This window comes from Kitasatospora sp. NPDC086009, from assembly GCF_044540385.1.
Classification (GTDB): domain Bacteria; phylum Actinomycetota; class Actinomycetes; order Streptomycetales; family Streptomycetaceae; genus Kitasatospora.
On the sequence record NZ_JBITSA010000012.1, the window covers coordinates 239,367 to 282,242 of the forward strand.

At 74.1% G+C, this 42,876-nt stretch carries 45 protein-coding genes and 1 riboswitch (1 of these 46 cut by a window edge); of the genes, 25 read left to right on the forward strand and 20 right to left on the reverse strand.

Annotation, left to right across the window (positions count from 1 at the left end):
- The 3 genes in view from ACIF6L_RS26055 to ACIF6L_RS26065 are tightly spaced (at most 11 nt apart) and all read left to right on the forward strand, a layout consistent with a single transcriptional unit that may run on beyond the window.
- Positions 1 to 249 carry the 3' portion of a hypothetical protein gene (locus ACIF6L_RS26055; RefSeq protein ID WP_329489176.1) on the forward strand. 285 nt of this gene lie to the left of the window's left edge, so the window shows 249 of its 534 coding nt (coding positions 286–534); its start codon lies off the left edge, out of view; its stop codon occupies positions 247 to 249.
- A gap of 11 nt (positions 250 to 260) precedes the next feature.
- The gene (locus tag ACIF6L_RS26060) at positions 261 to 1,055 is read left to right on the forward strand and encodes a futalosine hydrolase (RefSeq protein WP_396488857.1); all 795 of its coding nucleotides are present in this window, start codon (positions 261 to 263) and stop codon (positions 1,053 to 1,055) included.
- The gene (locus ACIF6L_RS26065; protein WP_329489174.1) at positions 1,048 to 1,893 is read left to right on the forward strand and encodes a 1,4-dihydroxy-6-naphthoate synthase; all 846 of its coding nucleotides are present in this window, start codon (positions 1,048 to 1,050) and stop codon (positions 1,891 to 1,893) included. Before ACIF6L_RS26060 ends, ACIF6L_RS26065 begins: the two co-directional genes overlap by 8 nt.
- Positions 1,894 to 1,909: 16 nt before the next feature.
- Here the strand turns inward: ACIF6L_RS26065 and ACIF6L_RS26070 are convergent, their stop codons facing one another.
- Positions 1,910 to 2,293, reverse strand: a complete 384-nt coding sequence (locus ACIF6L_RS26070; RefSeq protein ID WP_329489173.1) for a cold-shock protein — start codon at positions 2,291 to 2,293, stop codon at positions 1,910 to 1,912.
- A gap of 453 nt (positions 2,294 to 2,746) precedes the next feature.
- Between ACIF6L_RS26070 and ACIF6L_RS26075 the strand changes: the two genes are divergently transcribed.
- Positions 2,747 to 2,983 carry a hypothetical protein gene (locus ACIF6L_RS26075; RefSeq protein WP_329489172.1) on the forward strand — a complete coding sequence of 79 codons (237 nt, stop codon included), beginning with the start codon at positions 2,747 to 2,749 and terminating at the stop codon, positions 2,981 to 2,983.
- 12 nt (positions 2,984 to 2,995) lie between these two features.
- Here ACIF6L_RS26075 and ACIF6L_RS26080 read toward each other — a convergent pair whose 3' ends face one another.
- The gene (locus ACIF6L_RS26080) at positions 2,996 to 3,634 is read right to left on the reverse strand and encodes an HAD family hydrolase (RefSeq protein WP_396488860.1); all 639 of its coding nucleotides are present in this window, start codon (positions 3,632 to 3,634) and stop codon (positions 2,996 to 2,998) included.
- Positions 3,635 to 3,769: 135 nt separating this feature from the next.
- Between ACIF6L_RS26080 and ACIF6L_RS26085 the strand changes: the two genes are divergently transcribed.
- The 7 genes from ACIF6L_RS26085 to ACIF6L_RS26115 all read left to right on the forward strand — a co-directional run bounded on the left by ACIF6L_RS26085 (position 3,770) and on the right by ACIF6L_RS26115 (position 10,121).
- Positions 3,770 to 4,828 (forward strand): FecCD family ABC transporter permease, encoded by a 1,059-nt coding sequence (locus ACIF6L_RS26085; protein WP_396488862.1) that lies wholly within the window; start codon positions 3,770 to 3,772, stop codon positions 4,826 to 4,828.
- Positions 4,825 to 5,877, forward strand: a complete 1,053-nt coding sequence (locus tag ACIF6L_RS26090; RefSeq protein ID WP_396488863.1) for a FecCD family ABC transporter permease — start codon at positions 4,825 to 4,827, stop codon at positions 5,875 to 5,877. Before ACIF6L_RS26085 ends, ACIF6L_RS26090 begins: the two co-directional genes overlap by 4 nt.
- Positions 5,877 to 6,698, forward strand: coding sequence for an ABC transporter ATP-binding protein (locus ACIF6L_RS26095; protein WP_396488864.1), 822 nt, complete (start codon positions 5,877 to 5,879; stop codon positions 6,696 to 6,698). Before ACIF6L_RS26090 ends, ACIF6L_RS26095 begins: the two co-directional genes overlap by 1 nt.
- Positions 6,699 to 6,778: 80 nt before the next feature.
- A complete protein-coding gene (locus ACIF6L_RS26100) occupies positions 6,779 to 7,762 on the forward strand; it encodes an ABC transporter substrate-binding protein (protein ID WP_396488866.1) in 984 nt (327 codons plus the stop codon).
- Between the two features lie 174 nt (positions 7,763 to 7,936).
- The gene (locus ACIF6L_RS26105) at positions 7,937 to 8,263 is read left to right on the forward strand and encodes a hypothetical protein (protein WP_396488868.1); all 327 of its coding nucleotides are present in this window, start codon (positions 7,937 to 7,939) and stop codon (positions 8,261 to 8,263) included.
- Positions 8,263 to 9,603, forward strand: coding sequence for a putative T7SS-secreted protein (locus tag ACIF6L_RS26110; protein WP_396488869.1), 1,341 nt, complete (start codon positions 8,263 to 8,265; stop codon positions 9,601 to 9,603). The genes ACIF6L_RS26105 and ACIF6L_RS26110 overlap by 1 nt, the downstream gene beginning before the upstream one ends.
- Positions 9,604 to 9,626: 23 nt before the next feature.
- The gene (locus tag ACIF6L_RS26115; protein ID WP_359803815.1) at positions 9,627 to 10,121 is read left to right on the forward strand and encodes a SitI3 family protein; all 495 of its coding nucleotides are present in this window, start codon (positions 9,627 to 9,629) and stop codon (positions 10,119 to 10,121) included.
- A 96-nt stretch (positions 10,122 to 10,217) separates the two neighbouring features.
- On the opposite strand, the gene ACIF6L_RS26120 is transcribed toward ACIF6L_RS26115, so the two are convergent.
- Complete coding sequence (locus ACIF6L_RS26120) at positions 10,218 to 11,216, reverse strand: zinc-dependent alcohol dehydrogenase family protein (RefSeq protein WP_329489163.1); 999 nt, start codon at positions 11,214 to 11,216, stop codon at positions 10,218 to 10,220.
- A gap of 148 nt (positions 11,217 to 11,364) precedes the next feature.
- Here ACIF6L_RS26120 and ACIF6L_RS26125 point away from each other — a divergent pair, with 148 nt between their 5' ends.
- Positions 11,365 to 11,706, forward strand: a complete 342-nt coding sequence (locus tag ACIF6L_RS26125) for a helix-turn-helix transcriptional regulator (RefSeq protein ID WP_329489162.1) — start codon at positions 11,365 to 11,367, stop codon at positions 11,704 to 11,706.
- A gap of 62 nt (positions 11,707 to 11,768) precedes the next feature.
- Here ACIF6L_RS26125 and ACIF6L_RS26130 read toward each other — a convergent pair whose 3' ends face one another.
- The gene (locus ACIF6L_RS26130) at positions 11,769 to 12,731 is read right to left on the reverse strand and encodes a hypothetical protein (protein ID WP_396488872.1); all 963 of its coding nucleotides are present in this window, start codon (positions 12,729 to 12,731) and stop codon (positions 11,769 to 11,771) included.
- Between the two features lie 235 nt (positions 12,732 to 12,966).
- Between ACIF6L_RS26130 and ACIF6L_RS26135 the strand changes: the two genes are divergently transcribed.
- Positions 12,967 to 15,522 (forward strand): helicase-associated domain-containing protein, encoded by a 2,556-nt coding sequence (locus ACIF6L_RS26135; protein WP_396488874.1) that lies wholly within the window; start codon positions 12,967 to 12,969, stop codon positions 15,520 to 15,522.
- A gap of 34 nt (positions 15,523 to 15,556) precedes the next feature.
- Here the strand turns inward: ACIF6L_RS26135 and ACIF6L_RS26140 are convergent, their stop codons facing one another.
- Entirely contained in the window at positions 15,557 to 15,817 is a 261-nt protein-coding gene (locus ACIF6L_RS26140) for a hypothetical protein (protein WP_329489159.1), read from the reverse strand.
- A gap of 103 nt (positions 15,818 to 15,920) precedes the next feature.
- Here ACIF6L_RS26140 and ACIF6L_RS26145 point away from each other — a divergent pair, with 103 nt between their 5' ends.
- Positions 15,921 to 16,331 carry a hypothetical protein gene (locus ACIF6L_RS26145; protein WP_329489158.1) on the forward strand — a complete coding sequence of 137 codons (411 nt, stop codon included), beginning with the start codon at positions 15,921 to 15,923 and terminating at the stop codon, positions 16,329 to 16,331.
- Positions 16,332 to 16,413: 82 nt separating this feature from the next.
- Complete coding sequence (locus ACIF6L_RS26150) at positions 16,414 to 18,051, forward strand: DNA repair helicase XPB (RefSeq protein ID WP_329489157.1); 1,638 nt, start codon at positions 16,414 to 16,416, stop codon at positions 18,049 to 18,051.
- Between the two features lie 13 nt (positions 18,052 to 18,064).
- On the opposite strand, the gene ACIF6L_RS26155 is transcribed toward ACIF6L_RS26150, so the two are convergent.
- Positions 18,065 to 18,259, reverse strand: coding sequence for a hypothetical protein (locus ACIF6L_RS26155; RefSeq protein ID WP_329489156.1), 195 nt, complete (start codon positions 18,257 to 18,259; stop codon positions 18,065 to 18,067).
- A gap of 222 nt (positions 18,260 to 18,481) precedes the next feature.
- Here ACIF6L_RS26155 and ACIF6L_RS26160 point away from each other — a divergent pair, with 222 nt between their 5' ends.
- A complete protein-coding gene (locus ACIF6L_RS26160) occupies positions 18,482 to 20,641 on the forward strand; it encodes a HelD family protein (protein WP_396488876.1) in 2,160 nt (719 codons plus the stop codon).
- 105 nt (positions 20,642 to 20,746) lie between these two features.
- On the opposite strand, the gene ACIF6L_RS26165 is transcribed toward ACIF6L_RS26160, so the two are convergent.
- The 3 genes from ACIF6L_RS26165 to ACIF6L_RS26175 are packed head-to-tail and all read right to left on the reverse strand — an operon-like array spanning position 20,747 to position 22,774.
- Positions 20,747 to 21,433 carry a copper homeostasis protein CutC gene (locus ACIF6L_RS26165; RefSeq protein ID WP_380390127.1) on the reverse strand — a complete coding sequence of 229 codons (687 nt, stop codon included), beginning with the start codon at positions 21,431 to 21,433 and terminating at the stop codon, positions 20,747 to 20,749.
- Between the two features lie 55 nt (positions 21,434 to 21,488).
- Positions 21,489 to 22,430, reverse strand: a complete 942-nt coding sequence (locus tag ACIF6L_RS26170) for a hypothetical protein (RefSeq protein ID WP_396488878.1) — start codon at positions 22,428 to 22,430, stop codon at positions 21,489 to 21,491.
- The gene (locus ACIF6L_RS26175) at positions 22,427 to 22,774 is read right to left on the reverse strand and encodes a PadR family transcriptional regulator (RefSeq protein WP_352297299.1); all 348 of its coding nucleotides are present in this window, start codon (positions 22,772 to 22,774) and stop codon (positions 22,427 to 22,429) included. Before ACIF6L_RS26175 ends, ACIF6L_RS26170 begins: the two co-directional genes overlap by 4 nt.
- 90 nt (positions 22,775 to 22,864) lie before the next feature.
- Between ACIF6L_RS26175 and ACIF6L_RS26180 the strand changes: the two genes are divergently transcribed.
- Positions 22,865 to 23,518: a hypothetical protein gene (locus tag ACIF6L_RS26180; protein ID WP_396488880.1), complete on the forward strand. Its 654-nt coding sequence runs from the start codon at positions 22,865 to 22,867 to the stop codon at positions 23,516 to 23,518.
- 96 nt (positions 23,519 to 23,614) lie between these two features.
- On the opposite strand, the gene ACIF6L_RS26185 is transcribed toward ACIF6L_RS26180, so the two are convergent.
- From ACIF6L_RS26185 to thrC, 5 genes are all read right to left on the reverse strand, one after another.
- Positions 23,615 to 23,980 carry a hypothetical protein gene (locus ACIF6L_RS26185; protein WP_329489150.1) on the reverse strand — a complete coding sequence of 122 codons (366 nt, stop codon included), beginning with the start codon at positions 23,978 to 23,980 and terminating at the stop codon, positions 23,615 to 23,617.
- Positions 23,981 to 24,080: 100 nt separating this feature from the next.
- The gene (groL, locus tag ACIF6L_RS26190; RefSeq protein ID WP_329489149.1) at positions 24,081 to 25,703 is read right to left on the reverse strand and encodes a chaperonin GroEL; all 1,623 of its coding nucleotides are present in this window, start codon (positions 25,701 to 25,703) and stop codon (positions 24,081 to 24,083) included.
- 415 nt (positions 25,704 to 26,118) lie between these two features.
- A complete protein-coding gene (locus tag ACIF6L_RS26195) occupies positions 26,119 to 26,322 on the reverse strand; it encodes a cold-shock protein (protein ID WP_030289665.1) in 204 nt (67 codons plus the stop codon).
- Positions 26,323 to 26,925: 603 nt separating this feature from the next.
- Positions 26,926 to 27,204: a ubiquitin-like small modifier protein 1 gene (locus ACIF6L_RS26200; RefSeq protein WP_329489148.1), complete on the reverse strand. Its 279-nt coding sequence runs from the start codon at positions 27,202 to 27,204 to the stop codon at positions 26,926 to 26,928.
- A gap of 62 nt (positions 27,205 to 27,266) precedes the next feature.
- The gene (gene thrC, locus ACIF6L_RS26205; protein ID WP_329489147.1) at positions 27,267 to 28,553 is read right to left on the reverse strand and encodes a threonine synthase; all 1,287 of its coding nucleotides are present in this window, start codon (positions 28,551 to 28,553) and stop codon (positions 27,267 to 27,269) included.
- Positions 28,554 to 28,570: 17 nt separating this feature from the next.
- A riboswitch (SAM riboswitch) is annotated at positions 28,571 to 28,703 on the reverse strand.
- 149 nt (positions 28,704 to 28,852) lie between these two features.
- Here thrC and ACIF6L_RS26210 point away from each other — a divergent pair.
- Both ACIF6L_RS26210 and ACIF6L_RS26215 read left to right on the forward strand, forming a co-directional pair.
- Entirely contained in the window at positions 28,853 to 29,920 is a 1,068-nt protein-coding gene (locus ACIF6L_RS26210; protein ID WP_329489146.1) for a glucosyl-3-phosphoglycerate synthase, read from the forward strand.
- Between the two features lie 47 nt (positions 29,921 to 29,967).
- A complete protein-coding gene (locus tag ACIF6L_RS26215) occupies positions 29,968 to 31,437 on the forward strand; it encodes a trehalose-6-phosphate synthase (protein WP_329489145.1) in 1,470 nt (489 codons plus the stop codon).
- A gap of 180 nt (positions 31,438 to 31,617) precedes the next feature.
- On the opposite strand, the gene otsB is transcribed toward ACIF6L_RS26215, so the two are convergent.
- Together otsB and ACIF6L_RS26225 are read right to left on the reverse strand one after the other, a co-directional pair.
- On the reverse strand, positions 31,618 to 32,487 hold the full coding sequence (gene otsB / locus ACIF6L_RS26220) for a trehalose-phosphatase (protein ID WP_396488881.1): 870 nt from the start codon (positions 32,485 to 32,487) through the stop codon (positions 31,618 to 31,620).
- 87 nt (positions 32,488 to 32,574) lie between these two features.
- Positions 32,575 to 32,814, reverse strand: a complete 240-nt coding sequence (locus ACIF6L_RS26225) for a DUF3263 domain-containing protein (protein WP_329489143.1) — start codon at positions 32,812 to 32,814, stop codon at positions 32,575 to 32,577.
- Between the two features lie 104 nt (positions 32,815 to 32,918).
- On the opposite strand from ACIF6L_RS26225, the gene ACIF6L_RS26230 reads away from it, so the two are divergent.
- Complete coding sequence (locus ACIF6L_RS26230) at positions 32,919 to 33,263, forward strand: cupin domain-containing protein (RefSeq protein ID WP_396488882.1); 345 nt, start codon at positions 32,919 to 32,921, stop codon at positions 33,261 to 33,263.
- Between the two features lie 31 nt (positions 33,264 to 33,294).
- On the opposite strand, the gene ACIF6L_RS26235 is transcribed toward ACIF6L_RS26230, so the two are convergent.
- Positions 33,295 to 34,566, reverse strand: a complete 1,272-nt coding sequence (locus ACIF6L_RS26235; protein ID WP_329489141.1) for an extracellular solute-binding protein — start codon at positions 34,564 to 34,566, stop codon at positions 33,295 to 33,297.
- 311 nt (positions 34,567 to 34,877) lie between these two features.
- On the opposite strand from ACIF6L_RS26235, the gene ACIF6L_RS26240 reads away from it, so the two are divergent.
- Both ACIF6L_RS26240 and nagA read left to right on the forward strand, forming a co-directional pair.
- Positions 34,878 to 35,825, forward strand: a complete 948-nt coding sequence (locus ACIF6L_RS26240) for an ROK family protein (RefSeq protein WP_359803826.1) — start codon at positions 34,878 to 34,880, stop codon at positions 35,823 to 35,825.
- Positions 35,822 to 37,024 (forward strand): N-acetylglucosamine-6-phosphate deacetylase, encoded by a 1,203-nt coding sequence (nagA, locus tag ACIF6L_RS26245; protein ID WP_329489139.1) that lies wholly within the window; start codon positions 35,822 to 35,824, stop codon positions 37,022 to 37,024. The genes ACIF6L_RS26240 and nagA overlap by 4 nt, the downstream gene beginning before the upstream one ends.
- Positions 37,025 to 37,091: 67 nt before the next feature.
- On the opposite strand, the gene ACIF6L_RS26250 is transcribed toward nagA, so the two are convergent.
- Positions 37,092 to 38,114 (reverse strand): hypothetical protein, encoded by a 1,023-nt coding sequence (locus ACIF6L_RS26250; RefSeq protein ID WP_396488885.1) that lies wholly within the window; start codon positions 38,112 to 38,114, stop codon positions 37,092 to 37,094.
- Positions 38,115 to 38,276: 162 nt separating this feature from the next.
- Entirely contained in the window at positions 38,277 to 40,076 is a 1,800-nt protein-coding gene (locus ACIF6L_RS26255) for a diguanylate cyclase domain-containing protein (protein ID WP_396488886.1), read from the reverse strand.
- A gap of 367 nt (positions 40,077 to 40,443) precedes the next feature.
- On the opposite strand from ACIF6L_RS26255, the gene ACIF6L_RS26260 reads away from it, so the two are divergent.
- On the forward strand, positions 40,444 to 40,971 hold the full coding sequence (locus ACIF6L_RS26260; RefSeq protein WP_359835509.1) for a flavin reductase family protein: 528 nt from the start codon (positions 40,444 to 40,446) through the stop codon (positions 40,969 to 40,971).
- A gap of 14 nt (positions 40,972 to 40,985) precedes the next feature.
- Here ACIF6L_RS26260 and arfB read toward each other — a convergent pair whose 3' ends face one another.
- Positions 40,986 to 41,417, reverse strand: a complete 432-nt coding sequence (arfB, locus tag ACIF6L_RS26265; RefSeq protein WP_329489135.1) for an alternative ribosome rescue aminoacyl-tRNA hydrolase ArfB — start codon at positions 41,415 to 41,417, stop codon at positions 40,986 to 40,988.
- A gap of 92 nt (positions 41,418 to 41,509) precedes the next feature.
- Here arfB and ACIF6L_RS26270 point away from each other — a divergent pair, with 92 nt between their 5' ends.
- Together ACIF6L_RS26270 and ACIF6L_RS26275 are read left to right on the forward strand one after the other, a co-directional pair.
- The gene (locus tag ACIF6L_RS26270; RefSeq protein WP_359835506.1) at positions 41,510 to 41,998 is read left to right on the forward strand and encodes a hypothetical protein; all 489 of its coding nucleotides are present in this window, start codon (positions 41,510 to 41,512) and stop codon (positions 41,996 to 41,998) included.
- 125 nt (positions 41,999 to 42,123) lie between these two features.
- Positions 42,124 to 42,699 (forward strand): TerD family protein, encoded by a 576-nt coding sequence (locus tag ACIF6L_RS26275; protein WP_329489133.1) that lies wholly within the window; start codon positions 42,124 to 42,126, stop codon positions 42,697 to 42,699.
- Positions 42,700 to 42,876: the final 177 nt, after the last annotated feature.

The window sequence follows — 42,876 nt, forward strand, 5'->3', positions numbered from 1 at the left end:
CTCGGCGTGACCCCGGACGTGGCCGACCGCGGCTGGTGGGCCAACACCAACGGCGGCCAGCAGGCCCAGGGCGGCCGCTTCATCCTCGCCTCGGCCGCCAAGGGCTCGACCTACTCCGGCTCGGTGTCGGCCTCCAAGGCCCTCAACGCCTCCGGCAAGACCCTGGTCACCGTGGTCGAGTCGGACCCGAAGCAGCCGGACGCGATCTACGGCGTCTGGTACTTCCAGCTGAACACCCAGGACGCCTGACCGGCCGTCCGATGACCGCGCGACTCCACGACGACGAGCAGTCGGCCCCCCGGCGGGGCCGACTGCTCGTCGTCGTCGCGGTACCGGCCGAGGCCGCCGCCGTGCTGCGGGGCCTGGGCCGCCGCGAGGACGGCGCGGAGGCCGCCCCGGTGCCGGTGCCCGGCGGCGGGCTGCACCGCGCCGAGCACCCCTCGGGGGTCACGGTGGACGTGCTGGCGGGCGGGGTCGGCCCGGCCGCCGCCGCCTCGGCCGCGTCCGCCGCGCTCGCCGTCGGCCGGTACGACCTGGTGCTCTCGGCCGGGATCGGCGGCGGGTTCGCCCCGGCCGCGCCGGTCGGCGCGACCGTGCTCGCCGAGGCGATCGTCGCCGCCGACCTGGGCGCGGAGACCCCGGAGGGCTTCGCCGACGTCACCGAACTGGGCTTCGGGACGGTCCGGCACACCCCCGCCCGGGCCACCGTGGCCCGCGCCGCCGAGGCGCTGGGCGCCGCGGCCGGCGACTCCCCGGTGGTCACCGGCACCGTGCTCACCGTCTCGACGGTGACCGGCAGCGCCGCCCGCGCCGCCGCCCTGACCGCCCGCCACCCCGACGCGGTGGCCGAGGCGATGGAGGGCTTCGGGGTGGCCGAGGCCGCCGCCCGGCACGGGGTGCCGGTCTTCGAGCTGCGCACCGTCTCCAACCCGGTGGGCCCCCGCGACCGGGCCGCCTGGCGGATCGGCGAGGCCCTCGCCGCGCTGGAGCGGGCCTTCACCGCGCTCCCCTACCCGGAGCTCCTGACCACGTCCGAGGAGGCCCGCCGTGGCTGAACGGCTGACCATCGCCCACTCGCCCTGCCCGAACGACACCTTCGTGTTCCACGCCTGGACGCACGGCCTGGTGCCCGGCGCGGACGCCCCCGAGGTCACCTTCGCGGACATCGACGTCACCAACGGCCTGGCCGAGCGCGGCGAACTGGACCTCCTGAAGGTCAGCTACGCCGCGCTGCCCTGGGTGCTGGACGAGTACGCGCTGCTGCCCTGCGGCGGCGCGCTCGGCCGCGGTTGCGGCCCGCTGGTGCTCACCCGCCCGGAGACCGGCGACGACCTGAGCGGCCGGACGGTCGCCGTCCCCTCCGAGCGGTCCACCGCCTACCTGCTGTTCCGGCTCTGGGCGGCCAAGGCGGTGCCCGGCGGCCTGGGGAAGATCGTCGTCCTGCCGTTCCACGAGATCATGCCCGCCGTCCGGGACGGCCGGGTGGACGCCGGCCTGGTGATCCACGAGGCCCGCTTCACCTACCGGCAGTACGGCCTGCGCAGCCTGGCCGACATGGGCGAGGCCTGGGAGCGCGAGACCGGCCTGCCGATCCCGCTCGGCGCGATCATCGCCAGGCGCTCGCTCGGCGCCGAACGGCTGCGCGCGGTCACCGAGGCGATCCGCGCCTCCGTCCGCCAGGCCTGGGCCGACCCGTCGGCCAGCCGGGAGTACGTGCTCGCGCACGCCCAGGAGATGGACCCGGCCGTCGCCGACCAGCACATCGGCCTGTACGTCAACGAGTTCACCGCCGACCTCGGCGAGGACGGCTACGCCGCGGTGCGGGCGCTGCTCACCCGGGCCGCCGCCGAGGGGCTGGTACCCCCGCTCGACCCGGGTGCGCTGGACGCCTGAGGACGGCCGGACCGGCCTACACGTCGAACTGGTCGGCCACCGCGCGCAGCACCCCGGCCAGCTTCTGGCCGGTCGGCTTGGCCGGGTAGCGGCCGTGCTGGAGCCCGGGCAGCACCGCGTCCATCATGGTGATCAGGTCCTGCACCAGCGCCGCCATGTCGTCCGCGCTCTTGCGCGTGGCGGCGGCGACCGACGGCAGCGCGTCCAGCAGCTGCACGGCCATCGCCTGGTCCCCGCGATGGCCCGCGACCACGCCGAACTCCACCCGCTGACCGGGCTTCAGCACGGTGACACCGGCGGGCAGCGCCTTGGTGTGGACGAAGACGTCGCCGCCGTCGTCGCGCGAAAGGAAGCCGAAGCCCTTCGTCTCGTTGAACCACTTCACCTGGCCGGTGGGCATCTCGAACAGTCCTCGATGTGGGTGTGAGGGATCCCGGCCCTGGCCGGGGATCACTGGGTGGTGGAGGGCGGGCCGACCTCGGCTCCGCGCCCGTGGGGCGCTCATGGTCAGCACGCTGTGGAGAGCAGACTAACGGTCAGTCACTGCCTCATCCGCGATCCGCGGAGGATCCGTACCGGGCTCTGGTGGCCACCGGCGACCAGGTACTGGCACGGCGGGGACGCGGCTTCGCGCTTTCCACTGGCTCACACCCCCGGTCTGAGGAGACGGGGCGCACCTGTCGCACCCCTCGGCACAGCGTGCATACCCCTGCCCAGCAGGGATCAAAACTCCCAGCTTCCGGGAAACTGCGCAACGTGACCGGACGGGTCGCCCCCGAAACGGTCCGCCGCCGGCGCGGGCGGCGTCCTCTGCCAGACTGGGACGGCCGACCGACCGCAGAGGAGCACCCCAGTGAGCAGCCAGAGCGCCGACCGCGGCGACGCCTACGTCAAGGCCGGAGCGATCGTCTTCGGGTTCGGCGCGCTCGCCACCCTGGTCACCTTCGTCCCGCTGTTCCTGCACCTGACGCCGCTGCCGACGGCCGCGTACTGGCTGAGCATGCTGATGCCGCTGGGCTTCCTGCTCGCCCTGACCGGCCTGCTGCTCTCCGCCCGCGCCCAGCGCCGCCGGGTGCACGCCGGGGCCTGACCGGCCCGCGCCCTAGCCGACCGGCCGCGCGGCCAGGTGGCCGGCCAGCCACTCGGGGAAGCCGGTGAGGTCGGCCAGCACCACGTCCGCGCCCGCCGCCAGCAGGTCCTCGGCGCCGTACGGCCCGGTCGCCACGCCGACCGCCACGGCGTCCGCGTGCTTGGCCCCCCGGATGTCGCCGAGGTGGTCGCCGACGTACACCGAGGCGCCGTGCTCGCGCAGCGCGACGCCCTTGGTCTCCGCCCAGAGGTCCCCCACCAGCGCGTCCGCGTGCAGCCCGGCGTGCTCCAGGTGCAGCCGGGCGTTCGGCTCGTACTTGCCGGTGATCACCACGACCCGGCCGCCGTGCGCGCGCACCGCGTCGATCGCGGCGTGCGCGCCGGGCAGGGCGACGGTCGGGGCGAAGGCGAGGTCCCGGTACAGCACGCGGTAGCGGTCGGCGACCGCCTGCACCCGCTCGGCCGGGAACCAGTTGCTCAGTTCGTCCAGCAGCGGCGGGCCGAGCCGGGTGACCACGAGGTCGGCGTCGATGTGCGCGCCGGTCTCCGCCGCGAGCGCCAGATAGGTGGCCCGGATCCCGGGCCGGGTGTCCAGCAGGGTCATGTCGAGGTCGAAGCCGACGGTGAGCGGGACGTCCGGGGTAGCAGGCATGCCGCCAGGCTATCCAACCCCGCCGCCGGAACGGCCGGCTCCGTCCCGGTCCGGCTCCCGGCCGGGGGCCGGAGCGATTTGCCCCGGCTTCTCCGTGGAACTTAGGTTTGCCTGAGCTATCTGCGAGAGAGAGCCATGACCGACACCACCGCGCCGACGGCCGCACCCCGGTCCGCACCCGCGCCCGGCACGCGCCCGCTGCCGCGCCGCCGAATACTGTGGCTCGCCGCCGCACTGGCCCTGCTGGCCGCCGCCGTCCTGCTCAGCCTGGCCGTCGGCAGCCGCACCATCCCGCTCGGGGAGACCCTCGACGCCCTGTGGCACGGCGGGGACACCACCAACGCCGTGGTGGTCCGCGAGCTGCGGGTGCCGCGCACGGTGGTCGGTCTCGCGGTGGGCGCGGCGCTCGGCCTCGCCGGCGCCGTCATGCAGGGCATCACCCGCAACCCGATCGCCGACCCGGGCATCCTCGGCGTCAGCCAGGGCGCGGCGGCCGGCGTGGTGCTGGCGATCTCCGCGTTCGGCGTCTCCACCCTCACCGGGTACGTCTGGTTCGGCTTCGCCGGGGCGGTGATCGCCACCGTGCTGGTGTACGGCCTGGCCGGCCGGGGCCGGGGCGGAGCGACCCCGATCAAGCTGGCGCTGGCCGGCTCGGCGATGTCGGCGTTCATCGCCTCGCTCAACACCATGGTGCTCACCACCGACGCCGCCGCGATGGACCAGTTCCGGTTCTGGCACGTCGGGTCGCTCTCCGGACGCACCGCCGACGTGGCCTGGCAGCTGCTGCCCTTCCTGCTCGTCGGCACCGTCCTGGTGTTCGCGGTGGCGCGGGGGCTGGACGCGCTGGCGCTCGGCGACGACACCGCCAAGGGGCTCGGTGCCAGGACCGGCCTGGTGCGGGCGGTCGGCGCGCTCGGGGCCACCGTGCTGACCGGCTCGGCGGTCGCCGCCGCCGGTCCGATCGCCTTCGTCGGACTCGCCGTGCCGCACGCCGCCCGGGCGGTGGCCGGGGCGGACCACCGCTGGGTGCTCGCCTTCTCCGCCGTGCTCGGCCCGGCGCTGCTGCTGCTCGCCGACGCCTTCGGCCGGGTGCTCTTCCCGCCGTCCGAGGTGCCCGCCGGGGTGATGACCGCCCTGGTCGGGGTGCCGGTGCTGGTCGCGCTGGTCCGGCGCCGCAAGGTGGTGGCCGCGTGAGCGCCTCCGTCGTCCCGCTGCGGGGCTACACCGTGCTGCGCGCCGGGCGCGCCTCTTTCCTGCTGCACCGCCGCTCCGCCGTCGCGGTGCTCGGCCTGCTGCTGGCGCTGGCCGCCACCGTCGTCGCCTCGCTCTGCCTGGGCGAGTCCACCGTCTCCCCGGCCGAGGTGGTGAAGGTGGTGCTGGGGCGGCCCAGCCCGCACGAGCTGGTGGTCGGCGAGTTCCGGCTGCCCCGGGTGGTGGTCGGGCTCCTGGTCGGCACCGCGCTCGGCCTGGCCGGCGCACTGGTGCAGACCGTCGCCCGCAACCCGCTGGCCAGCCCCGACGTGGTCGGCGTCTCCTGGGGCGCCACCGCCACCGTGGTCGGGCTGATGGCGTACGGCGTGGTCGGCTCCGCCGGCCAGGTGCCGTGGGCGGCGGTCGCCGGCGGCCTGGTGGCCGGGGTGCTGGTGTACGTGCTGGCCTGGCGGCGCGGTCTGCACGCCCAGCGGTTCGTGCTGATCGGCATCGGCATCAGCGTCGCGCTCTCCTCGCTCACCTCGGTCTTCCTGACCAAGGGCGACGGCTTCCAGGCGCAGGCCGCGAAGGTGTGGATGACCGGCAGCCTGAACGGCTCCGGGTACGGCCAGGCCGGCTGGCTCGCCTGGGTGCTGCTGGCCGCCGTACCGGTGGCGCTCTGGGCGGCGCGGGCGCAGCGTTCGATCTCCTTCGACGACGCCACCGCCGTCGGGCTCGGCCTGCGGCTGGACCGGATCCGGCTCGGCATGGGGCTGCTCGGCGTCGTGCTGGCCTCCTGTGCGGCGGGCGCGGCCGGGCCGGTGGACTTCGTCGCGCTGATGGCCCCGCAGATCGCGCTGCGGCTGGCCCGCTCGGCGCAGATCCCGCTGTTCTGCTCGGCCCTGACCGGTGCGCTGGTGGTCGTCCTGGCCGACCTGCTGGCCCGGCGGCTGCTCTCGCCCACCGAGCTGCCGGTCGGCGTGGTGACCGGCCTGGTCGGCGCGCCGTACCTGATGTGGCTGCTCGTCCGATCCCGCCGTGGAGGTTCCTGATGTCCGCCCGTCCGACGCCGGCCCACCGTCTCGAAGCCCGGGGCCTGACCCTCGCCTACGAGGCGCGCACGGTCGTGGAGGGGCTGGACCTGACCGTCCCGGACGGCCGGGTGACGGTGATCGTCGGCCCGAACGCCTGCGGCAAGTCGACGCTGCTGCGCGCGCTCGGCCGGCTGCTGAAGCCGGTGCGGGGCGCGGTGCTGCTGGACGGCGCCGAGCTGGCGCGCGTCCCGACCAAGCGGATCGCCCAGCGGATCGGGCTGCTCCCGCAGTCCCCGACCGCGCCCGAGGGCATCTCGGTGGCCGACCTGGTCTCCCGCGGCCGCCAGCCGCACCAGAGCTGGTGGCAGCAGTGGTCGGCCGAGGACGAGCGGGCGGTCGCCGAGGCGCTGGAGCGCACCTCCACCGCCGAACTGGCCGAGCGCAGCGTGGACGAGCTGTCCGGCGGCCAGCGCCAGCGGGCCTGGATCGCGATGGCGCTCGCCCAGGGCACCGACATCCTGCTGCTGGACGAGCCGACGACGTTCCTGGACATCGCGCACCAGGTCGAGGTGCTGGACCTGGTCCGGCGGCTCAACGTCGAGCGCGGGCGGACGGTGGTGGCCGTGCTGCACGACCTCAACCAGGCCGCCCGCTACGCCGACCACCTGGTGGCGATGCGCGCCGGCCGGATCGTCGCCCAGGGTGCGCCGGCCGAGGTGGTGACGGCGGAGCTGGTGCGCGAGGTGTTCGGTCTGGACTCGGTGGTCGTGCCGGACCCGGTGACCGGTACCCCGCTGGTGGTCCCGGGCGCGCCGTGGGCGGTGAAGGCCGACGCCTAGCGGGCAATTCGGACATAATCGACGCGCCCGCGGCCACCGCGGGCACGCCCGTTCCCCGTCCGCCCGCCCGAGGACCGCCGATGCCCCCGCTCACCCGCCGCACCCTGCTCGCGGGGCTCGGCGCCGCCGCCCTCGCCGGGTGCAGCACCCGGCACACCGCCCCGCCCGCCGACGGCGCCGCCGCCGCCGCCGCGAGCGTCACCCCGACCCCGACCCCGGTGCCCGACGCCACCGTCGGCGCCGCGACGGGCCCGGTCGCGGTGCCGGGTGCGCCGATGCGCGTGGTCACCCTGGACACCGCCGAGCTGGACTCCGCGCTGACGCTGGGCATCACCCCCGTCGGCGCGGCCCTGGCGCCGCTGGACACCGGCTTCCCCGACTACTGGCCCGCCTCCCGGGTCGCCGGGCTCACCCGGGTCGGCGACGCCGGTGCCCCGGACCTCGCCGCGATCCGCGCCCTGCGGCCCGATCTGATCCTCTCCAACCAGGCCCGTGACGGCGGCCGCTACGACCAGCTGCGCGAGATCGCCCCCACCGTGCTGACCCAGACCACCGGCTACCCGTGGAAGGCGAACGTCCAGCTGCACGCGCAGGCGCTGGGCCGCCAGGACGCCGCCGAGGCCTTCGTCGGCTCCTACCAGCGGCATGTCTCCCAGGTCGTCCAGGCGCTGTCGAACGCCAAGGCCTCCGGGCGCCGGGTCGGCCTGGTGCGGTTCGTCGAGGGCGCGGGCATCAGACTGTACGGTCGGCAGAACTTCCCCGGCACGGTGCTGGCGGACGTCCAGCTCGGCCGGCCGGACGCGCAGAACGTCGACCAGTTCGACGTCGAGATCCCGGCGGACCAGATCGCCCGGGCCGACGGCGACCTGCTGCTGTACGCCACCTACGGCGACCCGGAACGGGCCGGCACCAGGGCCGTACTGGCCTCCCCGGCCTGGCAGGGCCTCGGCGCCGTACGCGCCCACCGGGCCTTCGAGGTGGACGACCGGCTCTGGTTCCAGGGCATCGGGTACACCGGGGCGAACTACGTGCTCGCCCAGCTCCAGCGCTTCCTGGGGGCCTGAGCCGGGACCGGTCCGGGGCCTGGACCGCGCCCCGCGCCGGGGCCTGACGGCGCGTGACCGGTGCGACCGGGGCCCCGACCGGTCACCGCGCCGCACCGGAACCGGACCGCACGGCCCCGCGTCACTGTTCCCGGGCGCCCGCAGGACGCCTGCTCGGCACAGACGGGAGGGCTCATGGCAGACGGATTCAAGGTCGATCTGGGTGCCTTGGACGACGCGGCTTCGGGGATCACCAACACCCTGGCGAAGATGCAGTTCAAGAAGGTCAGCGACCTCGACCCGAAGAAGGAGGACTTCGGGCACGGCCACCTGGCCGACGTCGTCGAGAAGTTCTGCACCCGCTGGCAGCTGGGCGTGGAGAACCTGGCCAAGGACGCGCAGGCCGTCACGGCCCGGCTGAACGCGAGCGTGAAGGCCTACCGCGAGGTCGACGGACACGTCGTCGGCCATCTGAGCGGCACCCTGAGCCGCGACAGCGGCGAGGACCCGGGAGCGAAGTGATGGCGAAGGAACTGGGCGGCACGTCCGACCCGAAGGAGCTCGTCCCGGGCGACCCGGAGGCGATCGCCTCCACCTGTGCCTGGCTCAAGAGCTACGGGGACACCCTGCACTCGACCGGCGAGGGCCTCAAGCGGATCGACACCGTCGAGGGGTGGTCGGGCAAGGCCGGCGACGCCTTCCGGAAGGCCTTCGAGGGCGAGCCGGGCAAGTGGCTGGAGGCCGGCGACTGCTTCCACAACGCCGCCACCGCGCTCACCGCCTACCAGTCGACCCTGACCTGGGCGCAGGGGCAGGCGGCCGAGGCGATCCGGCAGTGGGACGCGGGCCAGAGCGCCAGCAGCCGGGCGAAGGGCGACCACCAGGAGGCGGAGCGCAACGCCGGCCACGAACTGCCCTTCACCGACCCCGGCGAGAGCACCCGGGACGGCGCGCGGCAGACCCTGGCCAACGCCCGCGGCCAGCTCAAGTCGGCCGGCGACACCGCGGCGAAGACCGTCGCCACCGCGCGCGACAAGGCCCCCGAGGAGCCCGGCTTCTGGGACGACGTGGGTGACTTCTTCTCCGACGCGGGGGACTTCCTGGGGGACGTCGGCCAGGTCGTCGTGGAGGACCTCGCCTCGGTCGGCAACGCCATGCTGCAGAACCCGGGCGCCGCGCTGGAGGTCGCGGGCGGGCTCGCCCTCGCCACGGTCGGCGCGGGCGGCGAGGTCCTCGGCGTCGGCCTGGACCTCACCGGCGTCGGCGCGGTGGTGGGCGTACCGGTCAACGTGCTCTCGGCCGGCGTCATCGCCACCGGTCTCGGGATGGCCGGCATCGGCGCGGGCGAGATCGCCCAGGACGCCATGGGCTCCAGCCGGGTCCACATGGAGGGCGAGGGCGGTGGCGGCGGCGGGTCCGGCGAGCTGCACACCCAGCCGTCGAAGGGGGCCGACCCGTCCGCCACCCCGGAGGGGCACACCACCAACATCCCGAGGAACGCCGACGCGACGACCCGCCGGGCGTTCGAGCGGGAGAACGAGTCCGCCGAGATCATGGCGCGCAACGGCTACAAGGTCGAGCAGAACCCGAACGTCACCGGGACGACCAAGAACCCCGACTACCGCATCGAGGGCGAGGTGTTCGACTGCTACGCGCCCACCGCCTCGAACCCGCGCTCCATCTCCACCGGCATCCAGAAGAAGGTGGACTCGGGCCAGGCCGACCGCATCGTGCTGAACCTCTCCGACAGCGGTGTCGACGCGGCCGCCATGCGCAAGCAGCTCCAGGACTGGCCGATCGAGGGTCTCAAGGAGATCAAGGTCATCGACTCGTCCGGCAACGTGGTCCACTTCTACCCCTAGACGAACCGAGAGAGACGCCCAGCATGGCTATTGCCTACAGCCTCGACCTGGTGACCCCGCTCACCGCGGCCGAGGTCGCAGAGAAGCTCGACGAAATCGCCCGTCCGCAGGCGCTGTTCGGTGCCGGGGAGGACGCCGGCACCCTGGTCGCCGACGGCGCCGTCACCGCCCGCGGCACCTGGATCCGGGTGGTGGCGACCAAGGCGATCCCGTGGGGGGACCCGCTGATCGGCGGCCGCCCCTTCGGCGCGACCGTCTCGGTGGCCTTCCGCCTCGACAAGGCGGCCGACGTCTCCGACCAGCAGGACGACACCGTCCGGCTGACGCTCGGCCTGCTCGGCCGGGTCCCCGGCGACGCCGCGCTGCACCTCGACTACGAGGACGTCTGGCTGGTCCGCCAGGGCGGCGAACTGACCCTGAGCGAGCGCTCCGACCTCTGGCCGGCGCACCGCCTGGCCGCCGTGCCGGCGCCCTACCGGCGGCAGACCCAGGACTTCTTCTTCCCCGAGGACGACTGACCTCCGGGTCGGCGCCGGGAGCGGGACGTCGGACCCGCCGACTTCCCGCTCCCGCACCGGCGGCGAATCCGCGCTGCCGGCCGGCACCGCGGCGCCTCAGTGGTCGACGGAGACCACGATCTTGCCGAGCTGGTTGCCGGCCTCCAGGTAGCGGTGGGCCTCGGCGACCTCGTCCAGGCCGAAGACCCGGTCCACCACCGGGGCGAGGGAGCCGGTGCGCAGGCCGGAGGTGACGAAGGCCTCCGCGCGGCGCAGCCGCTCCGGGTCGCGGGTCGTCTCGTGGATCACGTAGCTGCGGATGTTCACCGCGGGCATGCCGAGGTCGAGGTTCGGGTAGGGCGTCGGCTCGCCGCTCAGCCAGCCGTAGAGCAGCACGGTGCCGCCGGCGGCGGTCGCCCGGACGAGGTCCGTCACACCGGGGCCGGCGACGGCGTCGAAGACGAGTTCGGCGCCCCGGCCCGAGGTCAGGGCCAGCACCCGCGCGCTGATCTCCTCCTCCTCGGTGACGATCACCTCGGCCGCCCCGGCCTTGAGCAGGGCCTCCCGCTTGGCCCCGGTCCGGGTGGTGGCGATCGGGACCGCCCCCGCCCGGCGGGCGATCTGGATCGCGGCCAGGCCCACACTGCTGGAGGCGGCGGTCAGCACGACGGTGTCCCCCGCCCGCAGGCCGCCGACCTCCACCAGCGCGCCGTAGGCGGTCACATAGGGCATCCAGACCGCCGCGCCCTCGACCGCGCCGAGCCCTGCGGGCCGGTGCAGCACGGCCGCCGCGGGGACGATCGCGCGCTCGGCGTAGACGGGGTAGTCGTTCATCGAGAACGCGGGCACCACGCTGACCGGCTGCCCCGGCTCGAACCCGGCCACCCCGGCCCCGACGGTCTCGACCACGCCCGCCGCCTCGGCGCCGAGCCCGGCGGGGAAGCTCCGGGGTGCCTCCAGGTAGGTGCCGCGGCGGAACAGCGCCTCGGCCCGGTTGATCCCGATCGCGTCCACCCGGATCAGCAGCTCGCCGGGGCCCGGCGAGCCGACCTCGACGTCCTCCAGCCGCAGTACCTCCGGCCCGCCGTGCTCGTGGAACCGCACTGTCCTGGCCATCGCGCATCGCCCCCTTCCGGTCGGTGACGGCGGTGCGGACCACGCGCCGCCGCGTCCCACTAGATCCGAAAGGGCGTCAGCTGTCAAACTTCGACCGTCGTCGTACTTTGACGTCTGCCGTACCATGTGCGCCGGAGGTGGCCGAACCATGGCAGCAGCACAGCGCGGCGGGCAGCAGCACCGCATCCCGCCGCACCCGGACGTCCGGGAGATCGGTCTTCAGCAGGTCCTGGAGGCGCTGGTCGACCCGGTCCGGCGCCGGATCGTCGCCGAGCTGGACACCGCCGTCGAGGACCTCGCCTGCGGGACGATCGACCTGCCGGTCAGCAAGTCCACCGCCACCCACCACTTCCACGTGCTGCGCGAGGCCGGGCTGATCCGCCAGTACTACGTCGGCACCTCGCGGCTGAACGCGCTGCGCCGCGAGGAGTTCGAGGAGGCCTTCCCGGGGCTGCTCGGCGCCCTGCGGGTGGAGCGCGAGCGCGGCTGAGCGGACCGGGACGGCCAGGAGCGGACCGGGCCGGGCCGGCGCGTCCCCCGGCCGGGGGCGGCTCAACCCTCCGGCTGGACCCGCTTCTTCAGCGCCATGCCGAGCAGGAACAGCGCCGACAGCACGGCCGCGAGGCGGAGCACGCCCGGGGCCGCCGACCAGGCGATCTCGCCGGCCGGCTGCCCGGGCTGGAGCCCCCCGCCCCAGCGCCCCTGGGCCCGGCCCCAGTACCAGAGACTGGTCCCGCTGATCGTCGCCAGCGGGATCCCGAGAATGGCGAACTTCCTGGTGAGATCGCTCAGTTGACGGGACATGTAGCCGAGCGCCCAGCCCACCAGCATCACCACGATCTGGCCGCTGACGGCTCCGCCGACCAGCGTCACCGAGGCGAGCAGCAGGAGCGGCGACGGGCGGCGGCCGGCCATCGCCGACGGCTTCGGGGGCGCGGCGGCGGGCTCGGGCTGCGGCGGCGTCTTCCCCCGGCCCCGCGCCCGGCCCCCGGCTCCCGCCCTGCTCGCGCCCTTGTCCTTGTCCTTGTTCTTGCCCTTGCCCTTGTCCTTGCCCTCGGCCGGGTCGGGCTCGGCGGGCGGCCCGGCCGCCGCGGCCGCCTCCCCGCCCTCCGCCCGCTGCTCCGGGATCGGCGTGATCGCCGCCCCCGGACCGTCCGAGAAGTTGAGCATCACCAGATCCCAGCCCCCGGCGTCGGAGGACGCGTACAGCTGCGGGGACGGCAGGGCGTCCGGGTCGGCCGGGGCGTCCCGGAACGACTCCGCCACCCACGGCGAGCCCTGGTCCTCCGGACCGGCCGGCCGCCCCGACCGCGGGGGCGCGGGCGGGGCGGAGGGGCGCGGGGGCACCACCGGCGCGCCGGTGGCGTACACGCTGTCCTCGTTCGCCGGGCCGCCGGAACCACCGGCCGCACCGGCACCGCCCGCGCCGTCACCCGTCCCACCGCCCGCGCCGTCACCGCCGCCGGACGGCTCGCTCCACGGCCCGCGCCTGCGCCACCACTCGCCGTCCGCCATCACCCAGCACCCCGCCTCGCCCGAGCCCGTCCCCGAAGACCTCGCGGGACCGCGCGGGACCGCGCCGGGCCCCGCGGATCCCCGCTGCTCGTGACGCTACCCACCCGGCCCCCGCCCACGCGAGCCCGGTCCGCCCACCGGCCGGTCCACCGCCTCGCACTCCCGGGCGACCACGGCCGGATCACCCTCCGACGACGGATCCCCACCACCACCCGACCCGACTAACCTAGGTCGAATGACCACACAGCAGGGCCCCCAACGCACCGGCAAAGCGCCCGCCGGCCCCCGCACCCTCGCCGAGGAGCTCCGCAGCCGCGCGGACGACGACCTCGCCGCCCTGCTCCGGTCCCGCCCCGACCTGCTCGTCCCCGTCCCCGGCGACCTCACCCAGCTCGCCGCCCGGCTCTCCTCCCGGGCCTCCGCACTGCGCGCCCTGGAACGGCTGGACCGCTTCACCCTCCAGGTCGCCGAGGCCCTGGCCGCCGCCCCCGACGGCGCGCCCCCGGCGACCGTCCGGACCCTGCTGACCGGCCCCGCCAAGGTCAAGCCGCACCCGGGCGCCACCCCGCTGAGCACCGCCGACCGGGCCGCCGTCACCGCCGCGCTCCCCCGCGCCCTCGCCACCCTGCGCGACCGGGCGCTGCTCTGGGGCCCCGACAACGGGCTGCGACTGGTCATCGCCGCCCGCGAGGCACTCGCGCCGACCGCCGCGAACCCCGGCCGCACCGGCCTCGGCCCGACGCTCGCCGACGCGACCGCCGGGATGTCCCCGGCCCGGATCCAGCAGTTGCTGGTCTCCGCCGGGCAGCCGCCGACGCCCGACCCGGTGACCGCCGTCGCCGCGCTCACCGCCCTGCTGACCGACCGCGCCCGGTGCGACGCGCTGCTCGCCACCGCCCCCGAGCCGGCCCTGCGCCTGCTGGACCGCCTGGTCTGGGGCCCGCCCACCGGCACCGTCCCGGACGCCACCCGCCCGGTCACCGCCGAGGACGCGCAGAGCCCGGTCGAGTGGCTGCTGGCCCGCGGCCTGCTGCTGCCGAGCAGCCCCGGCAGCGTGGTGCTGCCCCGTGAGCTCGCCCTGCACCTGCGCGGCGGCCGCACCCACCGCCTGGTCGAGCCGGTCCAGCCCGAACCGGCCCCGGCCGCCGCCGCGCGCGATCCCCAGGCTGTGGACGGCGCCGCCGCCGGGCAGGCGTACACCGCCGTCCGGACCGTCGAGGAGCTGCTCGACCTCTGGGGCCTCAACCCGCCGCCGACCCTGCGCGCCGGCGGCCTCGGCGTCCGCGACCTCAAGCGCACCGCCCAGACCCTGGAGAGCACCGAGCAGCAGACCGCGTTCTGGCTCGAACTCGCCTACACGGCGGGCCTGCTGGCCCCGGACGGCGAGGCCGACGAGCGCTGGTCCCCCACCCCGGCGTACGACGGCTGGCTCCAGCAGGACACCGCCGACCGCTGGGCCGTCCTGGCCGCCGGCTGGCTCACCGCCACCCGCGTCCCGGCCCTCACCGGCACCCCGGACGGCAAGGGCAAGCCGCGCGCCGCCCTCGGCCCCGAACTCGACCGCACCCTGGCCCCGTCGGTGCGCCGGGCCGCCCTCGCCCTGCTCGCCGAGCTGCCGCCCGGCACCCCCGCCACCGCCGACGAACTGCTGCCCACCCTGCGGTGGCAGCGCCCACTGCGCGGCGGACCGGTCACCGCCCGGCCCGCCGCCGACGGGCCGCACGGGGGCGCCGGGGCGCACCCGGCCGCCGGTCCGGGGCGCGACCTCCGGGACGACCTCGTCGGCTGGACCCTCGCCGAGGCCGAACTGCTCGGCATCACCGGCCGCGGCGCACTGGCCTCCCCCGGCCGCGCGCTGCTCACCGCCGAGGCCGACCCGGCCGAGGTGCTCGCCCCGCTGCTGCCGCGGCCGCTGGACCACGTGATCCTCCAGCCGGACCTCACCGCGATCGCGCCCGGCCCGCTGCTCACCCCGCTCGCCCAGGCGCTCGCGCTCTGCGCCGACATCGAGTCCAAGGGCGGCGCGACCGTCTACCGGTTCACCCCCGAGTCGGTCCGCCGCGCCCTCGACGCCGGCCGCAGCGCCGCCGACCTCCAGGCCTTCCTGGAGCAGCACTCCCGCACGCCCGTCCCGCAGCCGCTCAGCTACCTGATCGACGACGTGGCCCGGCGGCACGGCATCCTGCGGGTCGGCGCCGCCTCCTCGTACCTGCGCTGCGACGACCCGGCGCTGCTGGGCGAGGTGCTGGCCGACCGGCGCTCCGTCGACCTGCGGCTGCGCCTGCTCGCCCCGACGGTCCTGGCCTCCCAGGCCGCGCCGGACGTCCTGCTCGCCACCCTGCGCACCATGGGCTATGCGCCCGCGGCCGAGTCCGCCGAGGGCGACGTCCTGATCACCCGCCCGGACCGCCACCGCACCCCGCCGCGCGCGGCCCCCGTACCGGTACCGGACGGTCCTCCGACGCCCGACGACGTCCTGCTCGCCGCCGCCATCAAGGCGATCCGGGCCGGCGACCGCGCCGCCACCGCCGTCCGCCGGGAGCCGGCCCCCGACCCGCGCCGGCTCCCCCGCACGGCGGCGGCCGAGACCCTCGCCTCGCTCCAGACCGCCGTCCTGCTCGGCGAGCGGATGTGGATCGGCTACCTGAACGCCGAGGGGATCGCCAGCCAGCGCATCATCGACCCGGTCAAGGTCGAAGGCGGCTTCGTCACCGCCTTCGACCACCACGCGGACGAACTCCGCACGTTCGCCCTGCACCGGATCACCGGCGTGGCCGAGCTGGAGGAGTAGCGCCCTCCCGGGGCAACCGCCCGGCGACCGGCGGTCAGTGCCCCTGCTTGGCGGCCTGCTCCTTCGCCTTCTCCTGCATCGCCTTGTCGGCCATGGCCGCGATGTCCCCCTGGCCGACCGGCAGGCTGCCGCCGCCGACGGTGTCCGCGAGCAGGAAGGCGGGGGCGGCCATCAGCCCGCCCGGGCCCTCGCCGATGCCCGCGAGGGCGTGCGCCGAGCCGGCGGAGGAGGCGGTCGCGGCGAAGGCCGAACCGAGGAGGGCGAGGGCGGTGAGGGCGCGCTTCGACTTGTTCATGCCCCGCACAACGACCGACCGGTCCGCCGGTCACTGCCCGCGGTTGACGAGCCGGTCGTACCCGGCGTACTCCGGAAGGTGGGGGCTCGCGAAGGGAGTCATCGTGCTCGGCAACCGGATAGTCACGCAGACCACCAGGGACACCGGCCGGCGGGTGCTGGCCACCACGGACGGCATCCATCCCGTGGTCGAGGTCTCGTTCGAAGCGACCGGCGACGTCCTCGGCGTCGGGGTCAGGGAGTTCGCCACCTACGAGTCGCAGCTTCGCTCGGACGGCACGCTGTTCGGCGAGGGCCAGGGCGTGGGCATGAGCGAGCGCGGCGAGGGCTACAGCTGGCACGGCAGCGGCATCGGCCGCTTCACCGGCCCCGGCGGCGCCATGGCGTGGCGCGGCGCGATCTTCTTCGAGAGCCAGTCCGAGTCCTTCGCCCAGCTCAACGACACCGTCGGACTCTTCGAGTACGACACCGACGGCAGCGGCACCGGCAAGGTCACCGTGCACGAGTGGAAGTAGCCCTCCGGGTTCGCGGCGGAATGCGCGACACTGGAGGGTCTGCGTCCCTGCAGACCTGTCAGCCAGTGGAGGGCTCCCCCGCGTGAACGACGGACCGCTCATCGTCCAGAGCGACAAAACTCTTCTTCTGGAGATCGACCACCCCAGGGCCTCCGACTGCCGTCGCGCCATCGCGCCGTTCGCCGAGCTGGAGCGCGCGCCCGAGCACGTGCACACCTACCGGGTGACCCCGCTCGGGCTGTGGAACGCCCGTGCCGCCGGGCACGACGCCGAGCAGGTGGTCGACGCCCTGGTCAACTTCTCCCGCTACCCGGTGCCGCACGCGCTGCTGGTGGACGTGGCCGACACGATGGCCCGCTACGGCCGGCTCAAGCTCACCAAGCACCCCGTCCACGGGCTGGTGCTCTCCACCACCGACCGGCCGGTGCTGGAGGAGGTGCTGCGCTCCAAGAAGATCGCCCCGCTGGTCGGCGCCCGGATCGATCCGGACACCGTCGTCGTGCACCCCTCCGAGCGCGGCCAGATCAAGCAGGTCCTGCTCAAACTCGGCTGGCCCGCCGAGGACTTCGCCGGGTACGTGGACGGCGAGGCGCACCCGATCGAGCTGGACCAGAACGGCTGGCAGCTGCGCCCCTACCAGGCCCAGGCCGTCGAGGGGTTCTGGCACGGCGGCTCGGGCGTGGTCGTGCTGCCCTGCGGCGCCGGCAAGACGCTGGTCGGCGCGGCGGCGATGGCCGAGGCCAAGTCGACCACCCTGATCCTGGTCACCAACACCGTCTCGGCGCGGCAGTGGAAGCACGAACTGGTCAAGCGCACCTCGCTCACCGAGGACGAGATCGGCGAGTACAGCGGGACGCGCAAGGAGATCCGCCCGGTCACCATCGCCACCTACCAGGTGATGACCACCAAGCGGAAGGGCGTCTACGCCCACCTCGAACTCTTCGACGCCCGCAACTGGGGCCTGGTCGTCTACGACGAGGTCCATCTGCTGCCCGCGCCGGTCTTCAAGTTCACCGCCGACCTCCAGGCCCGCCGCCGGCTCGGCCTGACCGCCACCCTGGTCCGCGAGGACGGGCGCGAGGGCGACGTCTTCTCGCTCATCGGCCCCAAGCGCTTCGACGCGCCCTGGAAGGAGATCGAGGCGCAGGGCTACATCGCGCCCGCCGACTGCTGCGAGGTCCGGGTCACCCTCACCGACTCCGAGCGGCTCTCCTACGCGACCGCCGAGCCCGAGGAGCGCTACCGGTTCTGCGCCACCACGGCGACCAAGCGCCGGGTGGTGGAGGCGCTGGTGAAGAAGCACGAGAAGGACCAGACCCTGATCATCGGCCAGTACATCGACCAGCTCGACGAGCTCGGCGAGGTGCTGGACGCCCCGGTGATCAAGGGCGAGACCAGCAACGCCCAGCGGGAGAAGCTCTTCGAGGCCTTCCGCACCAAGGAGATCAGCGTCCTGGTCGTCTCCAAGGTCGCCAACTTCTCCATCGACCTGCCCGAGGCGACCGTCGCCATCCAGGTCTCCGGGACCTTCGGCTCCCGCCAGGAGGAGGCCCAGCGGCTCGGCCGCGTCCTGCGCCCCAAGGCGGACGGGCACTCGGCGCACTTCTACTCGGTGGTGGCCCGCGACACCGTCGACCAGGACTTCGCCGCCCACCGCCAGCGCTTCCTGGCGGAGCAGGGCTACGCCTACCGCATCATCGACGCGGACGACGTGCTGTAACTCCCGGCGGCGCTCAGTACTTGACGCCGTCGCGCCCGAGGAAGACCACGCGCGCGGCGGTGTCGAGCGCGATGCCGACGTTGCGGACGGCCGTGGTCAGCGGGGAGCGGCGGTGTCCGGGGCCGACCGCGGCGGTGGCCCCGGCCGGGCGGGCGGGGGCGGACTTCTGGGACGGCACTCGCGGCGCCGTGATGTGTACGGTGCTCATGTGTTCCACGGTAGTTTCCGCCCGCCCGAAGCACATCACCCCAAAGGCCGTACCGGGCAGGACGTAGGTCGTCCTCCAGGTGTACGCAGGCCCTGAGGGCCCCGGAGGGGGAACGGGGTGGAACCCCGAGGCCGCCGGGTCTAGGATCACTCGTCTGCCCCCTCCCGAACCGTGGTACCTGCTGAGTCGCGCAGGCAGCCGGGGGAGGCGCCGACCGCACGGATGGGCCCCTCCTGCCCGTCGCCGGGCAAGGAGGGACGGTCGGCTGTATCCACCGTGAGCTCCAACGATCCGCTGCGCCCGTCTCCGGGGCAGCCGGGAAGGTTCGCTGTGCCCGCCACCCCCACCACCGACCCCCTCCAGCGCGAACGCGACCACCTGGCCGCCTCCCGGGCCGCGCTGCGCGCGATGCGCGAGGACGTCGAGTCCCTGGACATCAGCGACGTGACCGGCACCTGGGTCACCGCCGTCGTGCTCCAGAACCAGATCGAGGCCCGGATCGCCGCCCTGGCCGACCTCTCGCACACCCCGCTGTTCTTCGGCCGCCTCGACTACCTGCACGCGATCAGCGAGGACCTCTCCGAGGGCTCCGGCGGCGAGAACTTCTACATCGGCCGCCGCCACGTCCACGACCACGACGGCGACCCGATGGTGATCGACTGGCGCGCGCCGGTCTCCCAGCCGTTCTACCGGGCCAGCCGCACCGCGCCGATGGACGTCGAGCGCCGCCGCCGCTTCGGCTACACCGGCGGCGAGCTGACCGCCTACGAGGACGAGCACCTCACCGACCCGGCCGAGACGGACACCTCCTCCGCGCTGCTCGCCGCCGAGATCGAGAAGCCCCGCGTCGGCCCGATGCGCGACATCGTCGCCACCATCCAGCCCGAGCAGGACGAGATCGTCCGCGCCGACATCACCGGCACGGTCTGCGTCCAGGGCGCCCCCGGCACCGGGAAGACCGCCGTCGGCCTGCACCGCGTGGCGTACCTGCTGTACGCGCACCGCGAGCGGCTCGCCCGCACGGGCACCCTGGTGATCGGCCCCAACAACGCCTTCCTCTCCTACATCGAGCAGGTGCTGCCCGCCCTCGGCGAGCTGGAGGTGGCCCAGGCCACCGTGCAGCAGCTGGTGGCGCACGTGGAGGTGCGCGGCGAGGACACCGCCGAGGCGGCCCGGCTGAAGGGCGACGCCCGGATGGCCGAGGTGCTGCGCCGGGCCGTGCGTTCGGGCATCAGCGCGCCCACCGAGCCCTGCGTGGTGGTCCGCGGCTCCCGCCGCTGGCGCGTGCCGGTGTACGAGCTCACCGAGATCCTCGAGGAGCTGACCGCCCGCGACATCCGCTACGGCGCGGCCCGGGAGGCCCTGCCCCAGCGGATCGCGCACGCCGTGCTGCTGAAGATGGAGCAGGGCGGCGAGGCGCCGGACGACCGGGTGCAGGACGCGGTGGCCCGCAACGCGGCGGTGAAGGCGACGGTCAAGGAGTGCTGGCCGCCGGTCGATCCGGCCAGGCTGGTGCACCGGCTGCTCTCCGACCCGGAGTTCCTGGCGCGGTGTGCGGAGGGCGTCCTCACCCCCGAGGAGCAGCGCACGGTGCTCTGGTCCAAGCCCGGCCGCTCGGTGCGGACCGCCCGCTGGACGCCGGCCGACGCCGTCCTGGTGGACGAGGCCACCGACCTGGTCCAGCGCACGCCCTCGCTCGGCCACGTGGTGCTGGACGAGGCCCAGGACCTCTCCCCGATGCAGTACCGCGCCGTCGGCCGCCGCTGCACCACGGGGTCGGCGACCGTCCTCGGCGATCTCGCCCAGGGCACCACCCCCTGGGCGACGGCGAGCTGGCCGGACGCGCTGCACCACCTGGGCAAGCCGGCCGCCCACATCGAGGAGCTGACCAAGGGCTTCCGCGTCCCCGAGGAGGTCATCGCCTACGCCTCCCGGCTGCTGCCCGCGATCGCCCCCGGTCTCGCCCCCGCGACGTCCGTGCGTGCGGCGCCCGGCTCGCTGACGGTCACCCGCGTCCCGGACGACGGGCTGGAGAAGGCGGTCGTCGAGGCCTGCCACCGGGCCCTGGAGCACGAGGGCTCGACCGGTCTGATCGCCGCCGACGCGCGCGTCCCGATGCTCGCCGCGGCACTGACGGCGGCCGGCCTGCCGTTCCTCTCCCCCGGCGCCGAGACCAGCGCCGAGGCCCGGCTGACCCTCGTCCCGGCCTCGCTGGCCAAGGGTCTGGAGTACGACTACGTGGTGCTGGACGAGCCGGCCGCGGTGGTCGCCGGCGAGCCGGACGAGCGGACCGGCCTGCGCCGCCTGTACGTGGCGCTGACCCGTGCCGTCTCCGGGCTGGCGGTGCTGCACGCCGAGCCGCTGCCCGACCGGCTGGGCTGACCGCGCCGGGCCCGGGACGCGCGAAGGGGACCGGCGGTATCCGCCGGTCCCCTTCGCGCGTCGAGTCGCGGACCGCCGATCGCTCAGCTGTCGGCGCTCTCACGCTCAGCCATCGATCAGGGACCGCCACTCGGCGACCTTGGAGGCGTCCACGGGGGACTGCCATCCGGCGACCCGCACCGCTCCGCCGACGTGGAAGCCGTCGAAGCCCGCCGCCCGCAAACCGGGCAGGTGTTCGGCCCGCAGGCCGCCGCCGATCAGGATCCGTTGCCCGTACCCCGGCTCGCCGGCCCTGGCCAGCTCGGCCAGCAGCACCTCCCGGCCCGCGTCCACCCCGGCCACCGCGCCCGAGGTGAGGTAGGTGTCCAGCCCGGGCAGCGCGCCGAGGGCCGCCCGGAGGGCGGCCCGGTCGGCGCTGTGGTCGATCGCCCGGTGGAACGTCCAGCGGCAGCCCGCCACCGCGTCGGCGACGGCCTCGGTGGCGGCGAGGTCGACGGCGCCGTCGGCCGTCAGGAAGCCGAAGACGAACTCGTCGGCGCCCTCGGCCCGCAGCGCGGCGGCCCGGGCCACCAGCTCGTCCAGGTCGCCCGGCGCGAAGCCGTCCCGGACGCGCAGCATGACGCGCAGCGGCAGCTCCACGGCGGCCCTGATCTTGGCGAAGTCCTCGACCGACGGGGTGAGCCCGTCGGCGGCCATGTCCGTGACCAGTTCGAGCCGGTCGGCGCCGCCCGACTCGGCGGCCTGGGCGTCCTGGGGCGTCAGCGCGATGACTTCGAAAATTGGTCTAGACATATCAGACAGCCTGCCACATCGCGAGGCGCCCGGCGAGGCCCGTACGGCCGATCGGTCACAGAGCCGAGCGGCGCAGACCCTCGATGCCCCGCCAGCCGATCCCGGCCACCGCCACGAACGCCGCGCCGACCGCGCCGACCCCCAACAGGTTCCAGATCCCACCGGCCGACTCCCAGAGGCTGAACAGGCTGAACGAGAGGGTCAGCGGCAGCACCGCCAGCCCGATCGCCGCCGGCACCAGCCAACCGCGCGCCGCGGCGCACACCAGCAGCAGCGGAACCACCAGCAGCAGGGCGGCCCACGGGTCGTTCATCAGGTACCGGGTGTCCCAGCCGCCCTGGGCGGTGACCACCAGCAGACCCCCGACCGCGCCCAGCGGCACCAGGGCCGCGGTCCGCCAGGTCGGCCGGCCCAGCAGGTCCCCCGGTGCGGCGAGCACCAGCAGGCCGGACAGCACGAACGGCAGCGCGGAGGTGGAGCTGTAGGAGAACCACCACCAGGTGACGGACCCAGCGCCCAGGACGGAGTCGGCCAGGTTCAGCAGACCGGCACCGACCACCCCGATCGACAGGACCCGGGCCGCCGTCCAGTGCCCCAGCACCGCGGCCACCGCCAGCAGCAGCGAGGCCACCGGCAGCGCGAACACGGTCAGCGCCAGCAGGACCGAGGAGTGCGCCCCCTGGATCCGCCAGGCGATCAGGTCGGGGTCGCTGACCCACGGGTAGAGGGCGGCCCCCGCGGCGGTGCCGGCCACCAGCGGAACCGCCAGCGCCAGCAGCCGCCCGGCCGCCGACGCCGAGGTCAGCCGGGCGCGCATCCGCAGGCCGTAGGCGGCGAGGTCCAGCGCCTCCCGCAGCAGGGTGGGCCGGTCCGCCTCCGCCGTGGTGTCGGCGAAGACCGCGGCCAGCTCCTCGCCGCGCTCGCGGCGGTAGCGGGCCGGGTAGAGCTGGAGCGCCGCCCGCAGGGCGACCGGCCGGTCGATGGTCTGCATGCTCACGCGAAGACCCCCCTGACCATCGAGAGCACGGCGGAGAGCCGGCGCTCGGCCTCGGAGGCGACGGCCCGCAGCCGCCCCGCCTCGGCCGCCAGCGCGCCGCGGCCGGCCGGCGTCAGCGCGTAGCTGCGCCGGGCCCGGCCGTCCACGACCTCCTCGGCGGCGACCTCGATCAGGCCCTGCTGGAGCAGCCGGTCGAGCGCGCCGTAGAGGGTGCCGGTGCGCATCTTCACCCGGCCGTCGGAGATCGCGGCGACCTCCTGGATGAGCGCGTAGCCGTGTCTGGGCGCGTCGGCCAGCGCGGTGAGCAGAAGCAGCGTCGGCTCCTGCATGGCTCGTTCTGTCATAGGACTACATATATCGTCAAACTACATATGCGTCCAGTGGACCCGCCGGACTCCGCCCGTACCGCGACCGGCACCCGCCAGAATGAGCCCATGCCGAACCAGCCCGCCGCCCCCGTCCCGGCCGACCTGCTCGCCGACTGGACCGCCCTGCTGCGCCGCTGCGGCGCCGGCGCCGACCCCGCGCCGTACGGCCGCGACCTGCTGGGCCGCTGGGCCGAACCGCAGCGCCGCTACCACACCACCGCCCACCTGCGGGCGGTGCTCGGCCACGTGGACGTGCTCGCCGCGCACGCCGAGGACCCGGACACCGTCCGGCTGGCCGCCTGGTTCCACGACGCCGTCTACCGCCCGGACCGCTCCGAGAACGAGGAGCGCAGCGCCGCCCTCGCCGTCCGGGCGCTCACCGAGGCGGGCCTGTCCGAGCCGCGGACCGCCGAGGTGGCCCGTCTGGTCCGGCTCACCGTCTCGCACCGCCCCGAACCCGGCGACCGGGACGGCGAGGTGCTCTGCGACGCGGACCTCGCCGTCCTCGGCGGCGACCCGCGGGCGTACGCCGCCTACGCGGCCGCGGTGCGCGAGGAGTACGCCTTCGTCCCGGAGCCGGACTTCCGCGCCGGGCGGGCCGACATCCTGCGCCGGCTCCTGGCCCTGCCCGCGCTCTACCGCACGCCCCTCGCCCGCGAGCGCTTCGACGCCGCCGCCCGGGCCAACCTGGCGGCCGAACTCGACCGGCTCGAAGGCTGACGCGCCGACTCGATGACTCACTGAGCGGCCGGTCCGCCCAGGACGCGCGAAGGCCCGGCCCGGCGCACGGAGCGCCGGAGCCGGGCCGGGGCAGGATCAGCCGTCGAGCCGGCCGACGGGCGCCACCACCGCCCCCGCCTTGCCGCAGACCCAGTGCGGCTCCGGCCCCAGCTCGGGCTCGACGCCCAGCGCGTGCGGGTCCCCGTCGGCCGCGCAGGAGGTGCAGAGCGGCCAGCGGCCGTAGGCCTCCAGCAGTGCGTCCTGGACGTCCTGGGCGACCAGCCCGAGCACGTACTCGGCGCCGTCCGGCCACTGCTCAAGCCACCACCGGCGGTGCGTCACGGCGTCCTCGACCAGCGACACCACGGCGGCGTCCGCCACGTCCCGCGCGGTCAGGTCGGCCAGGATCAGCGCCCGCGCGTTGTGCAGGGCGGTCTCGATGTCATCAGCGGTGGCAGCCATCCGTCCATTGTCCCAAAACGGCGCCGGACACAACGCCGCACGGGCGGCTCCCCGAGGGGAACCGCCCGTGCGATCGGGAAACGACCGATCCCGGAGGGGATCAGAAGTCCATGTCACCGCCCGGCATGCCGCCGCCGGCGGCCGCGGCGGCCTTCTCCGGCTTGTCGGCGATGACGGCCTCGGTGGTGAGGAAGAGCGCCGCGATGGAGGCGGCGTTCTGCAGCGCGGAACGGGTGACCTTCGCCGGGTCGATGATGCCCTCGGCGATGAGGTCGACGTAGGTGTTGGTGGCGGCGTTCAGGCCGTGACCGGCGGGGAGGTTGCGCACCTTCTCCACCACGACACCGCCCTCGAGGCCGGCGTTGGTCGCGATCTGCTTGATCGGGGCCTCCAGCGCCACGCGGACGATGTTGGCACCGGTGGCCTCGTCGCCCTCCAGCTCCAGCTTGTCGAACGCGACACCGGCCTGCAGCAGCGCGACGCCACCACCGGCGACGATGCCCTCCTCGACGGCGGCCTTCGCGTTGCGGACGGCGTCCTCGATGCGGTGCTTGCGCTCCTTGAGCTCCACCTCGGTGGCCGCGCCGGCCTTGATGACGGCCACGCCGCCGGCCAGCTTGGCGAGGCGCTCCTGGAGCTTCTCGCGGTCGTAGTCCGAGTCGCTGTTCTCGATCTCGGCACGGATCTGGTTCACGCGGCCGGCGACCTGGTCGCTGTCGCCGCCACCGTCGACGATGGTGGTCTCGTCCTTGGTGATGACCACCTTGCGGGCGGTGCCCAGCAGGTCGACGCCGGCGTTCTCCAGCTTGAGGCCGACCTCCTCGGAGATCACGGTGCCACCGGTGAGGATGGCGATGTCGCCGAGCATGGCCTTGCGGCGGTCGCCGAAGCCCGGGGCCTTGACGGCGACGGACTTGAAGGTGCCGCGGATCTTGTTCACGACCAGGGTCGACAGGGCCTCGCCCTCGACGTCCTCGGCGATGATGACGAGCGGCTTGCCGCTCTGCATGACCTTCTCCAGCAGCGGGAGCAGGTCCTTGACCGAGCCGATCTTGGAGTTGGCGATGAGGATGTACGGGTCCTCGAACGTCGCCTCCATCCGCTCCAGGTCAGTGGCGAAGTAGGCGGAGATGTAGCCCTTGTCGAAGCGCATGCCCTCGGTGAGCTCGAGCTCCAGACCGAAGGTGTTGCTCTCCTCGACGGTGATGACGCCTTCCTTGCCGACCTTGTCCATGGCCTCGGCGATGAGCTCGCCGATCTGGGTGTCGGCGGCCGAGATGGAGGCGGTGGAGGCGATCTGCTCCTTGGTCTCCACGTCCTTGGCCTGGGCCAGCAGCTGGTCCGAGACGGCCTGGACGGCCTTCTCGATACCGCGCTTCAGGGCCATCGGGTTGGCGCCGGCGGCGACGTTGCGCAGACCCTCGCGAACGAGCGCCTGGGCCAGCACGGTGGCGGTGGTGGTGCCGTCACCCGCGACGTCGTCGGTCTTCTTGGCGACCTCCTTGACGAGCTCCGCGCCGATCTTCTCGTAGGGGTCCTCGAGCTCGATCTCCTTGGCGATGGAGACACCGTCGTTGGTGATCGTGGGGGCGCCCCACTTCTTCTCCAGCACGACGTTGCGGCCCTTGGGGCCGAGCGTGACCTTCACCGCGTCGGCGAGCTGGTTCATGCCACGCTCAAGGCCGCGGCGAGCTTCCTCATCAAAGGCGATGATCTTGGCCATCAGAAGTGGTCCTCCGGGACACGGTCGACTGCTCGGACCAAGGGGTGCCCGCGACGGACGGCCCTGGTGTGCGGGGGTCCTTTCCCCTACCGCTCCCGGGGGCCTCACCGACCCAGTCCGCTGTCACTCTCACACTGTGAGTGCTAACGCCAATGATTAGCACTCCGGGTAGGCGAGTGCAAGCCCAATCGCCCAACCCGCGAGCCGCGTCCGCCCCCTGCGGCCGCCGTCGGCGAGCCCCCGACGAGCCCCCGACGGGCCGCCGCCGCGGTGTCCGGCACCCCCGCGCCGGACGCCGCGCGGGCCCCCGCCGGACATGCCGACGGGCCCGTACGACATGTGTCGTACGGGCCCGTCGTGAAGCAAGAGGTGCACCAGCCGAATGGGCCGAGCCGAACTCCTGGGGTCGGAAAGGTCAGACCGCGGCGCGGACCATGTCCGCCTGCGGGCCCTTCTGCCCCTGAGAGATCTCGAACTCGACCCGCTGGCCCTCCTCAAGGGTGCGGTAGCCGTCCATCTGGATCGCGCTGTAGTGGACGAAGACGTCCGCACCACCGTCGACCGCGATGAAGCCGTAGCCCTTCTCCGCGTTGAACCACTTGACGGTGCCCTGAGCCATTCCGAACTCCCCTAGTGCTGTGCTGGCCCTTCACGCGCCCGCAGGTCGCGGGCCCGGGTCTGGTTTGAGGCCGGCCCGGGGAACCCCCCCTGGGCGCAGCCGTGCACGCCACAATCGTCCGCGGAGACCACCGGAAGGCCTCCGGTGAGCGGGTGATTGCGTCGACCGCGGCTGAATGTATCCGGATCGACGCCCTCTGCAACAGGGTCAACCGCTGGGAATTCCCTAGGTCCGCCAGGGGACAGGCCAGACCAAAGCGGGAGGAAATCGGCATTTCACGCCGGACATAGCGGACGAATTACTCAAATGCCTTCGAGAATTCTGACATCGGCCTGACATGTTTCACGGTCACGGCCCCGGCGCCGGTCTCAGCGGCCGGACAGACACCGGCGGTACGGGCGCGGACGGAGTTCGAGTACCGGCGCGAGGGGGGTGGGGCGGCCCTCTTCCCGGACGAGCCACACTCTACTCCCCCGGACCGCGAAATATTCCCGCCGGAATGCGGCGGGCCGCCCGCGCGTACGGAGATCGGAATTCCGTACGCACGGACGGCCCGGTCGAAAACGGGTCGGCCGATGAAAGGCCAGGTCGGAAAGGGGCGGATCAGCAGCCGCCGGCCACCGCCGGAATGATCGAAACGCTCGCGCCGTCCTTGATCTCGGTGGCCAGGCCCTCGGCGAACCGGACGTCGTCGTCGTTGACGTAGACGTTGACGAACCGGCGCAGCTTGCCGGCGTCGTCCAGGATCCGGGCGGCGATCCCGGCGTGGTTCCGCTCCAGGTCGGCGATGACGTCGCCCAGGGTGGCGCCCTCGGCGGCCACCTCGGCGGCGCCGCCGGTGTAGGTGCGCAGGATGGTCGGGATGCGGACGGTGGCGCTCATGGGGGATCTCCTCGGGCGGTGCGGCCGGGCGGCCGGTACGGGCTGCGGGGGCTGCGGGCGGGTCAGGCGGACGCGAGGCCGGCGTCGCGGAACGAGGCCAGCGTCGGGCGGATGACGGTGGTCATCCCGGAGTCGGAGACGGCGTCCAGCGTCTTCAGGCCGTCACCGGTGTTGATCGCGACGGTCTCCTTGGCCGGATCCAGCTGTCCGGTCTCGACCAGCTTCTTCAGCACGCCGACGGTCACCCCGCCCGCGGTCTCGGCGAAGATGCCCTCGGTCCGGGCCAGCAGCTTGATCGCGGCGACCACCTCGGCGTCGGTGACGTCCTCGACCGCCCCGCCGGTGCGCCGGGCGATGTCCAGCACGTAGGGGCCGTCGGCCGGGTTGCCGATCGCCAGCGACTTGGCGATGGTGTCCGGCTTGACCGGCCGGATCACGTCCTGGCCGGCCTTGAAGGCCGCCGACACCGGCGAGCAGCCCGCCGCCTGGGCGCCGAAGATCCGGTACGGCCGGTCCTCGACCAGGCCCAGCTTGATCAGCTCCTGCAGGCCCTTGTCGATCTTCGTCAGCTGCGAGCCCGAGGCGATCGGGATGACGATCTGCTCCGGCAGCCGCCAGCCGAGCTGCTCGCAGATCTCGTACGCCAGCGTCTTGGAACCCTCGCCGTAGTACGGGCGCAGGTTGACGTTGACGAAGCCCCAGCCCTCACCGGCCGGGTCGCCGATCAGCTCCGAGCAGAAGCGGTTCACGTCGTCGTAGTTGCCCTCGATGCCGACCAGCTCGCCACCGTAGACACCGGCCATGACGACCTTGCCCTGCTCCAGGTCGTGCGGGATGAACACGCAGGACTTGAACCCGGCCCGGGCCGCCGCCGCGCCCACCGCGCCGGCCAGGTTGCCGGTCGAGGAGCAGGAGAGGGTCGTGAAGTGGAACGCGCGGGCCGCCTCGATCGCGCAGGCGACCACCCGGTCCTTGAAGGAGTGCGTCGGGTTGCCGGAGTCGTCCTTGACGTGCAGCTGGGCGGTGAACCCGAGCTCGCGGCCCAGGTTGTCCGCCTTCACCAGCGGGGTCCACCCCGGGTTGAGGTTCGGCTTGTCGGCCACGTCGGCCGGGACGGGCAGCAGCGGGGCGTAGCGCCAGATCGACGCCGGACCGGCCTCGATCCGCTTGCGGAGCTCCTCCGCGCCCTCGCTCCCGAAGTCGTAGGCGATCTCCAGCGGCCCGAAGCACTCCAGGCAGGCGAAGCTGGGACCGAGCGGGAACCGGGTACCGCACTCCCGACAGGACAGTGCGACGGCGGGACCGAGATCAACGGTCGCGGGGGCGGCTGCGGCGGTGTCGATAGCCATGATGGCGGAGGCCTCTCTCCTCATCTTCCCCGTGACGCGGGCGCGCCACAGGCCGGAATTGGCACCTGTCCCGCCGGGGCCGGAGGCCTGCCGTGCGAGAAGGTTGCCGGGACGTCAACGGGCCGTTCCCTCAGTCCCTCTGGATGAGCTCTGTGAAGTTGTGGTCCTGCTCAGCGGCGACCCCGGCGTGCGAAGGTCCGATCGCTGTACGAAGACTGTATCCGAAGGCGTCAACCCTGAACGGGACCGTCCGCCACGCGAGATGCCCCGTCCCACCCCGATCCGTCGAGGAGAGTTCCGTGCCCGCCGAACCGACACCCGCGCTCCTCCCGAAGGCGGCGTCCTGGCTGCGCCGCCGCTCCTGGAGCGCGGCCGACCGCCCGGTGGGCGCCCTGCTGGCGGCCAAGCAGGCGGCGGGTCGGGCCGGCACCGTCAGCGTGGTGCTGCCCGCCCTGGACGAGGAGGCCACCGTCGGCGACATCGTCCGCACCGTGCGCCGCGAGCTGATGGAACGCCTGCCCCTCGTCGACGAACTCGTCGTCGTCGACTCCGGCTCCGTCGACGGCACCGCCGCCGCGGCCGCCGAGGCCGGCGCCCGGGTCGTCCACCGCGACGACATCCTGCCCCGGCTGCCCGCCTCCCCCGGCAAGGGCGAGGTGCTCTGGCGCTCGCTGCTGGTCACCAGCGGCGAGATCGTCTGCTTCGTCGATGCCGACCTGCGCTCCTTCGACCCCGCCTTCGTCTCCGGCATCATCGGCCCGCTGCTCACCGAGCCGGACATCCAGCTGGTCAAGGCCATGTACGACCGGCCGCTCGAAGTGACGAACGGCTCCGGCTCCGGCGACGCCGCCGTGGTCCCCTCCGGCGGCGGACGGGTCACCGAGCTGGTCGCCCGCCCCCTGCTCAACCTGCACTGGCCGGAACTCGCCGGTTTCGTCCAGCCGCTCGGCGGCGAGTACGCGGCCCGCCGCTCGCTGCTCGAACGGCTGCCGTTCCCCACCGGCTACGGCGTGGAGCTCGGCCTCCTGGTGGACGCCCTGGAGCTCGCCGGCCTGGACGCCCTCGCCCAGGTGGACGTCGGCGTACGCCACCACCGCCACCAGGACAGCCAGGCACTCGGCCGGATGGCCGCCACCATCTACCGCACCGCCCTGGAACGCCTGGACCGGACCCACCGGCTGAAGGCCTCCGCCGACCTGGTCCACCCGCTGCTCACCCAGTTCACCCGGGACCCGCGCACCGCGGCCGGGCCCCCGGCCGGCGGCGCCGCCATCTTCACCCCGCACACCCATGCGATCACGGCGGAGGAACGGCCCCCGATGCACACCGTCCCGGAGTACGCCGCCCACCACGGCCACCAGGCCTGACGCCGGACGGGGGTTTGCCGACCCGGGCCCACGGCAACGTACCAACCATGGGCGATCTCACGACCGAACGTTCGAGTGCGACCGGTTCCGCCACCGTACTGGTGGCCTCCAACCGGGGACCGGTGTCATTCAGTACCGCGGCCGACGGCACCCTGACCCTGCGCCGGGGCGGCGGCGGGCTGGTGTCCGGACTCTCCGCGATCGACGACCCGCATGCCGTCTGGGTCTGCGCGGCGCTCGGCGACGCCGACCGCCGGGCCGCCCGGGAGGCCCCCGACGGCCGCCTCGACCGAGCCGGCCACGACGTCGGCGGACAGGCCGTCCGGATGCTGGACATAGACCCGGAGACCTTCGCGGCCGCCTACAACGGCGTCGCCAACTCCACCCTCTGGTTCGTCCACCACCTGCTCTACGCCACCCCGACGGCCCCCTCCTTCGGCGCGGAGTTCCGCTCCGAATGGCAGTCCTACCGCGCCTACAACGCCGCCTTCGCCGAGGCCCTCGCCGCCGAGGCCGCGCCCGGGGCCGCGGTACTGATCCAGGACTACCACCTCTCGCTGGCCCCGGCCCTGCTCCGGACCGCCCGCCCCGACCTGCGCATCGGCCACTTCTCGCACACCCCGTGGGCCCCGCCCGAGTACTTCCGGCTGCTGCCGGACGACGTCGCCGAGAGCGTCCTCACCGGCATCCTCGGCGCCGACCGGGCCGCCTTCCTCACCCGCCGCTGGGCCCTCGCCTTCGCCGACTGCTGCGCGGACGTCCTCGGCGCGGACGTCGACCGCGAGGCCCTCACCGTGACGCACGCGGGCCGCACCACCCGGCTCGGCGTGCACGCCCTCGGGGCCGACGCCGACTTCCTGCGCGAGCGGTCCCACCGCCCGGACGTCGACGAGCGGCTCGCCACCCTGCGCGAGGCGGTCGGCGGGCGGCGCACCGTCGTCCGGGTCGACCGCACCGAGCTGAGCAAGAACATCGTCCGCGGCTTCCAGGCCTACCGGCACCTGCTCCGCACCCGCCCCGAGTGGCTGGACAGCGTGGTGCACATCGCCTTCGCCTACCCCTCGCGCACCGACCTCGCCGAGTACCGCGCCTACACCGCCGAGGTCGAGCGGCTCGCCGCCGAGATCAACGCGGAGTTCGGCACCGCCGACTGGCAGCCGCTGATCCTGCACGTCAACGACGACTTCCCGCGCTCCCTCGCGGCCTACCGGTTGGCCGACGTCGCCCTGGTGAACCCGATCCGCGACGGCATGAACCTGGTCGCCAAGGAGGTACCGGTGGTCTCCGACCGCGGCTGCGCCCTGGTGCTCTCCCGCGAGGCCGGCGCCCACGCGGAGCTGGCCGACGACGCCCTGTGCGTCAACCCGTACGACGTCATCGCCACCGCGGAGGCCCTGCACACGGCGCTCACCATGCCCGAGGACGAGCGCGCCGACCGCACCAAGCGCCTCGCCGCCGCCTCGACGGCGCTGCCGCCGCAGCAGTGGTTCCTCGACCAGCTGACGGCGCTGGACTGACCGCCGCCGTGGCGGCCGGCGGCCCCCCCCCCCGCCGGCCCCGCCCCCCCGAGGGGCCCCGGGGCCCGGGCCCCCCCGCCGCGGCCCGGGCCCGGAGAACCCCCCCCCCCCCCGCCGCGGGCCGCCCCCCCCCCGCCCGCGCCCCCCCCCCCCCCCCCCCCCCCCCCCCCCCGCCCGCCTCTAGGAGCCCTGGGCCCGGTCCCCGAGCGCCGCTCCCAGCGCCGTCAGCAGCCCCACCACGCCGGCCGGGCCGGCGACCACCAGGTCCGCCCGGTCGGCGAGCTCCCGCACCGGCGCGTCGCCGTCGACCGTGCCGCTGCACACCAGCAGGCCGGCCAGCCCCTCGCCGCGCAGCTTCTCCACGGCCGCGAAGGCCGCCACGTCCCCCAGGTCGTCCCCCGCGTAGAGCACCGCCCGGGCGGCCCGCTCGCGCAGGAACCCGGTCAGCGCGGCGCCCTTGTCCACGCCCGGCGGCCGCAGCTCCAGCACCAGCCGGCCCGGCTCCACCACCAGCCCGTGCTCGGCGGCCAGCGCCTCCACCGGGGCGCGCAGCAGCTCGAACGCCTCCTCCGGCGCCTCCGTCCGCCGGGTGTGGACGGCCAGCGAGCGCCCCTTGTCCTCCACCCACGTCCCGGCCGGCGCTCCGACCCGCGCCAGTACGCCGTCCAGCGCGGCCCGTGCCCGTGCCACTCCCGGGTGCGCCGGCGGCGCCGTCAGCTCACCGCCCTCCCAGCGCTCGGCCCCGTAGTGCCCGAGCACCACCACGCCGTCGACGTCGCCGAACCCGCCGTACTCCACCGCCAGGGCGGCCGGCCGGCCGGTCACCACCACGATCGCGCCGACCCGGGGCGCCAGCTCCGCCAGCGCGCCCGCCGCCCCCGGATGCGCCCGCGCCCGGCTCGGATCCGCCACGATCGGCGCCAGCGTCCCGTCGAAGTCGAGCGCCACCACCGCCTCCCGGGGCGCCCGGAGGATCGCCTCCAGCCCCGCCCGTCCGGCCTCGTTCCCCGGCTCCGCCATCTCCTCAAGACCCATGTCCTCAAGACCCATGTCCGGAACCTACCCAGCCTTCCGGGCCCGACCCGCCCCCGGACCCGGGAACGCCCCGGCAGCCCGAGCGGCCCGGGGCCACCCGGGCTACCGGGCCGCGCGCCGTGCCTCCCGCACCCGCCGCAGCCGGTTCACCAGCACCGGCGCGTGCGCCAGCGCCGCCGGCCGGTCCAGCAGGGCGTTCAGCAGCTGGTAGTAGCGCGTGCTGGAGAGCCCCAGCTCCTCGCGGATCGCCCGCTCCTTGGCCCCGGCCGTCCGCCACTGCCGCCCTTCGAGCTCCAGCACCGCCGTGTCCCGCTCGTCGAGCCCGTCCGTCCCCGCACCCATCCGCGACCCACCTCCGTCCAGCACTACGGAGTGTCATTCTCCCCCGGCGAGGCGACACACCTTGCGCCCCCGCCGGCGTCCCCGCCCGGGCTAGCGTCACCCCCATGACGCCCAGCTTCGCCGTGCACATCCCGACCGCCGAGCTCGAACCCGACCCGCTCGACCCGGCCCAGATCGTCTCCGGCACCCCCGAGGTCTCCGGCCGCGTGCTCTCCGAGTCCCCCGACGGCCGCCAGCTGCGCGGCATCTGGCAGATCACCCCCGGCGTGGTCACCGACGTCGAGGCCGACGAGATGTTCGTGGTGCTCAGCGGCCGGGCCACCGTCGAGGTCGACGGCGGCCCGACCCTGGAGGTCGGTCCGGGCGACTGCGCCGTCCTGCGGGCCGGCGACCGCACCACGTGGACGGTCCACGAGACCCTCCGCAAGGCCTACGCCATCACCCTCTGACGTCCGCACCGACCGCCCGGCCCGGGATCCGTCACTTGCGGACCCGGGCCGCCTCCTTCACCGCGGACTCCTGGAGCCCCTCCAGCACCTGCTTGGCGTCGCCCGTCACGGCGCCGCCGATCCCCGCCTTGATCCGGTTGCTGACGTCCGCCCAGGCCGGGTCCCCGAAGGGGTAGAAGCTCGCGTTGGTCAGCCCGGCCGCGAACTGCTTGAGGTCCTCGTGCCTCCCGTCCTTGGTCACCGCGGTGAAGGCGTCCTGGGTGACCGGCAGCAGGTTGTACGTCTCGTCGAACTTGAGCTGGTTGTCCTTGGCGTACACGAAGCTGAGGAACTTGCGGATCTCGTTGCGGTGCCCGTTCGCCTTGAACGCCATCATCCAGTCGGCCACCCCGAGGCTGCCGGTCTTCGCCAGCCCGTCCTTCTTCGGGATCGGCGCCGTGCCGAAGTCGATCTTGCCCTTGGCCGCCATCCGCAGCAGCGTCGGGTGCCCGTTGAGCATCGCGACCTTCCCGGCCGCGAAGTCGGTGAACATCGGCGTGCGGTTGGTCTTCCCGGGATCGGGGTTGGTCAGCTTGGTGTCGACCAGGTTGGTGCGCAGCCAGGTGAAGGTGGCCTGGTTCTCCGTGCTGTCGATGGTGTAGTTGCCGACGTCGTCGGAGAGGCTGCCGCCACCGCTCAGCGTCCACAGCATCGACTCGGCCGGGGCCTCCTCGGGGCCGAGCGGCAGCCCGTACGGCGTGACCCCCGGCACCTTGGCCTTGATCTTCTCGGCGGCCTGCCGGAGCTCGTTCCAGGTGGCCGGCGGCTGGGTGATCCCGGCCTTCTGGAAGACCGCCTTGTTGTAGAACAGCACCCGGGAGGAGGAGACGAACGGGATGCCGTACTGCGTCCCGAGCACCTGGCCGGCGTGCGCGAACGACTCCATGATGTTGGCCTGGGTCTCCAGCGAGAGGACGTCACCCGCCGGGTACAGCCGGTTCGCCACCGCCTGGTCGGCGAAGCCACCGGTCTGCAGCAGGTCGGGCGACTTGCCGGCGGCCACCAGGTCGTCGACCCGCTTGCCGATGTCGGTCCAGCTCGTCACCTCGACGTCGATCCGGATGTCCGGGTTGGCGGCCTCGAAGCGGCGGGCGACGTCGTCCCAGTACAGCTTGGAGCTGGTGGCCGCGTCCTCGCCGTAGTCGGCCGCCACGAGCTTGAGGGTGACGGTCTTGTCGTCCTGGCCGCCGCAGCCGGTGAGCAGCAGCGCTCCGGCCAGCGCGGTGCCGAGCAGCCGGGTGGGGGCCTGGGCGCGCCTGATCAACGCGGGTACCGCCTTCGGGGGGTGAAAGGAAGCGGGGGGCCGGAGGGGGGAATCCGGCGGAGGGGAGGCGGCAACCCTGCCAAATGCGGTGCACAGTGGTCCACACCTGTGGGCCGTCCCCGCCGGGTAGTTATCGAAGTGCGGAGGTCATTGCACGATGCGCAATGAATCGGCGTGAAAACCGCCCTCTCCGGGCGGGCGCAAAGTGCCGCACACCACATGGTTCTGCGACAAAGCTCACCTACTTTGGACCAGACCAATCCGACAGCTGGACTAGACCTCTCCGACCCAGCCAAGGGAAACTGTCCTCCGTGAAGCACGTCATCGCACTCGATGTAGGCGGCACCGGCATGAAGGCCGCGCTGCTCGCCCAGGACGGCTCCGTGCTGTTCGAGGCACGCCGACCGACCGGGCGGGAGCACGGCACTGATGCCGTCGTCGCCGCCATCCTCGACTTCGCCGCCGACCTGGCGGACGAAGGTCGCAGCCGCTTCGGCGTCGCCCCGCTGGCGGCGGGCGTCGCCGTCCCGGGGACGATCGACGAGAAGAACGGCATCGCGGTCTTCTCCGCCAACCTCGGCTGGCGGGACCTCCCGATGCGCGAACTGCTGGGCGCGCGCCTGGCCGGGGCGGGCGGCACCGCGATGCCGGTCGCGCTCGGCCACGACGTGCGCTCCGGCGGGCTCGCCGAGGGCCGCCTCGGCGCCGGGCGGGGTGTGGAGCGCTTCCTGTTCGTCGCGCTGGGCACCGGGATCGCCGGCGCCATCGGCATCGGCGGCCGGATCGAGGCCGGCGCCCACGGCTACGGCGGCGAGATCGGCCACGTCGTGGTCCGCCCGGGCGGGCCGCGGTGCGGCTGCGGTGCCCGGGGCTGCCTGGAGACCCTCGCCTCCGCCTCCGCCGTCTCCCGGGCCTGGGCCGCGGCCAGCGGGGACCCCGACGCCGACGCGGCATCCTGCGCCGTCGCGGTGGACGCCGGGGACCCCCGCGCGGTCGCGGTCTGGCAGCACGCGGTGGATGCCCTCGCCGACGGCATCGTGCTCGCCCAGAGCCTGCTCGACCCGTCCACGGTGATCGTCGGCGGCGGCCTCGCCGAGGCCGGCGACACCCTCTTCACGCCCCTGCGCGCGGCGGTTTCCGAGCGGCTGACCTTCCAGATGCCCCCCGAGGTCGTACCCGCCATGCTCAAAGACACCGCCGCGTCCCTGGGCGCCGGCCTGCTCGCCTGGGATCTGCTCTCCATGGAGGTGACCGCGTGACCACCGCGCGAATCGAATCGGCGGCCCGGCCCGCGGGCATCGCCCTGGCCGGCGCCCGGCTGGTCCTGCCGGGCGGTGTCGTCGAGGGCGACCGGCTCACGGTCGAGGGCGACCGGATCGCCGGCATCACGGGCGGCGCGGCGCGGCCGGGCGATCTCGACCTGACCGGGTACACCGTCGTCCCCGGCTTCGTGGACCTGCACGTCCACGGCGGCGGCGGCGCCTCCTACGCCTCCGGGATCGCCGAGGAGGCCCTGCGGGCCGCCCGCGTCCACCTCGAACACGGCACCACCACCACGGTCGCCTCCACCGTCACCGGCGAGATCGACGAGGTCGCCCGCCAGGCCGGCGTGCTGTCCGAACTCGTCGAGGACGGCGTCCTGGCCGGCATCCACTTCGAGGGCCCGTTCATCTCCCACAACCGCTGCGGCGCGCACCGCCCCGACCTGCTGCGCGACCCGGACCCGGCGCTGGTCCGCAAGCTCGTCGACGCGGCTCGCGGCCACGCCAAGATGGTCACCCTCGCCCCCGAGCTGCCCGGCGGCCTGGAGTCGGTGCGGATGCTCGCCGACCTCGGCGTGATCGCCGCCGTCGGCCACACCGACTCGGACTACGCCAAGACCCTCGAAGCCGTCGACGCCGGCGCCACCGTCGCGACCCACCTGTTCAACGCCATGCCCGGCATCGCCCACCGCGCCCCGGGCCCGATCGTGGCGCTGCTGGAGGACGAGCGGGTCACCGTCGAGCTGATCAACGACGGCGTGCACCTGCACCCGTCCGTCCTCGACCTCGCCTACCGCACGGCCGGCGCCTCCCGGGTCGCGCTGATCACCGACGCCATGGGCGCCGCCGGGATGGGCGACGGCCTCTACCCCCTCGGCCCGCTCCAGGTCGAGGTCAAGGACGGCGTCGCGCGGCTGGTCGAGGGCGGCGCGATCGCCGGCTCGACGCTCACCCTGGACGTCGCGTTCAAGCGCTCCGTCACCGTCAACGGCCTCTCCCTGGCCGAGACCGTCGAATCGCTCAGCACCGTCCCGGCCCGCCTGCTCGGTCTCGCCGACTCGACCGGCTCGCTGGAGGCCGGCAAGAACGCCGACCTCGTCGTCCTCGACTCCGACGGCTACGACCTCGTCGCCGTCATGCGCCGGGGCGAGTGGATCACCGGCGGCGACACCTTCGCCGCCGTGCGGCCCGCCTGACACCGGACGCGCGACGGCCGCCCGCTCCCCCTCGGGAACGGGCGGCCGTTTCGCGTCCGCGCGCCGGTCAGCCGCCGTACGGCTCGACGGTCAGCTGGTCGATCAGCACCGGGCCGCCGCTCGGGTTCATGATGGCGACGGTGTTCGAGCCCGCCTGGAACTGCGGGAGTATGAACGTGGTGTACCAGGAGGACGCCGGGTCCTTGCCGGGCGAGTAGTTCTTGAGCGACAGCCCGCTCGGCCAGTCCTTGCCGTTGACCGCGGCCGAGGCCTTCACGTCGCTGCCCGCGTTGTTGAAGTGCACGGTCAGCTTGTACGTGCCGGCCGTGGCGATGTCGCCGGTCCAGCTCACGGTCGCACCCGGCTGGAGGGTCAGGTAGCTGCCGTCCGCCGACTTGGCGCCCTTGACGGTGTTGCCGGACGGGGCGTTCTGGCCCTGCAGCTGGCCCGCGTCGACGGTGGCCGGACCCGAGGTGGCGGTGGCGCCGGGCGAGGCCGTGCCGGAGGCGGACGGGCCGGCGGTGGTGGCGCTCGGGGCCGGCGGGGCCGTGGTCTGGGTGCCGCTCTTTCCGCTCTTGCCGCCGTCCGGATCTCCGGTGGAGAGCGCTATGCCCGCGCCGATCGCGATGGCCGCGACCACCGCCACCGCGCCGATCACCGCGCCCTTGCTCCTCCCGCTGCTCGCCCGCTCCTCACCCGGCTGCGGCCGGGAGCGCTCGGCGTACCGGGTCTGCTGGGTGGGCGCGTCGCCGCCGTACTCCAGGTGCTGCGCGGGCTGGTGCGGCACGGGCGGCTGGTGCTGCGTGGGCGCACCGCCGTACTCGGCCTGCTGCGGCGGGTACGGCTGCCCCTGCGGGTAGCCCTGCTGCGGCGGGTACGGCTGCTGGCGCTGCTGCCCGTACTGCGCACGGCCGACCGCCATCGGCCGGTTGTACGACGTACGGGGTACGCCCTGCTGCGGCTCGGCCGGCTGCGCGGCGCCGCCGCCGGCCGGACGGTAGAGGTAGCCGAAGGGATCGTCGTCCTGGGGGGCACCGCCCTCCGGGCCCTCGGGCACTCCGTTGCTGCCGGCGGTCGTCACGGTGGTCAACTCCCCATCGCGGTGGCGCCGCCGGACTTCCCTGCCGTCGGCGCACGTGGTGGTCGCTCGTACCCGGGAACCCTACCTGCCGCAGCCGATCCGCCGAAAAGACCCCTTGACAACCTGCGAGTAGCTTTCACCTCACCGCCACGGGACACCGGGCGCCCGGGCCTAACCCGCCCGGCGGTGGGAGCGTTCGCCCCGGGCCCCGCGCACCGCGCCGCCCCGGGCCCGCTTCTCGTCGTACATCCGCTCGTCGGCGGTGTGCAGCACCTCCTCGATGCTCATCCCGCAGCCGGCCCAGCCGACGCCGAGGCTGACCCCGACCCGCATCCCGCGGCCGTCGATCCGCATCGGCGGGATGATCGCGTTGCGCAGCCGGTGGGCGAGGTCCTTGGCCTCCTCGCGGCCGATGCCGTCGGCCAGCACCACGAACTCGTCGCCGCCGAGGCGCGCCACCGTGTCGCCCTCCCGGACGGCCTGGCTCAGCCGGCGGGCGACCTCGACCAGCACCGCGTCGCCCGCGTTGTGGCCGAACCGGTCGTTGATCGACTTGAAGCCGTCGAGGTCGCAGAAGAGCACCGCGAGCCCCTTGTCCGCCGCGGCCGCGCCGCCCGACCGGAACGGGCCCGACCAGACGTCCCCGCCCGGGCCGTGGTCGGCGGGGACCACCGCGTGCTCGTGCTCGCCGTAGCCGGCGGCCGCCACCGGGTAGCCGTCGGGCAGCCCGTAGCCGTGCGTCCCGCCGGTCCGCGGGTCGGCCCCGTCCAGCCCCTCGTAGGCGGCGTGCGCGCTGTAGGAGTCGACGGCGTAGCCGCCGTACGCCGGCGGGTACGCCCCCTCGCCGTGTCCGGCCGGGTGTCCGGCGACGGCGCCGACCGTCTGCGGTTCGTTGCAGAGCCGCCGACCCAGCCGGGCCTTCAGCTCGGCACCGTTCGGCAGCCCGGTGAGCGCGTCGTGGCTGGCCCGGTGGGCGAGCTGGAGCTCGTGGCGCTTGCGGTCCTCGATGTCCTCGACGTGGGTGAGCAGGAAGCTCGGGCCCTCGGCCGCGTCCGCGACGATCGAGTTGCGCAGGCACACCCACTGGTATCCGCCGTCCCGGCGGGACAGCCGCAGCTCGGCCCGGCCGCTCTCGGCACTGGTGCGCTCCAGCAGGGCCCGGTCGTCGGGGTGGACGAGGTCGGCGAAGCTCTGCTGGCGCAGCACCGCGCGGGGGCGGCCGAGCAGTCGACAGAGCGCGTCGTTGACCCTGGTCAGCTGGCCGCGCCCGGCGCCGTGCAGCTCGGTGATGGCCATCCCGCTGGGCGCGTACTCGAAGGCCTGGCGGAAGCTCTCCTCGCTGGCCCGCAGGGCCTGCTGCTCCTTCTCCAGGCGGGCCAGCGCGCGCTGCATCTCGGCCCGCAGCCGGGCGTTGCCGATCGCGATGGAGGCCTGCAGCGAGAACATCTCCAGCGCCTCGCGGGTCCAGGCCCCGGGTCGCTTGCCGCTGCGCGGGCGGTCCACCGAGAGCACGCCGAGCAGGTCGCCGCCGGCGCTGTACATCGGGGCGAGCAGCCCGTCCGCGGGGTGCCAGTCGTTGGCGTAGACGGGCATCGGGCCGTCACCGATCCAGCGCGGGATGTCGCTGGCCACGGCCCAGCCGCGGTCGTAGGGCAGGAAGCGCAGGGTGCCCCAGTGGTCGCTGACGCCGAGCAGCCGGTCCCAGGACTCGCGCGAGCCGACCTGGCCGAGCAGGACGGAGGGGCCGCCCATGGCGCTCTCCTCCAGCTCCCAGACGGCCGCCACCACGAGGTCGCCGTCCGGACGGACCAGGCTGACCGCCGCGGCGTCGAATCCGAGCCCGTGGACCGCACCCTCGACCACAGCCTGCAGCGTGCCCGCCAGGCTGCGGGCAGCGTTGAGGTCCGCCACGACCCGGTGCAAGGTGCGGAGGGTCGCGAGGCGGACGTACGGCTCCGACTCGGCTTCCATGCGGGGGCTCCCCGGCTGCTTCGGATAGTTCTTGAATGGTTATCGTCCGATTGCCAGAAGAACTGAATCACAGGGAGCACAGCGTTCGGCACGCTCGGTCAGCAATAGGCCACCACTTGTGACTTAAATCACACGACACTTATGCGCCCTTAATCAGCTCATCCGCCCCATAACGGGACATAAGGCTTTATAGGAACATTTCTGGTGGTCGGCCGCATTGCCCGTGCACTGAAGCCGCCTGCCGCCCGGCAGTCCCTCCACTTCACCCCTGAGGGTGAGCCTCGGCGCGGAACGTAACCTCTGCGCCGATGGTCCTACGACCACGGCCCGATGCCGTTTCGCGCGGCCGCCGACTACCGTGCGGTACGTGTACTCGGCTCCGCAGCCCGAAGCTGCCTCCCAAGCGACGCCCGACGAGTTCCGGGCGGCCCTCTCCCAGCTCGCCTCCGGCGTGAGCCTGGTGACCGTCCACGACCCGGAGGACGGCGAGGACGTCGGCATGACCGCCACGTCCTTCCTCTCCGTCTCGCTGGAACCGCCGCTGGTGCTGATCTCCGTCCGCGAGGACTCCCGGATGGACGAGGTGCTCTCCCGCGCCGACACCTGGGCGGTCTCCCTGCTCGCCGAGGAGCAGAAGGCGCTCGGCTCCCGGTTCGCCATGAAGGGCCGGCTCAGCGACCGGCTGCTGTTCGCCGACGCCCCGCACCACCGGGGCCGGCGCAGCGGAGCGCCGCTGATCGACGGCGCGCTCGCCACCGTGGAGTGCCGCACCGAGCAGCGGATAGCCGCCGGCGACCACACCCTGCTGCTCGGCCGCGTCCTGGAGGCCGCGGTACCGCACGCCGGCGGCCGCCCGCTGCTCTACTTCCACGGCGGCTACCGGCAGCTCGGCTGACCGCGGCCGACGCGCTACTCGCCCTTCGGCGAGCGCCGGCCCTGCTTCAGCTCGGCGCGGTGCCGCTTGTTGGTCAGCCGCCGCTCCACCATGCCCCGGCTGGGCTTCGTCGCCCGGCGGGCCTTCGGCGGCGGTGCGGTGGCCTCCCCCAGCAGGGACGCCAGCCGGGCTGCGGCGACCTCGCGGTTGCGCCACTGCGAGCGGTGCTCCGACGCGCGCACCACGAGCACCCGCCCGTCCACCAGCCGCCCCGCCAGCCGCTCCAGGGCGCGCTGCTTCCACACCTCGGGCAGCGCCGCGGAGGCGGCCAGGTCGTAGCGCAGCTCGACCTGGGTGTCGGAGGTGTTGACGTGCTGGCCACCGGGGCCGGAGGAACGGGAGAAGCGCCAGACGAGCTCGGCGTCGGGGACGACCACCGATCCCCGGACGCGAATGGGCTCGGGCATGCGCCCATCATCCCGTGCCCCGCGCCCCCGGTCACGCGGTTATCCGGTCACCCGGTTATCCGGGACCGCCCGCAGCCCCGACAATGGCGTACGTGATCGAGCTCGGCTACTCCCTCTCCAACCGCTTCCCCGACCCCCCGCAGACCGACTACCGCAGTGCCTCGGTGCACGCCCTGCGGTACGACCTCTTCTGCGGCGACGTCTACCTGGACGCCGACGGCTCGGAACTCTCCACCGCCTGGGGCTGGGTGCCGGTGCTGGACTTCGCCTGGGCGCTCTGCGACATCGTCGAGGAGCTGGACCGGGACCCGGACGGCGGCCGCGCCGCCCGGGTGCAGGCCTGCGACCTCGACTTCACCCAGAACACCGAGCTGCTGCGGTTCGCCCGCCGGTTCAACTGGGTCGAGGTGAGCGCCACCTGGCTGCCGGACGAGGCGCCCGCGGTGGTCCGCCACGGCGACCTGCGCCGCGAGGCCCGGGATTTCCTCCAGGACACGCTGGCCGATCTCTTCGACATGCACCCCGAGCTGGCCGACAATCCGAACATCTGGTCACTTCAGGGCCGCTTCCGCCGAATCTGAGCGAGCTCGGCCCCGGCCATTGCCCACCGGTCATCCGCTCCGAAGAATGTGTGCCGCGCGGCGTGGAACCAAGTCCACGGTCTCCCGCGTTATCCCGGCAAAGCAACGAAGGGACAGCAAACACCATGCCAGTGAGCCTCTCCAAGGGTGGCAACGTCTCGCTGACCAAGGAGGCCCCCGGCCTGTCCGCGGTCACCGTCGGTCTCGGCTGGGACGTCCGGACCACGACGGGCGCCGAGTTCGACCTCGACGCCAGCGCGATCGTGCTGAACGCCGACGGCAAGGTGCTGTCCAACAGCCACTTCGTCTTCTTCAACAACACCAGCACCCCGGACAGCACCGTCGTCCACACCGGTGACAACCGCACCGGCGAGGGCGCCGGCGACGACGAGGCGATCAACGTCAACCTCGCCGGCCTGCCGGCCGAGGCCGTCAAGATCACCTTCCCGGTCTCGATCTACGACGCGGTCGCCCGCTCGCAGAACTTCGGCCAGGTCCGCAACGCCTACATCCGCGTGATCAACGCGGCCGGCGGTGCCGAGATCGCCCGCTACGACCTCTCCGAGGACGCCGCCACCGAGACCGCCATGATCTTCGGCGAGCTCTACCGCAACGGTGCCGAGTGGAAGTTCCGCGCCGTCGGCCAGGGCTACGCCTCCGGCCTCGCGGGCATCGCCCAGGACTTCGGCGTCCAGCTCTGACGCCACGCTGAAGCGCCCGGCCTCCATCTCGGCGGCCGGGCGCTTCGCCGTTCCCGCGCCGCGCGCCACCCCGGAGGTGCGGCCACGAACGCCCCGGCGCGGGGCCCCCCCGGCCCGCCCGCCCCGGGGGGCGCGCGCGCGGGGGGGGGGGGGGGGGGGGGGGGGGGGGGGCCCCGG

What these genes read in the sequence shown, in the direction of transcription:
- ACIF6L_RS26110 (WP_396488869.1), top strand. Translation starts at nt 8,263, where the DNA reads ATGGCGAAGGAACTGGGCGGCACGTCCGACCCGAAGGAGCTCGTCCCG.
- otsB (WP_396488881.1), bottom strand. Translation starts at nt 32,487, where the DNA reads ATGGGTCTTGAGGACATGGGTCTTGAGGAGATGGCGGAGCCGGGGAAC.
- ACIF6L_RS26140 (WP_329489159.1), bottom strand. Translation starts at nt 15,817, where the DNA reads ATGAACAAGTCGAAGCGCGCCCTCACCGCCCTCGCCCTCCTCGGTTCG.
- ACIF6L_RS26160 (WP_396488876.1), top strand. Translation starts at nt 18,482, where the DNA reads ATGGGCCCCTCCTGCCCGTCGCCGGGCAAGGAGGGACGGTCGGCTGTA.
- ACIF6L_RS26195 (WP_030289665.1), bottom strand. Translation starts at nt 26,322, where the DNA reads ATGGCTCAGGGCACCGTCAAGTGGTTCAACGCGGAGAAGGGCTACGGC.
- ACIF6L_RS26100 (WP_396488866.1), top strand. Translation starts at nt 6,779, where the DNA reads ATGCCCCCGCTCACCCGCCGCACCCTGCTCGCGGGGCTCGGCGCCGCC.
- ACIF6L_RS26215 (WP_329489145.1), top strand. Translation starts at nt 29,968, where the DNA reads ATGGGCGATCTCACGACCGAACGTTCGAGTGCGACCGGTTCCGCCACC.
- thrC (WP_329489147.1), bottom strand. Translation starts at nt 28,553, where the DNA reads ATGGCTATCGACACCGCCGCAGCCGCCCCCGCGACCGTTGATCTCGGT.
- ACIF6L_RS26185 (WP_329489150.1), bottom strand. Translation starts at nt 23,980, where the DNA reads ATGGCTGCCACCGCTGATGACATCGAGACCGCCCTGCACAACGCGCGG.
- ACIF6L_RS26180 (WP_396488880.1), top strand. Translation starts at nt 22,865, where the DNA reads ATGCCGAACCAGCCCGCCGCCCCCGTCCCGGCCGACCTGCTCGCCGAC.
- ACIF6L_RS26200 (WP_329489148.1), bottom strand. Translation starts at nt 27,204, where the DNA reads ATGAGCGCCACCGTCCGCATCCCGACCATCCTGCGCACCTACACCGGC.
- ACIF6L_RS26130 (WP_396488872.1), bottom strand. Translation starts at nt 12,731, where the DNA reads ATGGCGGACGGCGAGTGGTGGCGCAGGCGCGGGCCGTGGAGCGAGCCG.
- ACIF6L_RS26105 (WP_396488868.1), top strand. Translation starts at nt 7,937, where the DNA reads ATGGCAGACGGATTCAAGGTCGATCTGGGTGCCTTGGACGACGCGGCT.
- ACIF6L_RS26085 (WP_396488862.1), top strand. Translation starts at nt 3,770, where the DNA reads ATGACCGACACCACCGCGCCGACGGCCGCACCCCGGTCCGCACCCGCG.
- ACIF6L_RS26070 (WP_329489173.1), bottom strand. Translation starts at nt 2,293, where the DNA reads ATGCCCACCGGCCAGGTGAAGTGGTTCAACGAGACGAAGGGCTTCGGC.
- ACIF6L_RS26175 (WP_352297299.1), bottom strand. Translation starts at nt 22,774, where the DNA reads ATGACAGAACGAGCCATGCAGGAGCCGACGCTGCTTCTGCTCACCGCG.
- ACIF6L_RS26135 (WP_396488874.1), top strand. Translation starts at nt 12,967, where the DNA reads ATGACCACACAGCAGGGCCCCCAACGCACCGGCAAAGCGCCCGCCGGC.
- ACIF6L_RS26080 (WP_396488860.1), bottom strand. Translation starts at nt 3,634, where the DNA reads ATGCCTGCTACCCCGGACGTCCCGCTCACCGTCGGCTTCGACCTCGAC.
- ACIF6L_RS26155 (WP_329489156.1), bottom strand. Translation starts at nt 18,259, where the DNA reads ATGAGCACCGTACACATCACGGCGCCGCGAGTGCCGTCCCAGAAGTCC.
- ACIF6L_RS26115 (WP_359803815.1), top strand. Translation starts at nt 9,627, where the DNA reads ATGGCTATTGCCTACAGCCTCGACCTGGTGACCCCGCTCACCGCGGCC.
- ACIF6L_RS26120 (WP_329489163.1), bottom strand. Translation starts at nt 11,216, where the DNA reads ATGGCCAGGACAGTGCGGTTCCACGAGCACGGCGGGCCGGAGGTACTG.
- arfB (WP_329489135.1), bottom strand. Translation starts at nt 41,417, where the DNA reads ATGCCCGAGCCCATTCGCGTCCGGGGATCGGTGGTCGTCCCCGACGCC.
- ACIF6L_RS26125 (WP_329489162.1), top strand. Translation starts at nt 11,365, where the DNA reads ATGGCAGCAGCACAGCGCGGCGGGCAGCAGCACCGCATCCCGCCGCAC.
- ACIF6L_RS26060 (WP_396488857.1), top strand. Translation starts at nt 261, where the DNA reads ATGACCGCGCGACTCCACGACGACGAGCAGTCGGCCCCCCGGCGGGGC.
- ACIF6L_RS26225 (WP_329489143.1), bottom strand. Translation starts at nt 32,814, where the DNA reads ATGGGTGCGGGGACGGACGGGCTCGACGAGCGGGACACGGCGGTGCTG.
- ACIF6L_RS26165 (WP_380390127.1), bottom strand. Translation starts at nt 21,433, where the DNA reads ATGTCTAGACCAATTTTCGAAGTCATCGCGCTGACGCCCCAGGACGCC.
- ACIF6L_RS26275 (WP_329489133.1), top strand. Translation starts at nt 42,124, where the DNA reads ATGCCAGTGAGCCTCTCCAAGGGTGGCAACGTCTCGCTGACCAAGGAG.
- groL (WP_329489149.1), bottom strand. Translation starts at nt 25,703, where the DNA reads ATGGCCAAGATCATCGCCTTTGATGAGGAAGCTCGCCGCGGCCTTGAG.
- ACIF6L_RS26095 (WP_396488864.1), top strand. Translation starts at nt 5,877, where the DNA reads ATGTCCGCCCGTCCGACGCCGGCCCACCGTCTCGAAGCCCGGGGCCTG.
- ACIF6L_RS26255 (WP_396488886.1), bottom strand. Translation starts at nt 40,076, where the DNA reads ATGGAAGCCGAGTCGGAGCCGTACGTCCGCCTCGCGACCCTCCGCACC.
- ACIF6L_RS26230 (WP_396488882.1), top strand. Translation starts at nt 32,919, where the DNA reads ATGACGCCCAGCTTCGCCGTGCACATCCCGACCGCCGAGCTCGAACCC.